At 69.2% G+C, this 57,391-nt stretch carries 50 protein-coding genes and 1 tRNA gene (2 of these 51 only partly in view); 33 read left to right on the forward strand and 18 right to left on the reverse strand.

Annotation, left to right across the window (positions count from 1 at the left end):
* Positions 1-1,484, forward strand: partial view of an apolipoprotein N-acyltransferase gene (gene lnt, locus KEG57_RS12270; RefSeq protein ID WP_272419929.1) — the 3' portion only. It extends 169 nt beyond the left edge of the window; 1,484 of the gene's 1,653 nt are visible here — the last part of the coding sequence; its start codon lies beyond the left edge, outside the window; the stop codon is at positions 1,482-1,484.
* 13 nt (positions 1,485-1,497) lie between these two features.
* On the opposite strand, the gene KEG57_RS12275 is transcribed toward lnt, so the two are convergent.
* From KEG57_RS12275 to fsa, 3 genes are all read right to left on the reverse strand, one after another.
* Positions 1,498-1,812, reverse strand: coding sequence for an HU family DNA-binding protein (locus KEG57_RS12275; protein ID WP_153822102.1), 315 nt, complete (start codon positions 1,810-1,812; stop codon positions 1,498-1,500).
* A gap of 136 nt (positions 1,813-1,948) precedes the next feature.
* The gene (ybeY, locus tag KEG57_RS12280; RefSeq protein WP_272458486.1) at positions 1,949-2,497 is read right to left on the reverse strand and encodes an rRNA maturation RNase YbeY; all 549 of its coding nucleotides are present in this window, start codon (positions 2,495-2,497) and stop codon (positions 1,949-1,951) included.
* 2 nt (positions 2,498-2,499) lie between these two features.
* On the reverse strand, positions 2,500-3,147 hold the full coding sequence (gene fsa / locus KEG57_RS12285; protein ID WP_272419927.1) for a fructose-6-phosphate aldolase: 648 nt from the start codon (positions 3,145-3,147) through the stop codon (positions 2,500-2,502).
* 219 nt (positions 3,148-3,366) lie between these two features.
* On the opposite strand from fsa, the gene KEG57_RS12290 reads away from it, so the two are divergent.
* On the forward strand, positions 3,367-5,985 hold the full coding sequence (locus KEG57_RS12290; RefSeq protein ID WP_272458487.1) for a thrombospondin type 3 repeat-containing protein: 2,619 nt from the start codon (positions 3,367-3,369) through the stop codon (positions 5,983-5,985).
* Positions 5,986-6,047: 62 nt separating this feature from the next.
* On the opposite strand, the gene KEG57_RS12295 is transcribed toward KEG57_RS12290, so the two are convergent.
* From KEG57_RS12295 to KEG57_RS12305, 3 genes are read right to left on the reverse strand one after another with little or no spacing between them, the layout of a single operon-like run.
* Complete coding sequence (locus tag KEG57_RS12295; protein WP_272458488.1) at positions 6,048-7,388, reverse strand: hypothetical protein; 1,341 nt, start codon at positions 7,386-7,388, stop codon at positions 6,048-6,050.
* 2 nt (positions 7,389-7,390) lie between these two features.
* Complete coding sequence (locus KEG57_RS12300) at positions 7,391-8,416, reverse strand: PEGA domain-containing protein (protein ID WP_272419924.1); 1,026 nt, start codon at positions 8,414-8,416, stop codon at positions 7,391-7,393.
* On the reverse strand, positions 8,406-10,031 hold the full coding sequence (locus tag KEG57_RS12305; RefSeq protein WP_272419923.1) for a serine/threonine protein kinase: 1,626 nt from the start codon (positions 10,029-10,031) through the stop codon (positions 8,406-8,408). The genes KEG57_RS12300 and KEG57_RS12305 overlap by 11 nt, the downstream gene beginning before the upstream one ends.
* 223 nt (positions 10,032-10,254) lie before the next feature.
* Between KEG57_RS12305 and KEG57_RS12310 the strand changes: the two genes are divergently transcribed.
* A complete protein-coding gene (locus KEG57_RS12310; RefSeq protein ID WP_272419922.1) occupies positions 10,255-11,358 on the forward strand; it encodes an alpha/beta fold hydrolase in 1,104 nt (367 codons plus the stop codon).
* A 9-nt stretch (positions 11,359-11,367) separates the two neighbouring features.
* Here KEG57_RS12310 and KEG57_RS12315 read toward each other — a convergent pair whose 3' ends face one another.
* Positions 11,368-13,086 carry a flavin monoamine oxidase family protein gene (locus tag KEG57_RS12315; protein WP_272419921.1) on the reverse strand — a complete coding sequence of 573 codons (1,719 nt, stop codon included), beginning with the start codon at positions 13,084-13,086 and terminating at the stop codon, positions 11,368-11,370.
* Between the two features lie 112 nt (positions 13,087-13,198).
* Between KEG57_RS12315 and hemL the strand changes: the two genes are divergently transcribed.
* Entirely contained in the window at positions 13,199-14,473 is a 1,275-nt protein-coding gene (hemL, locus tag KEG57_RS12320; RefSeq protein WP_272419920.1) for a glutamate-1-semialdehyde 2,1-aminomutase, read from the forward strand.
* A 15-nt stretch (positions 14,474-14,488) separates the two neighbouring features.
* Here hemL and KEG57_RS12325 read toward each other — a convergent pair whose 3' ends face one another.
* Together KEG57_RS12325 and KEG57_RS12330 are read right to left on the reverse strand one after the other, a co-directional pair.
* Positions 14,489-15,268 (reverse strand): SCE4755 family polysaccharide monooxygenase-like protein, encoded by a 780-nt coding sequence (locus tag KEG57_RS12325; protein ID WP_272419919.1) that lies wholly within the window; start codon positions 15,266-15,268, stop codon positions 14,489-14,491.
* Between the two features lie 97 nt (positions 15,269-15,365).
* Positions 15,366-16,277, reverse strand: coding sequence for a DUF2726 domain-containing protein (locus tag KEG57_RS12330; protein WP_272419918.1), 912 nt, complete (start codon positions 16,275-16,277; stop codon positions 15,366-15,368).
* A 174-nt stretch (positions 16,278-16,451) separates the two neighbouring features.
* Between KEG57_RS12330 and KEG57_RS12335 the strand changes: the two genes are divergently transcribed.
* Positions 16,452-17,072: a hypothetical protein gene (locus KEG57_RS12335; RefSeq protein ID WP_272419917.1), complete on the forward strand. Its 621-nt coding sequence runs from the start codon at positions 16,452-16,454 to the stop codon at positions 17,070-17,072.
* Here the strand turns inward: KEG57_RS12335 and KEG57_RS12340 are convergent.
* Positions 17,024-17,557 carry a hypothetical protein gene (locus KEG57_RS12340; protein ID WP_272419916.1) on the reverse strand — a complete coding sequence of 178 codons (534 nt, stop codon included), beginning with the start codon at positions 17,555-17,557 and terminating at the stop codon, positions 17,024-17,026. The two genes, KEG57_RS12335 and KEG57_RS12340, sit on opposite strands and share 49 nt — an antisense overlap.
* 108 nt (positions 17,558-17,665) lie before the next feature.
* On the opposite strand from KEG57_RS12340, the gene KEG57_RS12345 reads away from it, so the two are divergent.
* From KEG57_RS12345 to KEG57_RS12410, 14 genes are all read left to right on the forward strand, one after another.
* Positions 17,666-18,697 carry a tetraacyldisaccharide 4'-kinase gene (locus KEG57_RS12345; protein WP_272419915.1) on the forward strand — a complete coding sequence of 344 codons (1,032 nt, stop codon included), beginning with the start codon at positions 17,666-17,668 and terminating at the stop codon, positions 18,695-18,697.
* Entirely contained in the window at positions 18,694-19,281 is a 588-nt protein-coding gene (locus KEG57_RS12350; protein WP_272419914.1) for a hypothetical protein, read from the forward strand. The genes KEG57_RS12345 and KEG57_RS12350 overlap by 4 nt, the downstream gene beginning before the upstream one ends.
* A 44-nt stretch (positions 19,282-19,325) precedes the next feature.
* Positions 19,326-20,825: an aminomethyl-transferring glycine dehydrogenase subunit GcvPB gene (gcvPB, locus tag KEG57_RS12355; protein ID WP_272419913.1), complete on the forward strand. Its 1,500-nt coding sequence runs from the start codon at positions 19,326-19,328 to the stop codon at positions 20,823-20,825.
* Between the two features lie 128 nt (positions 20,826-20,953).
* Positions 20,954-21,271 carry a p24 family protein gene (locus tag KEG57_RS12360; RefSeq protein ID WP_272419912.1) on the forward strand — a complete coding sequence of 106 codons (318 nt, stop codon included), beginning with the start codon at positions 20,954-20,956 and terminating at the stop codon, positions 21,269-21,271.
* 163 nt (positions 21,272-21,434) lie between these two features.
* The gene (locus tag KEG57_RS12365) at positions 21,435-22,421 is read left to right on the forward strand and encodes an AAA family ATPase (protein WP_272419911.1); all 987 of its coding nucleotides are present in this window, start codon (positions 21,435-21,437) and stop codon (positions 22,419-22,421) included.
* Positions 22,418-23,431 (forward strand): DUF58 domain-containing protein, encoded by a 1,014-nt coding sequence (locus tag KEG57_RS12370; RefSeq protein ID WP_272419910.1) that lies wholly within the window; start codon positions 22,418-22,420, stop codon positions 23,429-23,431. The genes KEG57_RS12365 and KEG57_RS12370 overlap by 4 nt, the downstream gene beginning before the upstream one ends.
* On the forward strand, positions 23,428-24,531 hold the full coding sequence (locus KEG57_RS12375) for a hypothetical protein (RefSeq protein WP_272419909.1): 1,104 nt from the start codon (positions 23,428-23,430) through the stop codon (positions 24,529-24,531). The genes KEG57_RS12370 and KEG57_RS12375 overlap by 4 nt, the downstream gene beginning before the upstream one ends.
* Positions 24,528-25,664 (forward strand): vWA domain-containing protein, encoded by a 1,137-nt coding sequence (locus KEG57_RS12380; protein WP_272419908.1) that lies wholly within the window; start codon positions 24,528-24,530, stop codon positions 25,662-25,664. Before KEG57_RS12375 ends, KEG57_RS12380 begins: the two co-directional genes overlap by 4 nt.
* The gene (locus KEG57_RS12385) at positions 25,661-26,761 is read left to right on the forward strand and encodes a vWA domain-containing protein (protein ID WP_272419907.1); all 1,101 of its coding nucleotides are present in this window, start codon (positions 25,661-25,663) and stop codon (positions 26,759-26,761) included. Before KEG57_RS12380 ends, KEG57_RS12385 begins: the two co-directional genes overlap by 4 nt.
* Complete coding sequence (locus KEG57_RS12390; RefSeq protein WP_272419906.1) at positions 26,748-27,845, forward strand: tetratricopeptide repeat protein; 1,098 nt, start codon at positions 26,748-26,750, stop codon at positions 27,843-27,845. Before KEG57_RS12385 ends, KEG57_RS12390 begins: the two co-directional genes overlap by 14 nt.
* The gene (locus KEG57_RS12395; protein ID WP_272458489.1) at positions 27,842-29,746 is read left to right on the forward strand and encodes a BatD family protein; all 1,905 of its coding nucleotides are present in this window, start codon (positions 27,842-27,844) and stop codon (positions 29,744-29,746) included. The genes KEG57_RS12390 and KEG57_RS12395 overlap by 4 nt, the downstream gene beginning before the upstream one ends.
* Positions 29,743-30,546 (forward strand): outer membrane protein assembly factor BamD, encoded by an 804-nt coding sequence (locus KEG57_RS12400; RefSeq protein WP_272419904.1) that lies wholly within the window; start codon positions 29,743-29,745, stop codon positions 30,544-30,546. Before KEG57_RS12395 ends, KEG57_RS12400 begins: the two co-directional genes overlap by 4 nt.
* Positions 30,547-30,611: 65 nt before the next feature.
* Entirely contained in the window at positions 30,612-31,196 is a 585-nt protein-coding gene (locus tag KEG57_RS12405) for a hypothetical protein (protein WP_272419903.1), read from the forward strand.
* A gap of 62 nt (positions 31,197-31,258) precedes the next feature.
* On the forward strand, positions 31,259-32,407 hold the full coding sequence (locus KEG57_RS12410; protein WP_272419902.1) for a dienelactone hydrolase family protein: 1,149 nt from the start codon (positions 31,259-31,261) through the stop codon (positions 32,405-32,407).
* 57 nt (positions 32,408-32,464) lie between these two features.
* On the opposite strand, the gene KEG57_RS12415 is transcribed toward KEG57_RS12410, so the two are convergent.
* Positions 32,465-32,905, reverse strand: coding sequence for a universal stress protein (locus KEG57_RS12415; protein WP_272419901.1), 441 nt, complete (start codon positions 32,903-32,905; stop codon positions 32,465-32,467).
* A gap of 238 nt (positions 32,906-33,143) precedes the next feature.
* Between KEG57_RS12415 and clsB the strand changes: the two genes are divergently transcribed.
* The 7 genes from clsB (at position 33,144) to KEG57_RS12450 (ending at position 40,074) form a co-directional block, all read left to right on the forward strand.
* Positions 33,144-34,367: a cardiolipin synthase ClsB gene (clsB, locus tag KEG57_RS12420; RefSeq protein ID WP_272419900.1), complete on the forward strand. Its 1,224-nt coding sequence runs from the start codon at positions 33,144-33,146 to the stop codon at positions 34,365-34,367.
* Positions 34,368-34,414: 47 nt separating this feature from the next.
* The gene (locus KEG57_RS12425; RefSeq protein WP_272419899.1) at positions 34,415-34,813 is read left to right on the forward strand and encodes a hypothetical protein; all 399 of its coding nucleotides are present in this window, start codon (positions 34,415-34,417) and stop codon (positions 34,811-34,813) included.
* A gap of 2 nt (positions 34,814-34,815) precedes the next feature.
* On the forward strand, positions 34,816-36,474 hold the full coding sequence (locus KEG57_RS12430) for a protoglobin domain-containing protein (RefSeq protein WP_272419898.1): 1,659 nt from the start codon (positions 34,816-34,818) through the stop codon (positions 36,472-36,474).
* A 7-nt stretch (positions 36,475-36,481) separates the two neighbouring features.
* A complete protein-coding gene (locus KEG57_RS12435; protein WP_272419897.1) occupies positions 36,482-37,879 on the forward strand; it encodes a sigma-54-dependent transcriptional regulator in 1,398 nt (465 codons plus the stop codon).
* A gap of 58 nt (positions 37,880-37,937) precedes the next feature.
* On the forward strand, positions 37,938-38,312 hold the full coding sequence (locus KEG57_RS12440) for a response regulator (protein WP_272419896.1): 375 nt from the start codon (positions 37,938-37,940) through the stop codon (positions 38,310-38,312).
* A 69-nt stretch (positions 38,313-38,381) separates the two neighbouring features.
* Positions 38,382-39,221, forward strand: coding sequence for an AAA family ATPase (locus KEG57_RS12445; protein ID WP_272419895.1), 840 nt, complete (start codon positions 38,382-38,384; stop codon positions 39,219-39,221).
* 349 nt (positions 39,222-39,570) lie between these two features.
* Positions 39,571-40,074 carry an Hcp family type VI secretion system effector gene (locus KEG57_RS12450; RefSeq protein WP_272419894.1) on the forward strand — a complete coding sequence of 168 codons (504 nt, stop codon included), beginning with the start codon at positions 39,571-39,573 and terminating at the stop codon, positions 40,072-40,074.
* Positions 40,075-40,138: 64 nt separating this feature from the next.
* On the opposite strand, the gene KEG57_RS12455 is transcribed toward KEG57_RS12450, so the two are convergent.
* Complete coding sequence (locus tag KEG57_RS12455) at positions 40,139-42,232, reverse strand: MXAN_6577-like cysteine-rich protein (RefSeq protein WP_272419893.1); 2,094 nt, start codon at positions 42,230-42,232, stop codon at positions 40,139-40,141.
* A gap of 132 nt (positions 42,233-42,364) precedes the next feature.
* Here KEG57_RS12455 and KEG57_RS12460 point away from each other — a divergent pair, with 132 nt between their 5' ends.
* The 5 genes from KEG57_RS12460 to KEG57_RS12480 all read left to right on the forward strand — a co-directional run bounded on the left by KEG57_RS12460 (position 42,365) and on the right by KEG57_RS12480 (position 47,380).
* Complete coding sequence (locus KEG57_RS12460; protein ID WP_272419892.1) at positions 42,365-43,093, forward strand: glycosyltransferase family 2 protein; 729 nt, start codon at positions 42,365-42,367, stop codon at positions 43,091-43,093.
* Between the two features lie 60 nt (positions 43,094-43,153).
* Positions 43,154-44,074 (forward strand): hypothetical protein, encoded by a 921-nt coding sequence (locus KEG57_RS12465; protein ID WP_272419891.1) that lies wholly within the window; start codon positions 43,154-43,156, stop codon positions 44,072-44,074.
* Positions 44,071-44,550: a hypothetical protein gene (locus tag KEG57_RS12470; RefSeq protein ID WP_272419890.1), complete on the forward strand. Its 480-nt coding sequence runs from the start codon at positions 44,071-44,073 to the stop codon at positions 44,548-44,550. Before KEG57_RS12465 ends, KEG57_RS12470 begins: the two co-directional genes overlap by 4 nt.
* Before the next feature lie 142 nt (positions 44,551-44,692).
* Positions 44,693-46,120: a phosphoglucosamine mutase gene (glmM, locus tag KEG57_RS12475; RefSeq protein ID WP_308215621.1), complete on the forward strand. Its 1,428-nt coding sequence runs from the start codon at positions 44,693-44,695 to the stop codon at positions 46,118-46,120.
* 9 nt (positions 46,121-46,129) lie between these two features.
* Positions 46,130-47,380 carry a tetratricopeptide repeat protein gene (locus KEG57_RS12480; protein ID WP_272419889.1) on the forward strand — a complete coding sequence of 417 codons (1,251 nt, stop codon included), beginning with the start codon at positions 46,130-46,132 and terminating at the stop codon, positions 47,378-47,380.
* Positions 47,381-47,387: 7 nt separating this feature from the next.
* On the opposite strand, the gene KEG57_RS12485 is transcribed toward KEG57_RS12480, so the two are convergent.
* Together KEG57_RS12485 and KEG57_RS12490 are read right to left on the reverse strand one after the other, a co-directional pair.
* Positions 47,388-49,520, reverse strand: a complete 2,133-nt coding sequence (locus KEG57_RS12485) for a tetratricopeptide repeat protein (protein ID WP_272419888.1) — start codon at positions 49,518-49,520, stop codon at positions 47,388-47,390.
* Positions 49,517-50,689, reverse strand: coding sequence for a tetratricopeptide repeat protein (locus KEG57_RS12490; RefSeq protein WP_272458490.1), 1,173 nt, complete (start codon positions 50,687-50,689; stop codon positions 49,517-49,519). The genes KEG57_RS12485 and KEG57_RS12490 overlap by 4 nt, the downstream gene beginning before the upstream one ends.
* Positions 50,690-50,785: 96 nt before the next feature.
* Between KEG57_RS12490 and KEG57_RS12495 the strand changes: the two genes are divergently transcribed.
* On the forward strand, positions 50,786-52,585 hold the full coding sequence (locus tag KEG57_RS12495; protein ID WP_272419886.1) for an OmpA family protein: 1,800 nt from the start codon (positions 50,786-50,788) through the stop codon (positions 52,583-52,585).
* A gap of 32 nt (positions 52,586-52,617) precedes the next feature.
* Positions 52,618-52,911: a hypothetical protein gene (locus KEG57_RS12500; RefSeq protein ID WP_272458491.1), complete on the forward strand. Its 294-nt coding sequence runs from the start codon at positions 52,618-52,620 to the stop codon at positions 52,909-52,911.
* A gap of 335 nt (positions 52,912-53,246) precedes the next feature.
* Here the strand turns inward: KEG57_RS12500 and KEG57_RS12505 are convergent, their stop codons facing one another.
* From KEG57_RS12505 to KEG57_RS12520, 4 genes are all read right to left on the reverse strand, one after another.
* Positions 53,247-55,613: a DUF8740 domain-containing protein gene (locus KEG57_RS12505; RefSeq protein WP_272458492.1), complete on the reverse strand. Its 2,367-nt coding sequence runs from the start codon at positions 55,611-55,613 to the stop codon at positions 53,247-53,249.
* A 112-nt stretch (positions 55,614-55,725) separates the two neighbouring features.
* The gene (locus KEG57_RS12510; protein WP_272419883.1) at positions 55,726-56,103 is read right to left on the reverse strand and encodes a VanZ family protein; all 378 of its coding nucleotides are present in this window, start codon (positions 56,101-56,103) and stop codon (positions 55,726-55,728) included.
* An 86-nt stretch (positions 56,104-56,189) separates the two neighbouring features.
* Positions 56,190-56,262, reverse strand: a tRNA-Ala gene (locus KEG57_RS12515).
* A 113-nt stretch (positions 56,263-56,375) separates the two neighbouring features.
* Positions 56,376-57,391, reverse strand: partial view of an acyl-CoA dehydrogenase family protein gene (locus tag KEG57_RS12520; protein ID WP_272419882.1) — the 3' portion only. 154 nt of this gene lie beyond the right edge of the window; 1,016 of the gene's 1,170 nt are visible here — the last part of the coding sequence; the start codon falls outside the window, past its right edge — the gene reads right to left on this strand; its stop codon occupies positions 56,376-56,378.

The raw sequence follows: 57,391 nt of genomic DNA on the forward strand, positions 1-57,391 counted from the left end.
GAGCCGCGTGGGCGACGGCCGCGGGCATCGTGGGCCTGCGCTTCGTGCCGAGCGTGGTCCAGCGCTTCACGCCGCTCGGCTCGGCGGCTTCGTACCTCGCGCTCGTCCTGCTCGCCGCGGGGCAATCCCTCATCTGGGCGATCGGCGCGGGCGCGACGCACCTCGTCCATCGCCGCGCTCGCGCGCCGTTCATCCTCGCGTTTGCTATCGGCGTGTTCGTCGCGGTCTCGCTCCCTTCGGTCTTCGCGTGGACGCCGGCCGGCCTCGTGAGCCCGTGGCCTGCGCTCGTGCAGCTCGCGGACATCGTCGGTGAACGCGGCGTGTCCGTGATCTTCGCCGTCTCCGCGGCCTTCCTCGCGCGTGCGCTCCAGGCGCTCTTCGCAGAGGACGCGACGTCGATGAAGGCGCGCTTCGACAGGAAGACCACGGTGCCGCTCGCGATCGCCGCCGCGATCCCCGCACTGCTCCTGCTCCACGGCGCGCTCCGCATTCGCTTTCTCTCCACGCAGCCCTCGGTGGTGCGCTCGATCCGCGTCGCGCTCCTCAACCAGGCCGTCGGTCCGACGGAGCGCTGGGATCCGAAAAATCACGTGGGGATCCTGCGCGATTTGCGGCGCCTCACGAAGGACGCCGAGGCGGGCGGCGTCGACCTCACGGTCTGGCCCGAGGCGGCCTATCCCTACCCGCTCATGCACGGCACGACGCAGGCGCCGCGCGGGCCACGCGGGATTCACGGCGACGGCGCGCGTGGGCCGATCTTGTTCGGGCTCATCATGCTGGAGAAGCCGACGGCCACGAGCCCCGGCATCGTCGAGACGAACAGCCGCAACTCCGCGACCCTCGTCCTGCCGGACGGCTCGCTCCAGCCCTCGTACGACAAGCTCGAGCTCCTCTGGTTCGGCGAGACCGTCCCTCTCGGCGCCTACATCCCTTGGCTGCGCCGCATCTTCCAGGCGAGCGGCGGCCTCGTGCCCGGCACCGAGCCGACGGCGCTCGTGCTTCCCCACGCGAACGGCCCCGTGCGCATGGGCGTGCTCAACTGTTACGAGGACACGCTCCCGGGCGTCGGCCTGCGAATCACACGCGCGCTCCAGCCGAACCTGCTCGTGAACGTCACGAACGACGCCTGGTTCGTGGGCACCGCGGAGCCCGAGCTCCACGCGCGGCTCGCGGCCATGCGCGCGATCGAGCATCGCCTGGATCTCGTGCGCGCCGTGAACCTCGGCGTGCTCTCGTGGATCGACGCGCGTGGCATCGTCGTCGCGCGCGACGACTCCACGTCGCCCTCCACGCTCGTCGCGACGCCCACGCTCCGTGACGGATCCCTCACGATCTACGGTCGCTTCGGGGACAAACCGCTCTGCTTCGGATTCGTGGCCGCGATCGCCGCGTTCGTTTGGCGATCACGCCGCAAAGTGGGTTCGAAAAACGAAACCGGCGCGAGCGATGAGGCCCGCGCCGGTTCCGGTAAAGCGGAGACGTAGACCGAAGATTCGGTTACGCGCCCACCTGATCCTTGAGGCCCTTGACCGGCGTCGCGCGGACCTTGCGGCTCGCGGGCTTGCCCTTGATGGTCATGGGCTCCTTCGTGAACGGATTGACACCCTGCCGATCGGCGGTGGCGGGCGTCGCCTTCGCCTTGAGCTTGACGAGCCCCGGGATCGTGATTTCGCCCGGACCATCCGATCCGAGTTGCTTGGCCACGAGCGCCGAGAGCGCGTCGAGGACGCCACCCACGGCCTTCTTGTCGAGGCCGGTGCTCTCGGCGAGAGCGGCCGTGATCTGGGCTTTCGTCAGCTTGCTAAGAGGCATCCTGCCCTCCTCTTGGATCGCCGCCCGATACCGGTGACGACCGCATGAAATGGCTCGGTCCGAGCACGTCCTGGACGCGAGCGGGCGACCGTTTAACAGGCGAAGACTGGCCTCGCAAGGCAAAATCTCGCGAACGTCACCGGGGGCCGTCGGTTGTCCGCGCGCTCGCCGCCGCCTCGAGCTCCCGCGTCCGCGCCGTCATCTCGCGGTCCTCGGCATCCGTCCGGTGGTCGTACCCGACGAGGTGCAAAAGGCCGTGCGCGAGCAGCATCGTGAGCTCGGCGAGCAGCGGACGGCTTTGCTCCGCGGCCTGTCGCCGCGCCGTGTCAATCGACAGGATCACGTCCCCGAGGGGCCCTACATGCGGCCAACCCGCGCCGATCTCCGCGCCCTTCGCCCCCTTCGGCTTCCACCCGCGCGGACGCTCGTGCAGCGGAAAAGAAAGGACGTCCGTGGGTTTGTCCTTGTGCCGGTACGAACGATTCAGCTCGTGGATCGTCGCGTCGTCGACGAGCGCAATGCTGAGCTCGACCCCCGAGAGCCCCAGGTGATCGAGCATCTTGCCGGCGCGGCGGCGGATCACGGCGGGCGAAGCGCCTTCGAACGGCCCCCCCCGCGTCGCGACCTCCACCACGTTTGGCGCGGGCGCGGGCGGGGCGGGTTTGCCCTTCTTTTTGGTCGCCACGGCTACGACTGCGGGATCTTCTTCGCGTCCGCGAGGAACTGCGCGAGCCCGATGTCGGTGAGCGGGTGCTTGAGGAGCTGCTTGATCACCTTGAGCGGCAGCGTCGCTACATGCGCGCCGATCAGCGCCGCCTGCACGAAATGCACGGGGTGGCGCACACTCGCGGTGAGGACTTCGGTCTTGAACTCGTAGTTCCGGTAGATCTGCACGATCTGCTGGATGAGGTCCATGCCCTCCCCGGAGATGTCGTCGATCCGACCGACGAACGGCGAGATGTACGTCGCGCCCGCCTTCGCGGCGAGTAGTGCCTGCGACGCGGAGAAGCAGAGCGTCACGTTCGTCTTGATGCCCTCGGCCGCGAAGACCCGGACCGCCTTCAGGCCCTCGTCGATGAGCGGCACCTTCACGACCACGTTCTTGTGGATCTTCGCGAGCTCCCGGCCCTCACGCAGGATCTCCTGCGCCTCGATGCCGATGACCTCGGCCGAGATGGGGCCGTCGACCACCTCGCAGATCTCCGCGATCGCCACCTTCGTAGGCTTGCCCCCCTTCGAGAGGAGCGAGGGGTTGGTCGTCACGCCGTCGATGACGCCCATCGCCTGCGCCTCTTTGATCTCCGCGATGTCACCCGAGTCGATGAAGATCTTCATGCACGCTCTCCGGCGAGGTGCTTAGCGCGCGCGGCGCGGCGCGTCGATAGCGGAGCGATGGTGACCGAGCCGCCCACGACGGCTGCATCGTTTGGGCGTGACGAACGCGTGACACCGTTCGTCAGGACGCGCGGACGTGCGGCCGGAAGGCTTTTTTTCGCGTAAGATGTATGCATGAGACCGCCGCACCCCGCCCGTCCCTCAATCTTGCTTTGCACATTGGCCCTGACGCTCCCGCTCGCCACGATGGCGGCCGGGTGCAGCGACGAGAACCCCAGTACGAACACGACGAGCACCAGCAACACGGGCGGCGCAGGGGGGCAAGGCGGCGTCGGCGGACAAGGGGGCGAGGGCGGCGCAGGGGGACAGGGCGGCGTCGGCGGGCAGGGCGGCACGGGCGGGCAAGGGGGACAAGGCGGCGGGGGCGGCGGCGGAGGCGCGCCGAGCGGCGTCGTGATCGAGTGTCCAGGCGAGCCGCTCACGCCGCCGGCCGAGGGCACGTGTACCGTCGTGAAGCAGGGGACCACGGGCACGATCCTCCGCGGCACCGTGCTCGCGCCCGATCAGACGTTCCACCGCGGCGAGCTCGCGCTCGACAAGACGGGCAGCGTCGCCTGCGTCGACTGCGATTGCAGCGCCTCGCCCGCGGCGGCCGATCCGACGATCATCGAGTGCGCGGACGGCGTCATCTCGCCCGGGCTCATCAACGCGCACGATCACATCGGCTTCGCGAACAACCCGCCGAAGGCGCACGACGGCATCCGCTACACGCACCGCCATCAATGGCGAAAGGGCGCGCCGGGGCTGCCCAAGATCTCGGTGGCCGGCGGCGCGAGCGGCGACGTGGTGCGCTTCGCGGAGCTTCGCTTCCTGATGAGCGGCGCGACCTCGACGCTCGGCGCAGGCGGTCAGGCGGGTCTGCTCCGCAACCTCGACGTGCAGGGCCGGAGTGAAGGCCTCCCGACCCCGCCCGCGGACTCCGACACGTTCCCGCTCGGCGACAGCGGTGGCCTCATGCTCGAGTCGGGCTGCAATTACCCCTCCCCCACGCTCGCCACGGCGATCGCTGACATCGAGGCGTACGTGCCGCACGTCAGCGAGGGCATCGACCAGGCCGCGCACAACGAGATCACCTGCCAGATCTCGGGCGCGAACGACATCGTCCAGCCGCAGACGGCCATCGTGCACGCGATCGGCTTCAACGCCGACGACTTCGGCGAGATGCGCAAGGACTTCAGCACCGTCGTCTGGTCGCCGCGTTCGAACGTCGACCTCTACGGCAACACCGCGAGCGTCACCCTGCTCGACACGCTCGGCGTGCCGATCGCGCTCGGCACCGACTGGGTGGCCTCGGGCTCGATGAACCTGCTGCGCGAGCTGCGCTGCGCGGACGAGCTCAACACGCTCCACTACGACGGCCATTTCTCCGACCAGGAGCTCTGGCGCATGGTCACGACGAACGCCGCGCTCGCCGCGGGCGCCGGCGACATCGTGGGCATGCTCAAGCCGGGCTACGTCGCGGATGTCACGATCTTCGACGGCAAAGATCGCAAGGATCACCGCGCCGTGATCGGCGCCGGGGTCGAGGACGTCGTGCTCGTCATGCGCGGCGGCAAGGTGCTCTACGGCGACGACGCGCTCGTGGCCGATCCGGGCGTCGGAGGCGGGGACTGCGAGACCTTGCCCGTCTGCGGGAGGGCCAAGCGCGCGTGCGTCGCGAAGGACCTGAACGGCATCACGCTGAACCAGATCCGCACGGCCGGCGAGGCGTTCTACCCGCTCTTCTTCTGCAACGACCAGACGCCGAGCCTCGAGCCGAGCTGCGTCCCCTGGCGCACGGAATACGCGAACGGCATCACGGCCGAGGACGACGACGGCGACGGCATTGCGAACGACGCCGACAACTGCCCCAAGATCTTCAACCCGATCCGACCGCTCGATCAGGGCGCGCAGGCGGACATCGACGGCGACAAGATCGGCGACGTCTGCGACGCGTGCCCCTTCGACGCGAACGACACCTGCACCGCGCTCGACGCGAACGACATCGACGCCGACGGCGTGCCGAACGGCGGCGACAACTGCCCCGAGGCCGCGAACACCGATCAGGCCGACGCGGACGCGGACGGTCACGGCGACGTCTGTGATCCGTGCGCCGAGCCGAACTTCGGCACGCCGGTCTGCCCGCCCAAGCCCACGCTCATCGAGGTGATCCGCAACCCGGCGCATCCCGAGCACCCGGCCGCGGGCTCGACCGTCGCGATCAAGGACGTCTACGTCACGGCCATCCGCCCGAACACGGGCAACAGCCGCGGCTTCTACGTGCAGGATACGTCGCTCAAGCCCTTCAGCGGCATCTTCGTCTTCACGGGCAGCACGGCGCCGCAGGTCCAGCTCGGCAACCGCGTCAGCGTCACGGGCAAGTACGAGGAGTACTTCGGCCTCGGCGAGATCACGAACGCGATCACGACCGTCGACGACCCGGGCACGACGCTTCCGTTCGGCCCGATCGACGTCGCCGAGCCCGCAACCATCGCGACGAACGGCATGTTCGCCGAGGGCTACGAGTCGATGCTCGTGCGCGTGGTGAACGTGGCGATCACGGTCGTGAACTCGGACGCGCCGGGCGACTACGACGAGTTCACGGTCACCGGCAACCTCCGCGTCGACGACCAGATCACCGACGCGGCGTTGAACATGGGCCTCAACAACACGTGCGCGGTGGGATCGCAGTTCACCTCGATCACCGGGGTCCACGGCTACTCGTTCAACAACTTCAAGCTCATGCCGCGGAGCAAGGCCGACGTCGTGTTCGTCGGCTGCGATCCGTTCGTCCCCTGAACGGTCGGCCCTCGAAAGGGGGATGCGCCCTGCATCCCCCTCCCCTCCTCCACGCTTTCAGCTCAAAGGTTCGTCGCGATCGCCGCGCCGACGAGGTTCGTCCCGCCGACGAGCACGGGCGTGGTGAACGCGCCGTTCTGCAGGCGCGCGTGCAGCGCCTTGCCGGTCGTGTCGACGTAGACGAGCTCGGCCTCCGCGTCGCCCGCGCCGAGCGCGAGCGCGGGCTTGCCGAGGGCCTTGGCTCCGAGATTCTCCACGGTAGAGAAGGTCGCGCCGTCGAAGCGTGACCACCGAAGGTTCCCCGTCGCCACCTCGCGGAACACGAGCAGCGCGTCTCCCGAAGGCAACGCGAGCAGCGCGGGATCCGTCGACTTCGCGTCGGTGATGTCGACCGGCGTCGTGCTCCACGTCCCGCCCTTGCGCGTGAGGAACGCGAGCTGCTTGTCCGCGGAGCGCGAGAAGACGAGCACGAGCTCCGGGCCCTGCGCCGACGTGAGCGCCGCGATCGCGGGCGTGCTGTTGTCGACGCCCACATCGTGCGGCGTCGCCGCTTCCCACGTGCCTGCCGCGCGACGCTGCGTGTACAGGTTCGAATCGTTCCACCCGTCGTTCGCGATCACCGGATCCATGCCGAGCACCGTGATCGCCGCGGCCGCATCTCCCAGGCTGTACGTGTCGGCTCCGACTTTGACCTCTTCGTTCGTCGGGGAGAACCCGCTGCCCGGCGTGTACGCGGCGTACCCGTAGCGGTTGTTGCTCACGTCCTGGTAGACGATGTGCGCCGCTGCGCTCGACGCCGCGATCCCGGGCGTGGCGCGCGTCATCACGTTCGCCCCCACGTCCATCACGAGGCCGAAGCCGCCTACTTCGGTCCAGGTCGAGGCGCGAATCCGATCCTTCGTCGCGCCTTCGCTGCTGCGCAGGAGCGCGATGCCCGCCTTCTGGCCGGGCAGGATCACGAACGCCGGCGCATCGGCGCTCTTCTCGGTCAGGGCCGTCTCCATCGTCCAGCCGTCCTTCGACTGGAACCGCTTCGTGATGCCGCCCTGGGTCCCGATCCCGAACATCACGAGCACCGGGCACGCGGGGCAACCGGGCGTGTCGCAGCTCCCGGGCAAGCCGGGTTCCACGGGACACGCGCCGCCCATGCCGCCGCTGCCGCCCGCGCCGCCGACACCACCTGCGCCGCCGCTTCCCCCGACGCCGCCGACACCCCCCGCGCCGCCGTTTCCGCCGATGCCGCCTGCGCCGCCGCTGCCCGAGCTCGACGACGACGACGTCATGCCGCCGCTGCCGCTGCTCGACGAGCTCGTCTCGCCGACCTGCGCGTCGTCGATCGGGCAGCCGTAGAGCGCCACGCCGAGCAGCGCGAGCGTGATCCCTTGATAGTGCCCTTTCGCCATCGTCAGAACGCTCCCTGGAGCACGAGCCCGCCGCTCCCGCGCCCGACGTACGGCACGACGTGCATGCTCTGCGCCTGCGGTTTCTTCTGCGAGAGCCCGCGCGCGATGCCGAACACCGCCGCCCCGATCCCCACCGCGCCGGCCGCCGTCAGGCCCACGAACAGGTAAAAACTCCGGTCCTTGCGCGCGTTGTCCTCGTCGGGCCGGTACTCTTTCGTTGGATCACAAACGGGTGGCGTGCCCGGACAGTTCGTCTGGATCCGCTCCTCGGCCGCGATCTGATCGAAGCGGAAGTACACGCCGGCGCCGACCGCCGCGAGCCCGAGCCCGCCCGCGACGTACGCCCAGGCCGGCACGCCGCCCGACGCCGGCTTGGGTTTGTCCGGGGGCGACGGCGCCTTCTTCGGGGTCGTTGTTGCGGGCACGAGCGCGAGCTCCACCGTCGCCTTCTGGCCCTCCGCGAGCTCCACCGGCTTCTCGATCTTCTCGTAGCCCGGCGCGCTCGCCTCGAACATGTGTTTGCCCGGGTCGAGCGGGATCGTCTCGCCGAGCGCCGCGAGCGGCAGGCGGATCCCGTCGCGCACGACCTCGAGCCCCTCGGGCCGCGTGTTTACCACGAGCTCCACGCGCGCGAGGCGCGGCTCGAGCGCCTCGATCCCCTCTTTCGCCACCTGCTCGAGCTGCTTCTTGCGCTCCTCGCCGAGCGTGTCCTGGTTGAGCTGCAGCGCGCGGCGGTAGTCGACGACCGCCTGCGCCAGCTTGCCCTCGTGCTCGCGACACTTCGCGATGTTGATGAGCGTGCTCGCCGCGGGGTTCAGCTCCATGCTCGCCTGGAACTTCGCGCAGCCCTCGTCCCAGTTGCCGTCGTTCACGAGCTTGCGGCCGCTCATGTAAAGCGCCTCGGCCGCCGCGGGATCCCGCGGTTGGTCCTGACCGAGTGCGCGCCCGGGACACGCCGAGACGATGAGCAACGCGGAGACGGCAAACGCTCGTTTTCGCGTCGCCGAGATCGGACGTTCAATATTCATCGAGCGGATTTTTCCCCTTGGATGGGGTCTTCGACGTGCCGGTGCCCGCGGGCTTGCCGCGGTTCCACCCGCTGGTCGAGGGGAGCGGAGAGACGGGTTTGTCCGAGGACGTGGGCGCAGCCGACGCGGCAGGCGTGGCCGCCGAAGACGAGGGCGCAGGCTCCGGCGCGGGCACGGTCGACGCGGACGGCGCAGGCTCCGGGTGCGTCATCGGCTCGGCGGTCGCGAGCGCGGCCGGGAGGACGGCCGCGGGCGCGGGGGACGAGGCCGTCAGCGCGGGTGTCGGCGTCGGCACCGCGGTGGGAAGCGTCGCAAAGGGTGCGCCTTTGGGCCAGATCGCGAGCGCGGCGCCGACCGCCCCCACGCCCACGACGAGCAAGAGCAGCGCGAAGATGGGCGACACCGACGATCGCCGCCTGCTCCTTGGCTCGGGCGGCGAGCTCAACGGCTCGCCGCTCGATCGCGTCAGCGCGGGCGCCGAAGGATCCGCGCCGGGCGAGGTCGACTCGCTTGGTGGCTCCAGCGATGAAGGCAGCGGGGACGCTCCGCTCGCCTCGATGGCCGCGACGTGCGGGGGGATGGGCGGCGCGGTCGCGGTGATCGCAGCGTCGGCGGGCGGCGGCTGCGAGAGGGGCAGTTCGCGCGCCGGTTCGAGCACGATCGAAGGCAGGATCGCGCGCGTCCCGGGCGGCGGGGCCGAGGCCGCGGGGGGTTTGACGTCGAACGCCTCGCCGAGCGCCGCGATCATGGTCACCGAGCCGTCGAAGCGCACGCTCGTGTCGAGCGCGGTGGCCCGCGAGAACCAGGCGTCGAACGCCTCGGGCAGGCTCACGCCGAGCTCCTTCGCGCGCTCGCTCGCAGACACCTGCGCGCCGCGCGCGACCAGCATCAGGTACGGATAGAGCCCCTGGGCGCTCTTGCGCTCGCGCGCCCAGTACGGTTTGCCCACGAGCATCGTGAACGCGATGTGGGCGAGCGAGTACCTGTCGACGTGCGGCCCGATCGGGTCGCCGGCGATCTGCTCGGGGGCCATGTAGAGCGGCGAACCGACGCTTTTTGTCGTGTTCGAGCTCGCCGTTCCGTCGGCCACGATTTTCGCGACGCCGAAATCCAGGATCTTGAGACGCGGCGAACCATCGTCCCTTCGCGTGAGGAACAGGTTTTCCGGCTTGAGATCGCGGTGGACGATGCCGGCGGCGTGCGTGCGATCGAGCGCGAGCGCGGCCTGGTGCAGGAGGGTGACGACTTCCTCGGGCGGCAGGCGCTTGCGCACCTTCAAGAGGGCGCCGATCTCCTCGCCCTTGAGGAGTTCCATCACGATGAACGGCATGCCGGTCGCTTCGTCCACGCCGGCATCGAGCGTCTCGACGATGTGCTCGCTCTCGATCCCGGCTGCGACCTTGGCTTCGAGCTCGAAGCGGGCCCGCATCTCGGGGTCGCTCACGAGGCTCGGCAGCATCACCTTCAACGCGCGGCGTCGCTCGGTGGTGTTCTGCAAGACCTCGTACACGGCGCCCATGCCGCCGGCCTTGATGCAGCGCACGACCTCGTAGGCGCCATGAAAGATGGCGCCCGTCGCGAGGACGGCGATGTCCGCGTCTCGGTTCCCGGCCATGGCCCCCCGAGGGTAGCAAAACCTCCCTCCGTTGGGCTCCTTTCCGACGGCGGGAGCAAGATCCAACCCGATTGCTGCATCGCGACAAATTTCTCGCAAACCCCAAGATCGTGATGCCAAACACCTCATCACGAAGTGGAACGCGCGTTTTCCGGGGGTGTGACCGAGGTTATCGTCGTGGGCGTCGCGGGCGCGGGCTCGCGAAAGGAGAAATATGTCGCGCGTGCGGCCCTTTGTGGACCTGCGGACGATGATCGAGCTCGGGCGATGGCTCGGCCCCTGGACGGACGGGCAGGCAACGCCGCGTGACGTGAGCCGCGAGGAACTTTCGCTCGAAGGTCGCCGCGCCGGGGATCGATCGTTTTCGGCCTTCGTCTACCGATCGCGCCGTCATGCGAAGGCGGGCTCGCTGCTGCTCGTGCCAGGGCTGCATTACCTCGGCCCGCTCGACCCGCGGATGGATCGTTTTGCGCGGATCCTCGCGGCCGCGGGCCTCACGGTGCTCGCCCCGCGGCTGCCCGATTTCACGTCGCTCGTGCTCGGCGAACGCGTGTTCGACGACCTCTCGCGCGCCTTTTCGGCCCTGCTCGCGCTCCCGGATCGGCCGCCAGGCAGGCCGGGCGTCTTCAGCATTTCCTTCGGATCGCTTCCATCGCTCTGGCTCGCGGCGCGGCCTCACCTCGGCTCCGAAATCGGCTCCTTGATCGTATTCGGCGGATATGCCGATTTCGGGGACACCCTGCGATTTTGTATCCACGGTCGCCCGGGCGCGGCGCACGACCCGCTGAACCGGCCCGTCGTGTTCATGAATCTCTTGCCATGGCTCGACGACAAACCCGACGATCCCGCGCCGCTCGTCGCCGCGCTGCGAAGGTACGTGGAGGCGACGTGGGGACGGCCCGAAATGAAGGTCGACGGGAAATGGCAAGCCATTGCGCGAGGCGTGGCGGATGAGCTCGCGCCCGAGCATCGGCCGCTGTTTTTCGCCGCGACGGGTGTCGAGGGTGACACGAAGGCGCTCGTCGACGCGGCGCTCGGTCGATCGGGCGACGCGTTCGCGTGGCTCGATCCGGGCCCGTTTCTACGGGACATCCGCTGCCCGGTCCATTTCATCCACGGCGCGGACGACGACGTGATCCCGTACGAACAGGCGTTCGCCCTGGCCAAACGTTTGCCCGAGGGGGTTTGTCGGGGCATTCACGTAACGGGGCTCTACGGGCACACGCACAAGGCGGACGCCGGGACGACGAACGTGCCAGCGCTCGTACGGGAAGGGGCTACGCTTTTGCGGATGTTGTCCGCGGTGGCGCGGTGCGGAGGTGGGTGAGGAATCGAATCAGCGGGCCCGCCGCGGGGCCGCCTTCCAGCGCCGATGCATACGCGCCGCCCGCGCCCGGGAGAGGATCCGGTCACCCGGCAGCCACAACGAGCGCGGCCGCTCCTCCTGCCCGCGCGAGAGCATTTGCGTCGAGATACCCAGATCCGCCGCGATCTCGTCCGCGGCGATCGCGCCCGAAAGCGCGCCGCCCTCCATGTACCCTTGCGCGTCGAGGCTCGTGTGTTCCCCGGCGAAATGGAGGTTCTTGACCCGCTCCGACTCGGACCCGGTGATCGTCGTGTATTGCCCGACCTTGTAGGCCGAATAGCTCCCCTTCGTGAACGGATGCGTCGGCCAGTGGAATCGCACGACCTTGTCGTTGTGGGCCGCTTTTGTTCCGGGGAAAACCTGCTCGAATTGATCAAGGAACTCGGCCGCGCGCTCCTCGGGGGTGCCCATGCCGATCGCCACGCCGCGATCGCCGCCCGTGAAGTTCGTGAGGATGCCGCTCGCGCCCGGCTGTAGTCGGCTCGTCTCCCACGTCGATTGATACGGCAGATCCGAGAACGTCTCGCCATTCGAACCAGCGTCGCGCCACGGCTTCGAGGAAAAACCCACCATGAGCTTCGCGTTCGTGCCGTAGCCGAGCTCGGCGATGGCGCGCTTCTTCACGTCCGGCAACGCGACCTCGATCGAGACCTCGCGCAGCTTCGTGAACGGGAGCGCGAGCACCACGTGATCCGCCGTGACCTCGAAGTTGCCGCTTTCACGCGAGAACGTGAGCACGTACCGCCCGTCCGCCGCCTCCTTGAGCGAGACGAGCGCCGCGTCGAGCTCGATCTGCGCGGGATCGAGAGCCTCGGCGAGGCGCGTGGGGAACGTGTCGTTGCCGTCCTTCGCGTGGAAGAGCTCGTCGCTGTCGCCGAAGACCTCGAAGGACGAGGTGTCCGTCGAGATCAGGAACATCATGTTGAGCACGTTCGTCACGTCGGGCTCGAGGCCGTACTCGATGTTGTACGCGACCTCGAGCAGCGTCCGCACCGGCCCGCTCGCGCCGATCTGATCGAGCCACGCCGAGAGCGAGAGTTTGTCCAGCGCCTCGCCGCCGTTCGGTTTGTTGTAATAAACGAACAGGTCCTCCTGATCCGTGAGCGTCGCGAGGGCCTCGTCGATCTTCGTCGCGATGGGCTCGAATCCCATCAAGATCTCCGCCTCCGTGAGCTTCGCGCCCCCGATGTGGGCGACGAGATGCTCGAGGCTCTGATCGTCGTTCTTGTAATCGAGCAGGTCGATGCCGAGCTCGGCCGCGAGGTCGTGCATCGTTTGGTGCCCGGTGTCGATGAGCTCGCCGCCGAGCTCGCAGTGCTGGCCGTCGGGGAACGTCATCCGATCGGTGAACATGCGGCCGCCGATGCGCTTCGAGGCCTCGTACACGGTCGCGGAGACGCCGAGCTTTTTCAGTCGATACGCGCAGTGCAAGCCCGCGATGCCGCCGCCCACGATCGCGATCGTGGGCTCACCTTCGACCGGAGGGTTCGCAGGGTCGTCGCCACACGCGCTCGCCGCGATCGGCAACGTGAGCGCCGCGGCGCTCATCTCGAGAAAGCGACGGCGCGGCAAGCTCGCGCGCTCGCGTTGCATCTCGAGGAGCTCGGCGGCAGGGACGCCGGTCTGGCGTGCGGCCCGGCTGATCTGGAAGAGACGAGACAAGGATCGAAGCAGCGGTGTTCTCGCCATGAGTTCTCCCGGGTAAAAACGCAGCGGCGAAAAGGCCGCGGCGCGAAGAAAGCCCGCCGCAGGATACCTCGGACTTGCCCTCGAACCCAAGGCGCGCATAGTCACCCGCCTCATGTCCGACACGATCTCCCAGGCCCTCTTCGAGCGCGCCCGCGCTGTCATCCCCGGCGGCGTCAACAGCCCTGTCCGCGCCTTCCGCGCCGTCGGCGGAAACCCCGTGTTCATCGCCCGCGCCAAGGGCGCGCGCGTCTACGGCGAAGACGGCTCGGAGTACGTCGATTACGTGGGCTCCTGGGGCCCGGCGCTCCTCGGTCACGCGCACCCCGACGTCATCCGCGCCGTGCAGGAGGCCGCGGAGGGCGGGCTCTCGTTCGGCGCGCCGACGTCGCGCGAGGTGCGCTTCGCCGAGGCCGTGCACGCGATGTATCCGGGGATCGAAAAACTCCGCTGTGTCTCCTCCGGCACCGAGGCGACGATGAGCGCGATCCGCGTGGCCCGCGGCTTCACGCGCCGCGACGTCATCGTGAAGTTCGAGGGCTGCTACCACGGTCACGCCGATCACTTGCTGGTCAAAGCAGGCAGCGGCCTCGCGACGTTCGGCGTCCCCGACTCGGCCGGCGTGCCCGAGGGCACCGCGAAGACGACGCTGACGCTCGCGTTCAACGACATCCCCGCGCTCGAAGCGCTGTTTTCAGCCCGCGGCAGCGAGATCGCGGCCGTCATCGTGGAGCCCGTCGTCGGCAACATGGGCTGCGTGCCGCCCGAGCCTGGGTTCCTCGAAGCGATCATCGCCCTCTGCCGCAAGCACGGCGCGCTCTCGATCTTCGACGAGGTGATGACGGGCTGCCGCCTCGCGCGCGGCGGCGCGCAGGAGCGTTACGGCCTGCGCGCGGATCTCACCACGCTCGGCAAGATCATCGGCGGCGGCATGCCGCTCGCGGCCTACGGCGGCCGGGAAGACGTGATGAACGTGGTCGCGCCGCTCGGGCCCGTGTACCAGGCAGGCACGCTGAGCGGAAACCCGGTGGCGGTCGCGGCCGGGCTCGCGACGATCGAGCGGCTCGTGCCCGAGGTGTACGAGAAGCTCGAACGGCTCGGCGCCGCGCTCGAAGCGGGCCTGAAAGACGCGGCCGCGCAGGCGGGCGTGCCGGCCACGGTGCAGCGTGTGGGCTCGATGATCACGCTGTTCTTCAACGACAAACCCGTGCGGTCGTGGGCCGAAGCGTCGCAGAGCGACACGAAGCGCTTCGCGACCTGGCACGCGGGGATGCTCTCGCGGGGCATTTACTGGCCGCCGTCGCAATACGAGGCGGCGTTCCTCTCGGCGGCGCACACCGACGAGGACATCACGCGCACGGCCTTAGCCGCGCGCGCGTCGCTCGGCTGACGACCGCCTCTTCGATCACCGCCGCGTCTTCTTGCGCGCCACGCGGGCCACGAGGCCGGCGAGGACGAGCGCGAGCGCGGCGGGAGATCCGGGCGCCGAAGGCGAAGCGCTGCAAACCCCGGACGTCGGGCTCTCCTGGAACGGCGCGGGGCCGGGGCCGACGTCGCCCGGGATCGAGCCGCCCATCCCGCCGCCGCCACCGCCTTCGCCGCCCGCGCCGCCTGCGCCGGACGAGCTCGACGAGGACGCCGCGGTCGAGCTCGACGCGCTGCTGCTCGCGTTCGGGTCCGTGATGTTGACCGCGGCGCACGAGTAGTAATAGGGCTTCGAGGCGCCTTCCATGAACTGGCGGAGCTGGATCACGCAGTTCTGGCAAGGCGTATCGGGCACGGTGATGGTCGCGCTCACGAGCCCGCCCGACTGCGCGTTCGCGTCGTTCGCCTCGTAAAACACGGCGGCGTCGAGATCAGCGCGCTTGACCGTGTCGATCGACTTCGTCGAGAGCGCCACGCGGAACTTGCCGTTGTGGTTGACCGTCTCCTTCCACGTGACCTGGAGCGGCTGACCGACGACGAGGTCCGTGACCTTGTAGCCCGAGGCCGGGCACGCCGTGGCGGAGCCGTCTTCGGCGGGATCCTCCGGCGCCGCGCCGAAATAACAGCCGCAAGGGCCGCTCTTCGCGTTGTCGTCGTTCGTGAGGGGTTGCGGGTTCATCAACACGGCGTGCGCAAACGCGCTCGAACCCGCGAGGAGAACCGCGGCGAAGGCAAAAAAGGCAGGAGATCGTGAATGCATGGCTACCTCGGACGAGCCGAGGGTACCCGAGACCCGCGGGGGACGGGAGAAAAGCCGTTGGACGGGAAAAACCCAGCCAGGCGAGAATGCGAAGGGCTCAGAACGAGCCGGGCGGCATGCTCGGCGGGACGGCCTTGACCTTGTAACGCATGCGGAAGGCCGCGATCGTGGCGCCGAGCTCGGCGCGCGAGACGAGCCGGCCGCGGCCGCGGATGCATTCGAGCAGCTCTTGATAAAGCTCGTAGAGGAGCATCTCGTCGACGAGCGTGTTCGTCGTCGCGGGGAAGAGCTGGTTGCGCACGGCGATCTTCGAGCTCGCCACCGCCTCGTCCGTCACGCGGACGAACCCGACGGCGTGGAAGTTGCCGGCCGCGTCGACGCCGATCACGGACGACGCGACGGGGCTCTTGCATTTGCCCGACTCGTAGATGCGGCGGATGTTCCTGCGCACGTCGCCGAGCGCGCCCGTGGTGGGATCGAATTCCCCCGAGGAAGAAACGGAGCTGGCCGAGAGCGCCGCCGTCGAGCCGGGTCCCGCGGTGCCGAAGAGATCGATCTCGCCGCTGCGGAACGAGCGTGACTTCTCCCCGCCACTCGGCAGGCCCTTCGAGGCGAACCAGCTCTCCAGCATGAGCGTCATGATCTCGATGCTGTGGTGCTTCTTCGAGAGGTGGAAGGCGTGCACCCGCACGAGCGGCAGGAGCAGCTTGCGGCAGATCTCGTTCTCCTGCTGCTGCTTGACGCTCGCCACGTCGGTCGGGTGCGAGGTGCCGTCGAACTGGACGACGAAGAGCGGCGTGCGCTCCGTATCGACCGCGACGTAGTCGAACGTGGCGCGGGCGACGAACTGCAGGAGATCGTCCGAGAGCCCGTTGCCCTCCGTTCGGAAGACGTCTTGCGCCTTGACGCGCATCAGCACGCCTGCGCCGAGCCGCTTGCAGACGGTCGAAAGCCCGAAGCTGACTGCCTCTTCGGTGTGGTGAACGAGCTTCTTCAGATTTCCGTTCATCGCGCGACCGCTTGCCTACGGTAGGCTGATAGCGCGGGTGACCGCAACCGGAGACGACAGCGATCCAAGGTGATTCTCTTTACAGGACCTGACGAAGGCCCAGGTTGCCCGCGAGTTCGCCCGAAAAAGCAGACGGGCGTCACGCCACACGCGGGAAGTCTTCGCGTTGCACTTGTGCTCTTCGCGCTCTTCGTTCTTGCTCCATGCCTCTCGCTCGGATGCCGGTCGGAGACGCCGCACGCGAGTACGTGCCCGGCAGGGTTTCGCGCCGACGCGAAGCGGGCCGAGGGGCTCCTCGCCAAGCTCGGTGAGGTGCCCGCGGGGGCGCGGGCGCGAGACCACGCGCTCGCGAAGGGCGGGGTGTCGTTCTGCTTCGGTCGCATCGCCGTGTCGGCGGTGACGACGTCGGGCGCGGTGCTGATCGACGAGGCGCTCGGCACAGAGGAAGCCGCGGCGCGGGTCGGGCACCTGCTCACGCACGTGGCCGAAGGGCTCCGCGTAGAGCCGGGCGGCGGAGACGATGACTGCGAGGTGATCACGGCGCGTGCGCTCGCGGCAGAGGCGTCGGCGCTTTCGCTGGAGCTCGGGCTGCGCCGGGCGTTCGGGGTCGGTGCATCGGCGCGCATACGGTACGAGTTCGAAGGAAATTTCTGGGCGGCGCCTGCGGAAGCGCGCGAGGGGCTCGTGCTCGACTATCTGCGCGCGCATCCCGACGGCGCGCCGGGCATCGACGCGCTCGCCTCGGGTTATGCGCGGCGCTGTCGCGAAGCGCGGGACGCGGCATCCACGCGCTGACGGCGGCGCGCGAAGGCCGCGGCGCCGAGCCCGAGCGCGAGCGCGCCGAGCGAGGCTTCGAACGACCCGGATGATGCGAGCCGACACCCGCATCCGCTGTCGTTGCCGTCCGAGGAGGACGCCGCGGAGACACACACCTTCTGCGTCTTGCAGGTCGCGCCCTGCATGCACTCGTTGCCGTTCGGGCAGAGGGCTTCGATCTTCGGGGTCTCGAAGTCCATGGGGCTCGCGTCGGGCGGCAGGAGGCCGACGCAGGAGATCGTGGAGACACAAAGCGGCTGATCCTTGCATGTCTCGCCGTTGCCGCATTCCGCGTCGGAGGTGCACTCGATGGGTCTGCAGTAGGGCCCGCCGTGGCAGCTACCGCCCTCGGTGCCCTCGGGGCACTCGTCCGGCGGCGGCCCGACGACGTCCGCGCGCGCGGGCGTGACGAACGCGAGAGCCGAGAGCCCGAAGACCGCGATCCAGAAGGACGAACGCTTCATCGACGAACCTCCACGCATCCTGCCCTACGCGATCCCGCGCGCGCCGTCGACAGCGAACGAGCCGCGTCGCAGCCTCGCGCGCCGCGCGCTACGTTCGGGGCAAGCGTCATGGACTCTCTTCGTGCCCGCATCGCGCGACGCCTCGAGCGTGGGATCGAGCCTTCCCTGCCGGGTCGCGCGCTCGCAAGCGCATGGTCCGCGATCGCCGCTGCGCTCATCGCGCGTCCCGTGACGCTGCCCGAAGGCGCGCGGATCCTCGGCGTGGGCGGCGCGGTCCTTGGAGGCGCGGGCAAGACGCCCGTCGCGATCGAGCTCGCGCATGCGCTCGCGCTCGAAGGTCACGACGTCGCGTTGATCGGACACGGCTACCGTGCGCACGCCGCTTCCGCACGTCGCGTCCTCCCCGCGGATCCCGTCGATCTCGTCGGCGACGACGCCCTCTGCGCGGCGCGCGCGCTCGCCGCCACGGTCGCGCCCGTCTTCGTGGCGAAGCGACGTGCAGACGCGCTCGCGCTCGCGGTTCGGTCCGGAAAAACCCTCCTCGTCGTCGACGGTCTCCTCCAGGCATCGCCGCGCTGCCTCGACGACGCCATCCTCGTGCTCGATGGCGCGTCTCCCTTCGGCGCCGGCCTTTGCCCTCCGCTCGGCGATCTGCGCGCCCCCGCATCCGCGCTCGTCGAAGCGGCCGATCACGTCGTCGCGCTCGGCGGCGCGCGCTCGCCGGCTCTGCCTGCGTCCGCGGTGCCACTCGCCTCCTCGATCGACGGCGCCCTCGACGCGTCCGGCCGCCGCCACGATCTCGCTTCCCTCGTGTCGCGACGCGTCGGCCTCCTCGTGGCCATCGCGCGCCCCGATCGCTTGCTCACCGCGCTCGATCGTGAGGGCATCCACCCTCGCGCGGCCCTTTGCCTGGCCGACCACGCTCGCTTCGACCCTGGGACCCTCGAGCGTGCCCGGGCCCTCCACCTCGACGCCTGGCTCACCACGGCTCGGTGCGCTACCAAGCTCCCGCCCTGGCTCGGCGGTGCTCCGGTCCTCGCCCTCGATCATCGGATCGACGTGGGCCCGCTCCTCGCTCGGCTCTCGTTTCGAGGCTCGCGCGAGGGCGCACCTGCCTGTGCTAGGCTCCCGGCCCCATGAAATGGATGCGTTCGCTCAGGTTGGTCGTGACGGCGATGGCGCTCGTGAGCGCTCCTCTTTCGCTTTCGATTTCGACGGTCGGCTGCTCGGGCGGCTCGGGCGGCGCGAAGGCCCCGGATCTCAACCCCGGTGACATGCCGGCCGGCGCGAGCTGGACCGGCGTCTACTTCAGCGAGCTCTACGGCTACCTGCACCTCGTCCAGGACGGCAACGCGGTCGAGGGCAAGTGGATCCGCCCGCACAAGGACAAGTGGGGCAAGCTGAAGGGCGAAGCCACCGGCGACGTCATCAAGTTCGAGTGGACCGAGTACACCACGGGCCTCGTCGGCCCCAACGCGTCGAAGAGCGGACGCGGCTACTTCAAGTACAAGCGCCCCGCGGGTGACAACGTCGACGACACGTTCGCCGGCGAGGTCGGCTTCGACAAGGACGAGGTCGGCGAGCCGTGGGACGCGGTCAAGCAGCGCAACGTGAACCCGGACCTCGCGTCGATCGGCGGCACGGGAGCCTCCGACCTCGGCGGCGGCGACTGGGATTCGGAGAACAAGGAACAGGGCGCGCCCGAGGAGCCGGCGAACCCCTGAAACAAGGCTCGGGGACGTTCCCTCGCCCGAGCGAGATTGCGACCATGGCACGACCTCAACCGCAAGGAATCAAGTTCCGCGAGCCCCCCATTTTCGAGCGTGGGACCGTGGGGCGCTCGGGCGCCTCGCTCTCCCCGCTCGACGTGCCGGACATCGATCCGGCCGCGCACTTCGGCGCCCTCGCGCGCAAGGAGGCCGCGGGTTTGCCCGAGGTCAGCGAGCCCGAGGCGTTCCGGCATTTCGTGCGCCTCTCGCAGTGGAACTTCTGCATCGACTCGCAGCTGTATCCGCTCGGGTCGTGCACGATGAAGTACAACCCGAAGATCAACGAGTGGGCCGCGCGCATCCCGGGCTTTTTGAAGATGCACCCGGAGACGCCGGACGAGCTCGTGCAGGGCTCGCTCGAGGTCATGTGGCACGTACAGCAGATGCTCAGCGCGGTGAGCGGCATGGACGCCTGCTCGCTGCAGCCCTCGGCGGGCGCGCAGGGCGAGCTCGCCGGCCTCATGATGATGCGCGCCTACCACGAGTCGAAGGGACGCAGCCCGAAGAAGGTCTTCATCCCGGAGAGCGCGCACGGCACGAACCCGGCCTCGTGCGCGCTGAACGGGCTCGTCGCGGTGAAGATCGAGAAGAACCCCGGTGGTGTCGTGACGCCGCAGGAGGTTCTCGCCGCGATCGAGCGTGAGGGCAGCGACGACGTCTGCGGCCTCATGATCACGAACCCGAACACGCTCGGCGTCTACGAGAAGCACCTGCCCGAGATCATCGAGATCGTGCACGGCAAGGGCGGCCTCGTGTACGGCGACGGCGCGAACACGAACGCGATCATGGGCCACGCGCGCCCTGGCGACATCGGCGTCGACGTCATCCACATCAACCTGCACAAGACCTTCACCACGCCGCACGGCGGCGGCGGCCCCGGCTCGGGCCCGGTCTGCTTCAAGAAGCACCTCGAGCCCTTCCAGCCCGGCCCCGTGCTCGTGCGCAAGGACGACGGCACGTTCGCCTTCGATCGCGATCGCCCGCAGTCGATCGGCCGCCTGCGCGCCTTCTACGGCAACTTCGGCATGTTCATCCGCGCGTACACGTACCTGCGCGAGATGGGCGGCGAGGGCCTGAAGATGGCGAGCGCGCTCGCGGTCCTGAACGCTCGTTACCTCTGGGCGATGCTGAAGGACACGTACGCCGCGCCGGTGCCGGAGGCGTGCATGCACGAGGTCGTGCTGAGCGACGTCGACCTGGAGAAGGCGACGGGCGTCAAGACGCTCGACGTCGCCAAGCGCCTGCTCGACTACGGCTTCCACGCGCCGACGATCTACTTCCCGCTCGTCGTCCCCGGCGCGCTCATGATCGAGCCGACCGAGACCGAGACGAAGGAGACGCTCGACGAGTTCATCGACGCGATGAAGGCCATCGCTCGCGAGGCCCAGGAAGACCCGGCCCTCGTCAAGAGTGCGCCCCACAACACCGTCGTCGGAAGGCTCGACGAAGCACGCGCGGCGCGGCAGCCGCGGCTGCGGTGGCGGCCCGAGGCGCGCTGAACATGGGCTCCGGTTCGCCCCAAATTCGCGAACCGGAGTTGTCCGTGCGTACAATGTCGCCCGTCGGTCGCTCGCTCCCTCCCGGGAGCGGGCGATGTCAGAGCGTAAAGGCCTGAACGAGCAACGGCGTGTCCCGGACCATCACCGACAACGTCGGAGAAATCGAGACGATCTGCAAGACCGACCCTGCGCGTGTGGGGGATCTGGTCAAGCTCGTTTTCCGCTCGGACGATGACGCGGATCCGCCGTTCAACGTTCGGATCAAATCGCCCTCGGGCAAGGTGATCATCGAGCGGGTCCTGCGCGATCTGCCCACGGGCAAGCCCCAGAGCGCGCCGCCGATCGAGTTCACGGCCTCGGCCCCGGGCGCGTACAAGATCGAGATCTGGCAGCTCTACGGCAAGATTCGCGGAAACGCGGTGCTCAACGTGATCCCGGCGATGTAGCGAGCGCCGCGCGCCGCTTTCAGGAATAAACGCGCCGCCGCGCCTGTCCAGGCGCCGCGAGCCTTGCTATGTGCACGCCGCACGTCGGTCCCACGCGAGGCGCGGGATCGAGCCACGACGGCTTTGCGGCAACGCCCGCCCAGACAACCCCCCGGTTCATGCCATGCACGACGTCCGCGCCCTGAACGAGCTCGTCGCGAAAGAGAGTGCCTTCGTCGACAACCTGATCGCCGAGGTCGGCAAGGTGATCGTCGGGCAAACCTACATGCTCGAACGGATCCTGATCGGCCTGCTCACAGGCGGTCACGTCCTGCTCGAAGGCGTGCCGGGGCTCGCCAAGACGCTCACGGTCCGCACGCTCTGCGACGCGATCCACGCGAAGTTCTCGCGCATCCAGTTCACGCCCGATCTCCTGCCGGCCGACGTGATCGGCACGGTGATCTACAACCACCAGAAGGGCGAGTTCTCCTCGAAGCTCGGTCCGATCTTCGCGAACCTCGTGCTCGCCGACGAGATCAACCGCGCGCCGGCGAAGGTGCAGAGCGCGCTGCTCGAGGCGATGCAGGAGAAGCAGGTCACGATCGGCGACACGACCTACAAGCTTCCCGATCCCTTCGTGGTCATGGCGACGCAGAACCCGATCGAGCAGGAGGGCACGTACCGTTTGCCCGAGGCGCAGGTCGATCGCTTCATGCTGATGGTGAAGGTCGGGTATCCGACGCGCGCGGAGGAGCGGCAGATCATCGACCGCACGACGGGGCTCGTCGAGGCGAGCGCGAACCGGATCATCGAGCCCGAGACGCTGGTCAGCGCGCGGAAGGTCGTGCGCGACGTCTACATGGATGACCGCGTGAAGGACTACATCGTCGACGTGGTCTTCGCGACGCGCGAGCCGAGCCAGAAGGGCATGAAGGAGCTCGCGAGCATGATCGAGTACGGCGCGAGCCCGCGCGCCTCGATCGCGCTGGCGCTGGCGGCGCGGGCGCACGCGTTCCTGCGGCACCGCGGGTACGTGACACCTGAGGACGTGAAGGCCGTGGGGCCGGACGTGCTGCGGCATCGCATGGTGCTCACGTACGAGGCCGAGGCCGAAGAGGTGACGACCGAGCAGGTCGTGCGGCGCGTGTTCGAGGTGGTCGAGGTGCCGTGAAGGCCGCCGGCCGCACGAAGAAAGGGGCGACGAAGAGCCCGAGCTTCGGGGAGCGCCTGCGTGCGTTCTTCGGGCTCGGCGACGAGCCCCCGCCGGACGAAGCGCCGAACAAGAAGGAAGGCGCGAAGGCCGGCGCCGCGGAGCTCCTCAAGCGGCTGCGCGTCATCGAGATCAAGACGAGCCACCTCGCGAACGAGCAGCTCTCGGGGGCGTACTCGTCGGTGTTCCGCGGCCAGGGCCTCTCGTTCCGCGAGGTGCGCGCATACCACCCCGGCGACGACGTGCGCTGGATCGACTGGAACGTGTCGGCGCGCATGAACGAGGCCTTCGTGAAGGTCTTCACCGAAGAGCGCGAGATGACCGTGATGCTCGTGGTCGACGCGTCGGAGAGCGAGCTCTTCGGGACGCGGCGGGCCTCGAAGGCCGCGGTCGCCGCGGAGATCTGCGCGCTCTGCGCGTTCAGCGCGATCCGCAACAACGACCGGGTCGGGCTCGTGCTGGCCACGGATCGCGTGGAGAAGATCGTCCCGCCGAAGAAGGGCGACAAGCACGTGATGCGCGTCATCCGCGAGATCCTCGGGCACGAGCCGGAGAGCGCGGGGACGAGCCTCCGGGTCGCACTGGAGACGCTGTCGAAGGTGCAAAAACGAAGGAGCGTCGCGTTCGTCGTGAGCGACTTCTTCGACCACGGCTACGAGCGGGCTCTCGCGCTCGCGGCGAGCAAGCACGACGTGATCCCGGTGGTGATCGAGGATCCGCGCGACGCGGAGCTGCCGGACGTGGGTTTGGCGACGTTCGAGGATCTGGAGACGGGCGAGCAGGTGCTCGTCGACACGTCGGACCGGAAGGTGCGGGAGCGGTACGCGGCCGAGATGCGGAAGATGCGGCGCGAGCGGGACAAGCTGTTCAAGAAGCTCGCGGTCGATACGGTCACGATTCGCACGGACCAGAGCTACGTGGAGCCGCTGCGCCAGCTCTTCGCGAAGCGCGCGAGGAGGGCCCGGCGATGACGAGGACGTGCCTCCCGCTCGTGTTCGCCGTGGCCCTGGTCGCCGTCGCCGCGTCGCGCACGGCGTCGGCCGAGGAGACGGACGCGGACGCGGGCGCGCGGGTGTGGGCGTCATGCGTGGAGCGCGTTCCCGACGGCGCGAGCCGGCCGAAGCTCACGGAGACGTTCCCCGAGCGCGGGACGAGCGGCTGGGCCGCGCCGCTCGAAATCACGGTCGTGCACGGCAAGGGGGAGACCGTGATGCCCGGCGGTATCCGGGTCGAGCGCGGCAGCGATCAATACAAGGCGCTCGAAGAGGCAGGGTTCGTCCTGCCCGACCCGGATGGAGGCGCAGGCCCTGTCGCGGTCACGGAGGCGGGCGAGACGTCCTCCACGACGAAGGTGACGATCTCGTTCGTGGCCCTGCCGAAGAACCCCGGCAGAAACGTGATGATGCTGCCGCCCGTGCCGATCACGCTGGCCCGCGCGAGCGGGGATCTCGTGACGGTCTGCACGGCACCGCATCCGATCCTGATCGAGGATCCGATCGCGAACGAGCTCGATCCGAAAGTCCGACCGAACCCCGAGGGCAGGCCACAACGCGAGGAGTGGGTCCTCGCCAAGCAGCTCGCGGTGGGCGCGCTCGTGGGGGCGATCCTCACGGCGATCGGCGCGTGGCTCTTCGTGCGATGGTCGCGACGCCCGAAGCCCGTGCCGTACGTCGCGCCCAAGCTGCCGTGGATCGCGGCGCTCGAAGAGCTCGAAGCGATCCGCGCGTCGAACCTCATCACCGAGGGCAAGAACGACGAGTACTTCGACCGCGTGAGCGACTGCGTGCGCAAGTACCTCGGCGCGCGTTACGGGTTCGATGGCCTCGAGAGCACGACCGACGAGATGCAGCGGACGCTCGCGCGCGTGCGGCCACCTGTGCGCGGGCTCGACACGATCACGCGTTTCCTCGAAGAGGCTGATCTCGTGAAGTTCGCGCGCGTCTTGCCGAGCGAAAACGACTGCCTCGCCGCGCTCGAACGCGGCATCACGATCGTGCGCAACACGACGCCGCCCCAGGCGGGATCCAGCGAGACCGCGGCGCGCAAGGAAGCGGCGGGAGGGCCGACATGAAGCGGTTTGCCCTCGTCCTTTTGCAGACCCTGGTGGTGCTCGCGCTCGCGCTCGCGTGGCCCATCTTCGCGCGGCGCGACGCCTGGGAGAGCGCGAGCTTCGAGCTGCCGTGGCTGCTCCTCGGCCTCGCCATCGTGCCGGTCCTGCTCTGGTGGGGCACGGCGGGTCAGGACCGGCGCACGCCACGGTTGCGCGTCGGTACGATCTTCCCCTTCACCACCGGCCCGCGTGGCGTGCGCGCGAAGCTCCGGGATCTGCCGGGCGTCCTCCGCGCCGTCTCGGTCGCGCTCCTCATCACCGCGATCGCGCGCCCGATCTCGATCCTGCGTGACGAACGCAGCGACGACAAAGGCATCGACATCGTGGTCGCGCTCGACCTCTCGGGCTCGATGCGCGCGATCCTCGACGCCAAACCGGGCGATCTCCCGGGCCGGATCACGCTGCCGCGCGGCAAGCGCCTCACGCGGCTCGATACGGCGAAGATCGTGCTGCAGGACTTCATCTCGCGCCGGAAGACCGACCGCATCGGCGTCGTCGTCTTCGGCAAGAGCGCGTATGTCCTCTCGCCGCCCACGCTCGACTATCACCTCCTGAGCGAGCTCGTCGGCAAGATGACGCTCGACGTGATCGACGGATCGAGCACGGCGATCGGCGACGGCCTCGCCACGGCCGTCGCGCGCCTGCGCAAGAGCGACGCGCAGTCGAAGGTGATCGTGCTGCTCACGGATGGCGACAACAAGGAAGGCCTGGTCTCGCCGCAGTACGCGACGCACCTCGCGACGAGTGTGGGCGCCCAGGTCAACACGATCCAGATCGGCAACGACGACGAGGTCGACGTCGAGGACGGCTTCGATCCGCTCGGCCAGCCGCGCTACGTGCGCCGTCGTTACCCGGTGAACCCCGAGCTGCTCAAGTGGATCGCCAAGACCACGAAGGGCGAGGCATACATCGCGACCGACGCGAAGGCGCTCGCCGAGAGCATGCACGCGGTGCTCGACAAGCTGGAGAAGACGCGCTTCGAGGCGAGCCGCGGATCGTTCGAGGATCTGTTCCCCTTCCTGCTCGTGCCCGGCGTCGTGCTGGTGGGCCTCGACGCGCTCCTCCGCGCGTGGCTGCTCCGGAGGTTCCCGTGATCTTCGGCGCGCCCATCTTCCTCTTCTGCACGGCCCTCGCGGCGCTCGTCGCGCTCCTGCTCGCGCTCGGCGCGATCTATCGGCGGCGCGCGGCGCAGGCCTTCGGTGATCTCGAGCGCGTCGAGGCGCTGCGGACGAGTGACCCTTCCGTGCGACGCGCGTGGAAGGCCGTCCTCCTCGTGATGGCCACGGCGCTCGCGTTCTTCGCGGCGGCGCGCCCGCAGTACGGCAAGGGGACGCGCCTCGTGCCGGCGACGAACGTCGACGTGGTCCTCGTGCTCGACTACTCGAAGAGCATGTACGCGCGGGACGTCGAGCCCTCGCGGATCTTCCGGGCGAAGGTCGAGGTCGCGCGGCTCGTGAAAGAGCTCGAAGGCGCGCGCTTCGCCGCCGTCGCCTTCGCTGGCGAGCCGATGGGTTTTCCCCTCACCGCCGACGGCGCCGCGGTCGCGCAGTTCCTCCGCCAGCTCGACCCGAACGACATGCCCATTGGCGGCACCGCGATCGCCCGTGCCCTGACGCTCGCGCGTGATCTCTTGAAGCGGGATCCCAAATCGTCGGAGCACAAACGGATCATCCTGCTCGTCACGGACGGCGAGGATCTGGAGGGTGATCCGGTGGGCGTCGCGCGTCAGCTCGGGGCCGAGGGGACGACGGTGCACGTCGTGCAGATCGGCGGCCGCACGCCCGAGCGGATCCCCGAGGTCGGCGAGGACGGCCGCGTGGTCGGCTTCCGGACGGACCGGAACGGAAAACCCCTCACGACGGCGCTCACCGTGCATGGTGAGAAGCAGCTCGCGTCGATCGCCACATCGACGCCCGGGGGCGAGATCATCGTGGCGGAGAAGGGCACGACCGGGATCGATCGCATCGCCGCGGATCTGCGCAAGCAGATGAAGAGCGAGCTCGCCGAGAAGATCGAGACGGTTTACGCCGACGTCTACTACTACCCGCTCGGGCTCGCGATCCTCTTGCTCGTGGCCGAGGCGCTGATCACGGACGCGCCGCTCCGGATCCTCCGCCGCAGGGCCGCGCCGAAGCCGATCGCGCCCGCCGGCGAGCGCAAACGAAAGGAGGCGCGTCGTGTCCCGGCCTGATCGCAAAGCACGCGTCGCCCGCACGGATCGTGCATCGACCACGATGCGCGAGCGCGCCAAGACCGCGGCGATCGCCCTCTTCGCGCTCGCCTGCGTCGCCGGCGGCGCGACCTGGCTCGCCTCCGGCTGCAGCGGATGGGACCCGAGCTCGCCGTTCGAACGCAACGCGCCCGCGGTGGATCAGGCCCTCGCCGATCTCGACGCGGGCCGCTTCGAATCGGCCGAGCAGGCGCTCGAAACGTACCTCGGCACCGGCCCGTGCACGGACGCGGGCCTCGGCCTGCCGGATGCGGTCCGCCAGAAGTACAACGGCTCGTTCGATCTCGGCCTCGTGCTGTTCTCGGTCGCGGAGAAGTACGGCCGGCGCTTTGGCGAGGAGGAGCAAAGCGACGGTGGCCCCGAGGAGGAGCAGCTCGCCGCGATGCGCTCGCTCGAGATCGACTGCGCGCTCATCGTCGTGCGGGCGATCGCCGAGGATCCGAAGGTCCCGATCGATCTCCGTGCCCGCGCGCACTACCTCGCGGGCAACCTCGAGTTCTTGCGGAAGAAGTACGAGGAAGCCGTGCGCCACTACGACGACGCGCTCGCGCTGATCCCGGGTTTGCCCGAGGATGCGGCCGCCGACGGGATCGGGCGTGACGCCGCGTGGAACCGCGCCATCGCGCTCCGGCGCATCGAGGACCAGAAGGACGCGGGCCAGGACGCCGATCAAGACGCGAACCAGGACGCGGGCCAGGACGGCGGCGACGACGCGAGTGATGGATCCGACGGCGACGATGGATCCGACGGCTCGGACGGGTCCGACGGCGGCGAAGACGCGGGCCAGGACGGCGGCGACGACGGCGGGAAAGATGCCGGCGACGACGGCGGAGGCGACGGCGGCGACGGGGACGCGGGCCAGGATGCGGGCGGCCAGGACGGCGGACAATCACCGCCCCCGCCGCCGCAACCCGCCTCGCCCGAGCCCCAGCCGGGCCAGGAAGATCGCATCCTCGATCGCTTCGAGGAGGCGCCGACCTACCAGGAGCAGGAGGCCAAGATGAAGGCCGGCACGCGGCGCGGTCGCGTGATGGAGGACAAGTGAGGGCCGGGGCGCTCGCGTGGATCCTCGGCGCGCAGGCCGCGATCGTTTCGGTAGCAACGATCGCGCACGCTGAGCCGCAGGTCACGACCCACGTCAGAGCGCGCAAGGTCGAGGTCGGCGAGCCCTTCTCGGTTCAGCTCTCCGCGCTCGTCACGAACGGCGAGCCCATGCCGAGTGATCCGCGCCTCGCGCCGCCCGCGGGCGCCACGATCCAAGGTGGCCCGGCCATCGGCACGTCGGTGGTCGCGATCAACGGCAACATGCGCGTCGGCATCGACGTGAGCTGGCAGCTCGTCTCGAACGCGCCCGGCCGCGTGAAGATCCCCGCGCCGAGCGTGCTCTGGTCGGGGAAACGTTTCTCCGGACAAGCCGTCGAGGTCGAGGTCGTCCCCGCGAGCGGCCGCCGCAGGCCGCAGAGCCCGTTCCTCTTGCCGGGCGGCCCGGGGTTCCTCGGGCAGTTCGGGCTCGGCGGCTTCGATCACTTCACCGACGACGATGACGAGCCGCAAGCCGCGCTCGACGAGAAGCTCGAGCTCAAGACAGCGCCCGATCCGTACGTCTTCGTCCACGCGCACGCCGACAAGAAAGAGGCCGTGATCGGCGAGCAGGTGGCCGTCTCGTTCTACCTGTACCGGGCGTCCGCCGTGGGCATGGACGATCGCCGCGACCCTACGGCCGCGGACTTCCTCCGCTGGTCGATGCTGCCGAACCCCGGCACCGAGCCCCTGTTTCGCGCACGCGCGGGGAGCCGCACGTACATGGTGCAACTCGCCGAGCGCCTCGCTCTTTTCCCGACGCGCACGGGCGATCTCCACGTCGGCCCCTTGCGGTTTTGGTTCACGGGCCGGCAGGTCGGACGCCACGCGCTCCGCGAGAGCGAGGACCTCGTCATCCGCGTGACCGAGCCGCCGCGCGCGGGTCGCCCGCCGGGTTACGCCCTCGGCGACGTCGGTCGGTTCTCGCTCTCGGCCACGGTCGAGCCGCGCCGCCTCACGCAGGGCGGATCGATCGCGGTCACCGTGCAGGTGAAGGGCAGCGGCAACTTCCCGCAGACGCTCGCGGTGCCGGCGCGCACCGGCATCGACTGGCTCGATCCCGAGAAGCGCGAGTCGATCGGCCCGCAAGGCGCGATCATCTCGGGGTATCGATCGTTCGGGTACGTCGTCCGCATCCAGGAGGCGGGCCAGGTCGATCTCGGCAAGATCGATCTGCCGTACTGGGATCCCTCGTCGAAGCGGTACGAGGTCGCGAGCGTCGAGCTCGGTAAGGTCGACGTCGCGCCCTCCGCCGCGCCCGATCCGGCCGCGTCTGCGAGCGCCTCTCCGAGCGCCACGCCCGGCGCCGATCCCGCCGCTCCGAAAGGCGAGGTCGATCCTTTCGCGACCCTCCCTGCCCCGCGCGCCACGCTCGGCGCGTTCATCGCGCCCTCGGCGCCTCTCTTCGACGGCGCGAGCCTCTACCTCGTGATCGCCGCGCCGCCCCTCGCGTACGGCCTGCTGGCCACCGCGGCGACGGGCGCGCGGCGCCTCCGATCCCGCAGGGCCGCGGGCGCTTCCTCGCCAACGCGCCTCGCGAACGTCGCGCTCGACGAGGCCGATCAAGCGCGCGAGCGCGGCGACACGAAGGCCCTCTCGGCGGCCGTCGAGCGCGCGATCCACCACGCGATCAAGGCAGCGACCGATCTCGAATCACGCGGCATCTTGCTCGACGATCTCGCGAAGGAGCTCGAAGACGCTGGCGTCGCCGAGGATCTCGCGGCGCGCACACGCGGCCTGCTCGACGAGGCCTCGGCGCTGCGCTTCGATCCGGGGGCGAGCCCGGCGAGCCTCGAAGAGCTTTCGAAGCGCGGGCGAGCCGTCGTGCGTGATCTCGTCGCCGTCTCCGGGAGGGCGCGGGGATGAGGCGCGGGCAGGCCGTCGCGATCTCGTTCGTGCTCGCGTCCGTGTTCGCGTTCGCGAGCGTCGCGCGCGCGGCGACGCCCGAAGAGCTCCATCGCGAAGGCACCGAGGCCCTCGGGCGCGGCGCCTACGGCACGGCGATCGAACGCTTCGAAGCCCTCGCCGACATGGGCTTCGTGCACCCCGACGCGAGCTTCGGCCGCGGCCTCGCCTACCTCGCGCGTGTGCGTGCCGGTGCCGATCGTCCTGGCGATCTCGGTCGCGCCGCGGCCGCCTTCGAGGAGACGCTTCGCCTTCGACCTTCCGACATCGAGGCCGATCACGCCCTCGACCTCGTCCGCGCCGAGGTCGTGCGAAGGCGCGCGCGGCGCGGCAAGGACGCGACCACGGTGCGGCCCACGCTCGATCGCGCCGTCATCGGCCTCGCGTCCGAGCGCACCTGGAGCCTGCTCGCGCTCGCGTCCTCGATCCTCCTCTCGATCGGCCTCTTCCTCCGGCGGAGCCGCGCCTCTTCGTTCTCCGTTGCCGGCCGCATCATGGCGCCCACTGCGCTCGTGCTCCTCTGCGTCTTCTTGCCGCTCACGATCGCTGCGCGAAGACTCCGGCTCACGACGCGCGCGGGCGTCGTCGTCGTGCCCGAGGTTCACCTCGTCGACGATCACGGCACGGCGCTCGGTGGTGAGCCGATCCCGGAGGCGCATGCCGTCGAGGTCGGCGAGGCTCGCGGCGGGCTCGTTCACGTGCGCTGGGGCGCGACAGAGGGATGGATTCCGAGCGGCAGCGTCCGCCTGCTCTCGCCGTGACGTCCGCCTGGTGGCTGTGGACGATGTCGCGAGAACGCGACGTCGCCGTGTGCTAGGTTTCCGCCGTGTGGGTCCGCCGCGCTGCCATCCGTCCGGTACCGTCCTTCGCGCAGGTCCCTCTGCGGGCCCTCTCGGAGGTCGAGGAGCAGCTCGCGGAGGATGACGAAGAGGCGCGGCAAAAGCTCGACGAAGCGTTCGCTCGTTTCGAGCAGACCCAGCCTGCGATGGCCGATCGCATCGCGCAGGTTCTCGGCGGCCCTCTCGATGAAACCGCGCTCGCGCTTGGATATTTCCTGACGCTCGCCGTCTGGCTCGCTTTCGACAACGTCTTCGGTGAAGACCTCGCGGAGGTCACGCCGCTCGCGCTCGCCGGCGTCGAGGAGTCGCTCAAGCTCGACGAACAGCTTCGCATGGCCGATCCTGCCGAGGCGGTCGATTCCGACGACGTCATCGCGATGGAGCAGCCCGATGTGCTCTCGTTCGTTCACGAGCACGTCGACGCGGCGCTCGAGGCGAACGCGAGCGAGGTGGACGTCGACGACGTACACGAGATTTATCGCATCGTGCTGATCGAGGTCCTCGCGCTGAGCTACGCGGTCCGTCCCCCGACGAACTGGGGGATTCAGATGACGACCGAGTTCACGGCCTGATCACTTCTGCATCCTCGGGTGACTGCGTTGACGCTTCCGCGGCGTCGGCTTACGCACGTCCCATGCAGAAATTCGGCGTTGTCTTGGGCATTGCAGGCCTCGTGTTCGCGTCGGCTTGCACGGGCGGGGGAGACACGGGTCTCTCGGGGACGATCACCACCGGGCCAACGGGGAGCGGCTCGGGTGCGTCGGGTCCGGGTGGCAGCGGCGGCGTGGGCGGGACCGGCGGCGACGGCGACGTGGGCGGCGCAGCTGGCGCGGGCGGCTCGGGGCAAGGCGGCGCGGGCGGCGGCGCGCCGATGGACGTGTTCGATCCGGACAAGGACGGGCCGTTCACGATCGCCGAGATCGACGACAACCAGTGGAAGGCCTCGACCGGCGACACCGTGCCCATGCACGCGGCCTATCCCACGGCGGGCCCTTCGAGCGGACCGTATCCGGTCGTCGTGGTGGCGCACGGCTTCCAGATCGCGGCGAGCCAGTATCACGGCTACTTGAAGCGGCTCGCGAGCTTCGGGTACGTCGCGGTCACGCCCGACTATCCGACCTCGCTCGCCGGCACCGACAACACGAAGGCCACGCAGAACATCATCAGCGGCCTCGATTGGGTCGAGTCGAAGCCCGAGCTCAAAGGCGACACGAAGCTCGCGGGCGCCACGGGGCACTCGCTCGGCGGCAAGCTCGCGGTCTACGCGGCCAAGCTCGACGAGCGCTTCAAGGCCACGATCGTGCTCGATCCCGTCGACGGCGCTCCCTCGAACCCGCTCCAACCGAACCCGACGTGCAACGCGCCTGCGTGCATCGACGTGAGCGCGGAGCTCCCGATCGAAAAACCCACGGGCTTCCTCGGCGAGACGCTCGACAGCATGACCGGCGGCTTCCAGCCCGCGTGCGCGCCCGCGGCGGAGAACTTCATCACGTTCTACGCGAAGGCCATCGCGCCGAGCATTGCCGTCACGATCAACGGCGCGAACCACGTCGGCTTCGTCGACAACACGCAGACCTGCGGCTTTGCCTGCAGCGCGTGCAAGATGCCCACGCTCGACAACGCCACGGTGAACGCGCTTTCCCGCGCCTACGTCACCGCGTTCTACGAGCGCTATCTGCGCGGCAACATCGCCTACAACGCCTACCTCACCGGCGCCGAGGCCCAGGCCCGCTACGTCGACACGGGCATCGCTTCGATCCAGTCGAAGACCTTCGCGCCCTAGAGCATCGATCGGGCCCCGCGTGCGGCGCAGCCCTTGCGCCGCGCCGCACGCCTTGCATCACGACGTGAGCTTCTCGCCGTGCCGGACGACCAGCACCGAGCGATCCGCGTGGTTCACGACCTTCGCGGCCGTCGTCCCGATCAGCCGATCGAGCCCCTGATAGCCGTGCGACCCGATCACGATGAGGTCCACGTTCTCGTCCTTCGCCGCCTGGCAGATCGCCTGCCACGGCGTCCCGACGGCCACCTTCACCGGCCCGCGCAGCTCCTCGGGCACGCGCTCGAGCTCCTTCCCGACGTACCGCAGCGCCTCTTGTTCGAGCAGCCCTTCGAGTGACGACGGCGGCAATGCGTAGGCTTCCGGCGGTAGCTCGACCGGGATCCCGATCGCCCGCATCAGGATGAGCTTGCTGTTCGTTCGCCGTGCCAGGTCGATCGCCGCGTCGAGCACGTCCTTCGCCCGCGGCGAAGCATCGAGGCCAACCAGAATTCGGTGCATACAGTCGCTCTCCTTTTGCGCGGCACGGGCCTAACACGACCCGTGCCATGCGCGAAGCACCCTCGTCTTCCAGGCAACCAGGGTCCACGTTGCTCGTCGCCGAGACCGAGGCCGCGGCAAACAAAGCGGGGCGGGATCGCGCGGCCGTCGCACCGTCTTCTCCGCCGCGGACGTCACCCATCGGCGAGGGGGCTCCGGGCTGATTCTGCGCTACCCTGGGGCTCGAAAGGACAAGCGTTTGAGCCGAGGCGATAGTCTGCCGCTCTCTCCGAGCGTCGACGCCATCCCGTCCATCGACGCCGTGCCGCCGCTGCCCACGACGCTCCTTCGCACGCCGGCCTTCTGCGACATGGTCGTGGGATACCACCGGCTGCGCCTCCTCCACGACGGCGCGCAGACCTTCCCCGCGATGCTCGAAGCCATCGCGCGCGCTAGCTCCACGATCTGCCTCGAGACGTACATCCTGCGCGACGACCACGTCGGCCAGGCCTTCGCGTGCGCCCTCGCGGAGCGCGCGCGCGCGGGCGTCGAGGTCAACCTGCTCTACGACGCCTGGGGTTCGTCGGTCTCGGGGGCCTACGTGGCGAACTTGCAGGACGCGGGCGTGCGGGTCGTCGAGTTCCGCCCCGTACTCCTCGCGCTCCAGAATCGCAAGCTCCTCCGCCACGTGGTCCGGCGAAACCACCGCAAATCGCTCATCGTCGACTCGCGCATCGCGTTCACCGGCGGCATCAACATCTGCGGCGATTACGCGCCGAAGGACATCGGTAGCCCCCCGCCCTGGCGCGACACGCACCTCGAGCTCGAAGGCCCCGCCGCGATCGAGCTCCAATACTTCTTTTTGCGCACCTGGCGCAAAGCGAAGGGCCCGGCGCTCGACGAGCCGCGCTACAGCCACACCGGTCGAAGGCCCGATCCGCGCGTCCGCGTGATCACGAGCGACATGCACCGCGGCCGCGCGGGCATCCGCGACGCCTACCGCGCGGCCATCAAGAACGCTTCCCGACGCATCTGGATCACGAACGCCTATTTCCTCCCCTCGCTCAGCCTCCTCCACGCGCTCTCGGAGGCGGCGAAGCGCGGCGTCGACGTGCGGCTCATGGTCGCGGGCACGACGGACGTCCCGGCCGTCCTCCACGCCTCGCGCTCGATCTACGGGCGCCTCCTCGAATCGGGCGCGCGCCTCTACGAATGGAACGGCCGCGTGCTCCACGCGAAGACGGCCGTCATCGACGGGCATTGGTCGACCGTGGGGTCGAGCAACCTCGACATGCAATCGCTGCGGCAGAACCTGGAGGCGAACGCGCTCATCGAGGACGAGCGGTTTGCGCTGGCGATGGAGGCCATGTTCCTCGGGGATTTGCCTCATTGCGAGGAAGTGACCGCCACGAGCTGGGGGAAACGGCCGCCGTGGGAGCGGGCGGCATCCTGGGCGGCGTATCTGTTCCGGGATTGGCTGTAACGACGAAACGTCGTTCGCGCGAGCGCGTGCAAAGGCCCGCCGGTTGCATGACGGCGGCGACCGTCATGCCGAACCGCAAACCTACGCCTCGTCCCACGCTCCCTGAGGTCCCTCGTCTCCCGATCCGCGTCCTCGGCCCCGGCAAAGGAATGCTCGTCGAATGCCCTCGCCGCGCCGCGGAGGTCCACATCGATCGATGCACCCTCTGCGCGGCGTGCACTGGCCTCTCCATCCGCGACCGATACCTCGTCTGCACCCTCGCTCCGGCCACGCGCGAGGCCGCGGGGAACGAGCCTCCAGGGGACGGGGACGCACCCCTTGCATCCGAGGCGCAGGCTTTGCGCCGCCGCGGCTGCCGGATCGCCTGGTTCGGTGCGGACCTCCCCTTGCTCGAGGGCAGGATCGAGGGCAACGTGGACGACCGTTCGGCGCCGAAGCCCCCGTGATCATGGTCCGACTGGCACCTCTCCGCGCAGAGACCGACGAAAGCCTGGTCCAGGAGCTCCTCCGGTACGTGCGCTTCAGCGACGAGGACGCGCGCCTGCTCCGCGCGCTGAGGCCCCTTGCCGCCCCGCATTTCGAGCGCATCGCCACCGCCTTTTACGACCGCATCCGCGAGCACGACGAGGCACACGACGTCTTCACGGGCGAGGCGCAAATCAAGCGGCTCCAGGGCTCCATGGTCCGCTGGATGGATCGGCTCTGCGCCGGCCCGCACGACGAGGCGTACTTCAAGAAGACCCTCGAAATCGGCCGGATCCACGTCCAGATCGGCCTCCCGCAGCGCTACATGTTCACCGCGATGGCGCTCATCCGCGTCGAGCTCCTCCGCGTCGTCGACGACACGATGGGCGAAGAGACCCGCGCCTGCCGCGAGGCGCTCGATCGCGCCCTCGACCTCGAGCTCGCGTTCATGCTCGAAGGCTACCGTGATCATTTCCTCGCCCGCACGCAGCAGCGCGAGCGCCTCGAACGCGCCGAGGTCGACCTCGCCTTGCGCCGCACCGAGCACCGCTACGTCAGCGCCGTGGAGCTCGCCCGTGTGCTCGTCGTTGGCCTCGATCGCGAAGGCAAGATCCGCCTCTTCAACCGCGAGGCCGAGCGTGTCACCGGCCTCGGCCGCGAAGAGGTCATCGGCGCGCCCTTCCACGAGGCGCTCCTGCCCGAGGCCCTCCGCGACGAACAGGCGGGGCTCCTCCACGCGCTCCTCGAAGGCCGCGAGAGCCGCGCCACCCTCGACGACGTCGAGAGCGCGGTCCGCACCCGCGCCGGCAAGATCCGCGACGTCCGCTGGCAATTCGCGTATGCGCCGGGCGACGACGACGACATCGTCCTCTTTGCCGTCGGCCGTGACACGACCGACGAGAACGCGCTCGCCGTGCGCCTCCGGCAAAACGAAAAACTCGCGGCCGTGGGAACGCTTGCCGCGGGCCTCGCGCACGAGATCCGAAACCCGCTGAACGGCGCCCAGCTCCACGTCACCTTCCTCGAACGAGGCCTGCGCAAGAGCGGCGCCGACGGCGATCAGCTCGAAGCCGTCCACATCGTGGGCGAGGAGATCAAGCGCCTCGGCAAGCTCGTCAGCGAGTTTCTGGATTTCGCGCGCCCCAAACCCCTCGAACTGCGTCCCACGTCGGTGCACGCCGTCTGCGAGCGCGCGAGCAAGCTCGTCGAGGCCCGCGCGATCCAGACGAACGTGACGCTCGCCCTCGAACTCCCCACGACCGAGCTCGTCCTCGACCTCGACACGCCCAAGATCCAGCAGGTCCTCCTGAACCTCCTGCAGAACGCGGTCGAGGCGCTCCAGCCGACGGGCGGCGGCACCGTCACGCTCAGGGCCCGGCGCAGGCCGCGCGACGTGTGGATCGAGGTCGAGGACGACGGACCTGGCCTTTCGAGCCCCGACGCCCCGATCTTCGACCCGTTTTTCTCGACGAAGCCCGAGGGCACGGGCCTCGGCCTCGCCATCGTCCACCGCATCGTCACCGACCACGGCGGCACGATCGACGTCGACAGCCACCCCGGCAGGACGGTATTCCGTGTCTCGCTCCCGGTGCGCCTCGGCGCCCACGATGCCGAGGCGAATGCGGGGAAGATTCTCGCTTGAGGCTCCCATGACGAATACGAAGATCGCGGGCAAACCCAAGGCGCGCGTGCTCGTCGTCGACGACGAGGCGAGCGCTCGCTCCGGCCTCGAAAAGCTGCTCCGACAGGAGGGCTACGCGGTCGACGTCGCCGCCGATGGTCCGAGCGCGCTGCAAATCGCCGCCGAGCGCCCGCCGGACGTGGTCGTGACCGACCTCAAGATGCCGCGCATGGACGGCCTCGAGCTCTTGCAGAAGCTCCGCGCCACGTATCCGAGCGTCCCCGTGATCATGGTGACCGCGTTCGGCGAGGTCTCGACCGCCGTCCAGGCGATGCGCAGCGGCGCCGACGATTTCATCACGAAGCCTGTCGATTTCGACGCGCTCACGCTCTCGATCGAGCGCGTGATCGAGCGGACGAACCTCAAGGCCGAGGCCGAAGAGCTTCGCCGCCAGCTTCGCGAACGCGAGGGCGAGGGGTTCGAGGGCCTCATCGGATCGAGCCCGGCGCTGCAGAAGGTCTACCGCGTCGCCAAGCAGGTCGCCCCGGCCCGCGCCACGGTCCTCATCACGGGCGAGAGCGGCACCGGCAAGGGAGAGCTCGCGCGGGCCATCCACAAGAAAAGCCCACGCGCGAGCGGCCCCTTCATCACGCTACATTGCGCGGCCCTTGCCGAGAGCCTCCTCGAGAGCGAGCTCTTCGGCCATGAACGAGGCGCCTTCACGGGCGCCGACAAACGCCGCGTGGGCCGCTTCGAGCAGGCGAACGGCGGCACCTTGTTCCTCGACGAGGTCGGCGAGATCCCGCCGGCGACCCAGGTCAAACTCCTCCGCGTCTTGCAGGAGCGCACGTTCGAGCGCGTCGGCGGCAACGAGCCCGTCGAGGTCGACGTACGCCTCGTCGCCGCGACGAACCGCGACCTCGCGAAGGACGTGCACGACGGCCGATTCCGCGAGGATCTCTACTACCGCCTGAACGTCGTGCACATCGAGATGCCGGCGCTCCGTCTGCGCGGCGGCGACGTGCTGCTACTCGCCGAGCATTTCCTGAAGCGCTTCGCGCTCGAGAACAAGAAGCGCATCGAGGGCTTCCATGACCGCGCCCGCGCCAAGCTCCTCGCCCACCGCTGGCCGGGCAACGTGCGCGAGCTGGAGAATGCGATCGAGCGCGCCGTGGTGCTCTGCGAGGGCACGCAGATCGACGAGGATGACCTGCCGATCGACGTGGCCCCGCTGCCCAAGGGTGGCGTGCGCATTCCGGGCGCCACGATGGCCGAGATCGAGCGCTTCGCGATCCTCTCCACGCTCGACGCCACGAACGGCTCGACGGCGAAGGCCGCCGAGATGCTCGACATCAGCGTCCGCACCATCCAGTACCGCCTGCACGAGTACGGCGTCGCCGCGAAGGAAAAAGAGAAAAAGGGCTGATCCTCCGCGCGAAAGCGGCCGGGGTGGCACGGCGTTTGTAGGTGCCCCGCAGGTGGACGTGAAAACGAAGCCGCGGCGGCTGGTGCTCCTGGTGGACGACGACATCCGCTCGGCGCGAGTTTTCGTGCGGATGCTTCGCGAGGACGGCTTCGACGTCGAGGTGGCGCACGACGGCGCGCACGCCATCGGACGGCTCTCGCGCGCGCCCGCGCCCGACGTCCTGGTCACGGACCTTCAAATGCCGCACGCCGATGGCATCGCCGTCGCGAAGTACGCGCGCTCCTGCAACCCCACGCTGCCCATTTTCATGGTCACGGGCTATCCCGAGATCGTCGCGGCCCGCGCCAAGGCATTCGATCCCGAGCCACGAATCTTCACGAAGCCGCTCGATTATCCGACCTTCGCGAAGGAGCTCGATCGAACGGGCACGTGAACGCACGCCTTGCGCTCCGGCGCAAACCGCGCGCCCCGCGGCGGGTTTCTCCGTGCTAGGTTCCCGCCCATGACGGAGTTTCGTCGTTTCCGGGGCACGATTGGTTACCTGACGAACGAATCCCTCGAGGCCGCGGTGAACTGCGCCCTCGCGCTCGAACGCCCCTTGCTCGTGAAGGGCGAACCGGGCACGGGCAAGACCCTGCTCGCCGAGGCGATCGCCCAGACGCTCGAGACCGAGCTCATTCCCTGGCACGTCAAGAGCACCACCCGTGCGCAGGACGGGCTCTACGTCTACGACACGGTCCAGCGCCTCTACGACTCGCGCTTCGGCGACGGCGACGTACGCGACATCCGCCGCTACATCAAGCTCGGCCCCCTCGGCCGCGCACTCGCTTCGGACAAACGGGTCGTGCTGCTCATCGACGAGGTCGACAAGGCCGACCTCGAGTTCCCGAACGACCTGCTCCACGAGCTCGATCGCATGCGTTTCCGTGTGACCGAGACGGGCGACGAGTACGTCGCGAAGGAGCGGCCCGTGGTCGTCATCACGAGCAACAACGAAAAAGAGCTGCCGGACGCGTTCCTGCGCCGTTGCGTCTTTCACTTCATCGATTTCCCCGACCGCGAGTTCATGCGGCAGATCGTGAACGTGCACCATCCGGAGCTCGCGCGGGCGCTCGTCGATCAGGTCCTCGCGGTGTTCTACGAGATCCGCAACATGTCGCGGCTGCGCAAGCGCCCGTCGACGAGCGAGCTCATCGACTGGATCGCCGCGCTCCGCAAAGCCGGCATCGACGAGGTGAAGCTCGAACAGGCGCTCCCTTTCCTCGGCGCGCTGCTCAAAAAAGAGCAGGATCTCGTCGCTTACGCCGATCAGCTCTCGGGCGGACGTAAATACCGCTCCTGACGCGCCGCATCCTGGATCTTCTTTTCCCCACGGTGGGGTCTCGAAGATCCAGGCCTTTTGCCCCACCCTCCCCCCAAATCCACGCAATCACACGGTAGCCGTACGGCATGGCTGCGTCTTTTTGTCGTCTGCGGGGTGGCACGACGACTGCAATGGTATCTGGTCGGCGCCCCTCGAAAGCCCGGCACGAAGATGCTTGACGCCGGCGCGGAAACGGGGGAAAGCCGAAAGACCGAACGCGGGGGTTTTCGAATCTCCGGGTTCGGCTGGGAGACCGTCATCTGCCAGCGCGCAATGAGGCGTAGACTGAGTCCAGGGGACGGCGCGACCAACGGAAGAGGTTAGCACCATGGCTCTCAATGCGTATCTCCGTCTGAAGGGGCAGAAGCAGGGCGAGATCAAGGGCTCCGTGACCCAGAAGGGTCGCGAGAACAGCATCATGGTCATCGCGGTCTCGCACGAGATCATGAGCCCGCGCGATCCGGCGAGCGGCCTGCCGACCGGCAAGCGCATGCACAAGCCCTTCATCGTGACGAAGGAGCTCGATAAGGCGTCGCCGCTGCTCTACAGCGCGCTCGTGAACAACGAGAACATCTCGGAGTGGGAGCTCAAGCACTACACGCCGCAGGTGAAGGCGCAGCAGGGCGTGGGCACCGAGGTGAACCACTACACGGTGCGCCTGATCAACGCGAACATCGCGTCGGTCAACTTCCGCATGCCGAACAACCGGAACCCCGATCTCATGAAGTACGCCGAGTACGAGGAGATCGCGTTCACGTACCAGAAGATCATCTGGACGTGGACCGAGGGCGGCATCACGGCCGAGGACGACTGGGAGACGCCCGCCGTCTGATGTTGGGCTGACGCCCAGCAAAACCAAACGGGCGGCCAAACGGCCGCCCGTTTTCATTTTGTACTCAGCCCCCGGTGCCCGGCAGCGTGGCCGCCGAGAGCCACTGGAAGCCGTCCAGAATCGCGAGCGAGTCGTACGACGAGTCGCCCACGTCCCAGAGCGCGATGCGGATCTCCACGATTTGCCCGGGGATCACGTTGCCCGCGGTCGTCAGCCAGAACGTGCCGCCGCCGATCAGGCAATCACCGTCCGACTCGAATCCCGTGCCCATGAGCTGCGTCGAGCCGAGCGAGCACGAGGTCGCGCTGACGCTCGTGTCCCAGCAGAGCGGCGACGCGGCTTGCGAGTCGCAGACGGCGAAGAGGTCCGTGCCCTGCGCGATGTTGATGCCGATGGGCCATTTCTGGTTGCCCTTCGTGAACGTCATCAGGTTCTTGTCGACCGGGTTCGGCGTCGGAGAGGGCACGCCGCTCGGCGTGTCGACGAGCGCGATGAACTGATCGTTGTAGCTCGTGCAGACGAACTCCGGGTATTCGGCCGACAAGAAGTACGAGTTGAACGAGAATGCCCGCGCATTCGTGGGCGCCCGCAGCCGGAGCACGAGCATGACCGAGTCCTCGGCCTCCGGCGTGTTGCTCGCGTTGCAGCCCGGCGAGTCGGGCAGGCCGTTCGCGGGCTTGAGAGGCAGGTTTGGCGTGGCGAACCAATCCTTGACCGAGTATTGCCCGCCGCCCGAGATGAGCACGTTGCTCTCCGGGATGTGCGACGTCGACACGTTGAAGCCGCCCGGCGCGCCGCCGTTCGGTCCGGGGTTCGTCTGCGTCGCGTCCGAGGCAATCCCGCTCGAGAGCACGACGGCGCTCTTGCCCTCCAGCACGGCCGGCGTGATGCCGCCGAAGCTCTGCCGGATCGACGTCGCCTGCGGATCCCCGAGCGGCGAGCCGTCGGCACGCAAGAGCTCTGCGCTGATGAGGCCCCACGTCCTCTCGGCCTTCGGGGCGTTCTCCGTGGTCACGCGACAGATGCCGAGCGCCTTGGCGTAATCGGTCGCGGCCGACGAGTTCGAGGCCAGCGCGTCGTCGCAGGAGACCGTGTCTTCCAGGTCGAAGAGGTCGGTCTTCGTGTTGCAGTTGTCGTCGATGCCGTTGCCCACGACCTCGATCGCGCCCGGGTTCACCTTCTCGGGCTCGGCGCCGCAGAGGCCGGGTTTGTCGCAGCAATCGCCCTCGCTCGCGAGCCAGCCGTCGTTGTCGCAGTCCGTCGTCGTGCTGTCGCAGGCCTGGCAGGTCCCGTCCACGCACGACGCGCCGGCCGCGCACTTGTTGCCGCACGTCCCGCAGTTCGACGCGTCCGTCGTCGGCGAGACGCAGAGCTGCCCGCACAAGAGGAACGGCGCATTGCATTCGCCGATGCTCACGCACATGCCGCCCGCGCAGAGCTGCCCCGAGGGACAGGCATTCCCGCACGCCCCACAATGCGCCGGGTCCGTGTCGAGGTCCACGCAGCTCGATCCGCACAGGGCCGAGCCGCCGAGGCACGTCACCGAGCAGAGCCCCATCGAGCAGACCTGGCCCGCGGGGCACGCTGTCCCGCACGCGCCGCAATTCGCCGGATCCGTGTCGAGGTCCACGCAGGACCCATTGCAGGCCGTCGCGCCCACGCACGTCGTCCCGCATTGCCCCGCCGAACAGACCTGGCCCTGCGGGCACGAGGTGCCGCACGCGCCGCAGTTGTTCGGGTCGTTCTGGAGGTCCACGCACGTGTCATTGCATTGGGTCGTCCCGCCGAGACAGGTGATCCCGCACTGGCCCACCGAGCAGACCTCGCCGGCCGCGCAGGCATTTCCGCAGGCGCCGCAGTTCTTCGGGTCGAACGTGAGGACCGTGCAGGCGTCTCCGCAGAGCGTCGTGCCGGGCCCGCAGGCCGAGCCGCCGCCTTGCCCTGCGCCGCCCATTCCTGCGCCACCGTGCCCCGACCCGCCCTGCCCCGCGGTGCCGCCCTGCCCGCCGTCGCCGCTGCCCCCCTCGCCGCCGGGGGACATGTCCGAGCCGCTGCTGGTCGCACACCCGGCCCACGCGCCGGCCGATCCCGCGGCGAGCAGCGCCACGAGCGTCGCGTTCTTGAATACGAGGTTGGATTTGTTGGAATTTTTCGCCATACCAGGGTCCCCTGTTTGGAAGGGACGACCTCCTTACCAGAGTTTCCTTCCGGCGAGCGTCTCTTGTCGGCGCGGGGCACGTTTCCGCGTGCGGGTTGAAATCGTCGCTCTGTTTCGCTAAGGCGTCGCCTCGTGTTCTCTGGTGCGCGCATCGCCGTGGTGATCCCGGCTTTCCGGGAAGAAGATCGAATTGCCGATACGGTGCGGTCCGTGCCTTCGTTCGTGGACCATGTCGTGGTCGTGGACGACGCGAGCGACGACGCCACGTCGGCCGCGGCGCGCGCCGCGGGGGACGGGCGCCTCGTGCTCGTGCGACACCCGGAAAACCGCGGCGTCGGCGCGGCCATCCTGACCGGGTATCGCGAGGCGCGGGCGCTCGGGGCCGACGTCGCGGCCGTGATGGCGGGCGACGGGCAGATGGATCCGCTCGATCTGCCTGCTGTCGTCGGCCCGGTCGCGCGGGGCGAGGCCGATTACGTCAAAGGCGACCGCTTGCGCCACCCCTCGGTCTGGACAGACATGCCCCTCCACCGGCTCCTCGGCACCTCGGCGCTCGCGTGGATGACGCGACACGCGGCGGGGTTACCGTCGCTATCGGATAGCCAGTGTGGTTACACCGCGATCGGCGCGGCGGCGATGGATTGTTTGCTCCGCGAAGGGATGTGGGCGCGGTACGGATATCCGAACGACCTGCTCGGCACGCTCGTACGTCATGGGCATCGCGTTCACGAAGTCGCGGTGAAACCCGTGTACCGCGGCGAGGCGAGCGGGCTAAGGCCGTGGCACATTTTTACGATTGGTTACGTGGTGGGGCGCGTCGCATATCGAAATATCATGAGAGCCAGGCCGCGAGACGCCTAGCTTCCGGAGCTACCGTCCTGGTAAGGTAATTTGTCTGTTTCCGGGATGGAGGGCTTTACCATGAATCGCTGTATTGGCTTGCTGCTCGTCGCAGCGCCGCTCGTCCTCGCCGCTTGCGGTGACGCGGAAAATGGCGCGGTCTCCGATCCGGATGTCTTCCGGCTCGATCTGGGGACGTTCACCGCCCCCGCGGGGGAGTCGTTCCTCTGCTCCTACACCGATACCATCACGACGCGGGAGATCAGCGTCATCTCGGCCGAGGGCATCCAGGGCCCCGGGGGTCATCACCTGACCATGTATTACGTCGACAACAAACGGCCCGTCGGGAGCGTGCCGTGCTCGGGGACCACGGAGATGCTGGATTGGCACTTCGTCGTCGGCGCGGGCGGAGAGGGCATGGGAGAGGGTGGCCTCGTGGACCTTGCCGAGGGGCTGGCCATCAAAATCCCCGCTGGCAAGCAGCTCATGGTCCAGGCGCATTACATCAATGCCTCGGGAGCCGATCAAGAGGTCCACGACTGGATGGATATTCGCACCACGGATCCCTCGCGCGTGAAGGCCTACGCGGGTGATTTCGTCGTCCTCGACGATACGTTCGAGATCCCGGCGCACGCGAGCAAGGAGAGCACGAGCATCTGCGAGATCACGGAGGATACGCAGCTCAGCATGCTGCTCGGGCACATGCACGAGACCGGCACGCATTACAAGCTCGAGACGCTGGACGAGAACGGGAGCCCGCTGAAAACCCTCATCGACAACGCGTGGCAGCCGTCGTACGCATCCCACCCGCCCGTGTCGACCTTTACGATGGAGGAGCCGCTCGTGATCCCCGCGGGCACCCGGCTCCGACAAACCTGCTCCTGGGACAACACCTCCTCGACGCCGATGCTCTTCCCGACGGAGATGTGCATCGCGTTCGGCTACTATTTCCCCGGGGAATCGCGGCGCATGTGCGAACGCGTCGACGAGGCGGCTCCTTGAACCTCCGATCCCTCGCGGCGCCCTCCCTGATCGCGGTGCTACTCGCCGTCGCTTGCTCCTCGGAGACGAACGGAGGCAGCGCGGCGAGCTCGAGCAGCAGCGGCAGCGGCGGCCAAGGCGGCGATCCCACCCCCGACGACTCCTGCGTGAGGCCCGGGGACAAGGGCAATAGCAAAGGCGTGGGGGAGTATTGCACTCCCTTCGGAGGCCAGTGTACCGGACAACCGTACGCGGCCCTCTGCCTCGCCGACGTAGGCCAAGATCAGTGGATGTGCACGCGCATCGGCTGCGACGAGACGACCGACTGCGGCGAGGGCGCCGGCTGCTTGCTCGTCGAGAGCCAAGGCTCGGCATGCGTCCCCTGCCGCTGTGACGATCGGGGTGTCGGCTGCACGGACGCTGGCACGGGCGGAAGCGGCGGCACGGGCGGAAGCGGCGGCGCGGGCGGAAGCGGCGGCGCGGACGCCGGTCCTTGATCCGATTCTCCTGCCCAAACGCGGACAACCGGAACCTCCGGACAACCATCCAACCCCCCGAAGCCCGTCGCCGAGGCCAAAGGGGCGCCGTGTGCCCAACAATGGGCTGACGCACGGGCCCTTCCGCGGCTAGCGTGGCGGCGTGGCCAGGACGAAGTCGACCAGGAAAAAGGAGCAAGAGCCTTTGACCAAGGGCAGCGGACGCAAGCTCTTCGGGACCGATGGTATTCGTGGGACCGCAAACGAACCGCCCATGACGCCCGAGATGGCGTTGCGGCTCGGGCGCGCCATCGCGTTCGTCGCGCGGCGCGGCAAGGGTCGCAAGGTGCGTGTCGTCATCGGCAAGGACACGCGCCTCAGCGGCTACATGTTCGAGACCGCGCTCGCCTCGGGCATCTGCGCGATGGGCGGTCACGTCATGCTGAGCGGCCCGATCCCCACCCCGGCCGTCGCGCAGCTCACCCGCAGCATGCGCGCCGACGCCGGCGTCGTGATCAGCGCCAGCCACAACCCGTACGGCGACAACGGCATCAAGATCTTCGGCCCCGACGGCTTCAAGCTGCCCGATGCCGAGGAGGCCGCGATCGAGCGGCTCATGGAGGGCGGCGAGCTCGACGCGCTCCGCGTGACCGGCGCCGCGATCGGCGACGCCATGCGGCTCGAAGACGCGCGCGGCAGGTACGTCGTGTTCTGCAAGAACACCTTCCCCGCGCAGCTCTCGCTCGACGGCGTCAAGCTCGTCTGCGACGCCGCGCACGGCGCCGCGTACAAGGTCGCGCCGCTCGTCTTCAGCGAGCTCGGCGCGGACGTCGTCCCGCTCGGCGTGAAGCCGAACGGCCGCAACATCAACCGCGACTGCGGTGCCTTGCACCCCGACCACGTGGCTTCCGAGGTCGTGCGCAAGGGCGCGGCGCTCGGCATCGCGCTCGACGGCGACGCCGACCGCGTGATCATGGTCGACGAGAAGGGCCAGATCGTCGACGGCGACGCGATCATGGCGCTCGTCGCGCTGCGCCTGCTCCGCCAGGGCAAGCTGCCGGGCGGCACCGTCGTCAGCACGGTCATGTCGAACCTCGGCCTCGAGCGCGCGCTCGCGAGCGAGGGCGGCCGCGTCGAGCGCACCGCCGTCGGCGACCGGTACGTCGTCGAGGCCATGCGCGCCGGCGGCTACAGCTTTGGCGGCGAGCAGTCGGGGCACCTGATCTTCCTCGACCACGCGACCACGGGCGACGGCATCGTGGCCGCGCTGCAGGTCCTCGCGATCATGCTCGAGTCGGGCAAGCCCCTCTCGGAGCTCGCCTCGCAGGCGATGCAGCGCGTGCCGCAGGTGCTGGAAAACGCCACGTTCGTGCGGCGCATGCCGCTCGAGTCGATGCAAACGATGCGGCTCGTCGTCGACCGCGTGGAGAAGACGCTCGGCGGCAAGGGCCGCGTGCTCGTGCGCTGGAGCGGCACGGAGCCGAAACTCCGCGTGATGGTCGAGGGCGAGGACGAGGCGCTGATCGCCAGGTACGCGCAGGAGATCGTCGAGGCCGCGAAGAGTGACGTGTCGAGCGGCGCGGCGGGGTAAATTCCGCGCGTGCTCCTCCTGCTCGACGTGATGACGCGCGCCGCGCGCCTCTTCTTGCTCGCGCTCGCGCCGCCGCTCTTGTCGCCCGAGCCCTCCCCTCCCGGAAACCCGATCGTCGCGGCCATCCTGGCCGTGCTTCTGCTCGGAGCCGTTCTCTACGGCGCCGTACGACTTCGCGCGTGGGGCGCACGAGAGCGTGGGTTCGCGTGGAGCGCGTCGCTCGCGTGGGTCGCGGTCGCGGCCGCGCTCGGCGCCGCGCTCTACTTCCGCGAGGGCCGCGCACCGCTCGGCCAGGGCGTCGTGTTCGTCGCGGTCCCGGCCTGGGCCTCGATCACGCTCGCGGCGTCGACGCTCGCGGCAAAGATGTTCCCTCGCGCCCGCCATGCGCGGCGCTTCGCGGCGCTCGCCGTGCTCACGGCGTCTGCGCTCGTCTTCGCGTCCGCGTCGTCGTGGCTCGCCTCCCCCACGCAGATGTGGTGGGAAGCTCTGCGCCGCGACGGCGAGCACCCTCGCGCGATCGGTGAGCTCACGCGAAAGCCACTCGGATCACGGGATTTTCTCGCCGCGCGCGCCCTCGCGGACGAGTGCTTGCGGCTGCATCCCGGGAGCTGCCGCTGCCAGGGCGAACGCGCCGAGATCGCCATCCGCGCGCGCGACTTCGTGCAGGCCCTCGAGCTCGCGCGCGCCGCGCACGAAACGTGCCCCGGGGATGGCGCTCTGCGCGCGCTCCACGCCGAGGCGCTCGGCTTGAGCGGTCAGGCGATGCGGGCCGAGGAGGAGGCCCGTCGCGCGCTCGCCCTGGGCGGTTCCGAGGCGCGACTCAGGTACGCGCTCGCCCTCGCGCTCGCGGGCCAGGGCAAGGACACGGAGGCCATGCGTGAGGCCAAGCGGGCCGTCGAGCTCGGGGCCGGCCGGAGCGCCGCGCTCTTCGTCGGCTCCTCCGCGCTCGTGAAGGGCGATCTGGACGAGGCTGCCCGTGTGCTCGGCCCGCTCGTCGTGGCCGATCCGGGCGACGCCGAGGCGCAGTACGACCTCGGGCTCGTGGCCGATCGCCGCGGCGACTACAACGCCGCACGCTCGGCCTACCTCGCGGCTCTGCGAGCAGACCCCTCGTTCGCGGACGCGCGCTACAACCTCGCGCTCCTCACGTTCCGCCGCGGCGTCGTCGACGAGGCGAAGCACCACGCGCAGAAGCTCCGCGAGGCGCACCCGAACGACCCGCGCAGCGCCGAGCTCGCCCGGTCGTTGGGCCTCCAATAGTGGGAGCTCAAGGATTCTTGGCCAGGCGCGCGCGCACGGCCTCGGCCGTCTTCGTGTCACCGATGCCCTCGGCCATGCCGAGCATCTTCGTCCAGAGCGGCCGCGCCTCGGCGGGCCTGCCGGCCTGATCGAGCGCCGTCGCGAGCTGAAATGTCGCGCCGTAGTGATCTGGATGGTGCGCGAGCACGGCGCGGAAATGCGCTGCCGCGGCTTCGGGGTTTTTCCTGTTGTAGAGCGCGTCGAGTCCGAGCTGCATCGAGGCCGTCGGATCGGCGAGCGCCAAACCGTTCTGCCGCTCGTCGATCGCGGCCATCCGCGCGCGGGCGTGCTCGGCCGTCTGCGTGTCGCCGATCCCGTCGGCCATCGTCGCCATCTTCTCCCAGAGCGGCCGTGCCCCGCGCGGATCGCCGGCCTGTTCGAGCGCCGTTGCGAGCTGGTACGTCGCCCCGTAATGATCGGGATTTTCCGCGAGCACCTCGCGGAACCGCGCCGCCGCGAGGACGGGATCGCTTCGCGTGTAGAGCGCATCGAGCCCGAGCGTCATCGGATCCGCCGGCGCGTTGGGGCTCCGCGGGGGCGCGGCGCGCGGGTTCAGCGCCGCGCCCGGAAGGCCCACACCGCCCGGTTTTCCGGCCGGAATCGGGCTCGAAGCCTTCCAGGCGATGACGATCGAAAGGAAGGCGACCACGATGGCGCCGAGCCAGAAGGCCACGACGCCCGAGCCGCCGGCCGGTTTCAGCGCGCGCGCGGCAGGCTTTTCGGCGGTCTTCTCGGCGGCCTCTTCGTCCGTGGTTTCTTCGTTGGTTGGGGTTTCCGACACGGCGACTTTCCTCCGGATGACGAGCCCCACGAGCAGGACACCGAGCGCCGCGAAAAAGACGAACGGGAAAGCGCTCGAGCCCGCGCGCGCGGCGGGACCGGGCAGGGCGCCGAGCGCGCGGAGGACGTCGTACGTGGTGGGATCATAGGTGCGAAAGGTGATGAACGTCTCGTGGAACAGGGCGAGCTCGAACACGGCCGACGGGAGCAGCAAGGCCGCGGCGAACCCGGCCCCGCGCGCGCGCCCGGCCCAGGGGAACGAGACGATCGCCCACGCGGCGAGCAGGCGGAGGATCGGGTCGAGCACCACGAGAAACCGCAGGTTCTTGGGCAGGCCCACGAACGCGGCGAGGGAGACGAGCAGGAAGCACGCGAGCCAGAGCGCGCCGCGGTTTTCGCGCGGACGCTCGGCCAGACGCGCGAGCGCGACGATCCCGAGGATGCAAACGATCGGCGCGAGCACGAAGAGATCGAAGAGGGGCCGGTGCGGCGGGCCGCTCTGGTACTGGATGCCGTAGTCGTCGAGGAACGAGGCGCGCGCGAGGCGGACGAGCTCGAAGAAGGCCGAAGCGTCGCGGCCGAGGAGCAGGAAGCCCACGAAGAAGAGGGCCGGCGGGACCAGGAAGAGCAGTACGTCCGCGGGGCGCAGGCGCGAGCGGAGGGCGAGGACGGTCGCCGCCGCGAGAGCTGCATACGGAAAGACGAACGCTTCCTTCACGGCAAACGCGAGCGTCGCGAGGCCGGCAAACAAGGCCATCGGTCGCCATCGCGCGCGCAGCGATTCGCGTTTGTCCTGAGCGAGCCGAACGAGGGCCCACGACGCGGCCAGAAAGACCGCGCAGTACACCTCGTCCTGGAGCGCGCGCCGGGAAAGCGCGAGCTGGAGCGGCGACGTCACCGTGAGCGCAGCCGCGACGAGCCCGGCCCGCGGTCCCACGAGACGCGCGCCGAGCAGGTACGTGAAGACGATCGACACGATGCCCGCGATCGTCGAGAGCCACGCGAGCGTGCGGCCGTCGCACGGCGCGTCCACGGCGCACGCGAGCGTGGTTAGCACGAAGTAGCCCCACCGCAGTGGCGTGGGAGACGCCGCGAGATCCGCGCGTTCGAGGTGCGCCGCCACGAGCCGCGGGTACGCGGACAAACCCTCGCGCTCGAGGAACTGCGCCGCCGACACGTAGTACGCCTCGTCCGCGGGCGCATACGATGCGACGTCGTTCCACCCGATCCGGAGCGCCGCACCGAGCCCCACGATCCCGAAGAGGACCGCGTATGTCCGGACGAACTTCACGAGCGTCGCGCCCCGCGACAGCGCGGTCATCGTTTCGCCTTCGAAGGTTTCTCCTCGGCGGATGCGGCCTTCTCCTGCGCCGCCAAGAGCGCCTCGACGCGACCCTTCGCATCTCGCTGGAGGTCGGCGACGAGCTGCTTCTGCGGACCTTCGAGCGGAAGCGCGAGCAGCCGTCGAAACGCGGCGAGCGCCTGCGGGGTGCGCCCGAGATCCTGGTTCGCCATGCCCACGCCGAACAGCGCCGGCGGCGCGAACGGATCGGCCGCGAGCACCCCTTCGAGCACGTCGAGCGCTTCGAGCGACTTTTTCTGCCGCGAAAGCGTAAACCCGAGCGCGATCGACGTCCCCGCCTCCGGCCGGAGCTCCAAAGACGCCCGCAGCGCCTGCTCCGCCTCGTCGAGCTTCCCCGCGCCGAGCAGCGCTTGCCCGAGCAAACCCAGCGCCTCCGGGCTCCGTGGATCCATCTGCACCGCACGCGAAAGATCCGCCGCGGCCTCGACGTGTTTGCCCTGCTGCAGACGCGCATTCCCCAGCGCAAGCCGCGTCCCGAAGTCGTCCCCCGCCTTCAAAGCCGCGACGAACCGCTCGATCGCGCCGGGCACATCCCCTTCGGCGAGCTTGATCTTCCCGAGCCCCGCGAGCGGCCCCGGCGCGTCGGGCCGGAGCGCGAGCGCCCGCTCCAGCGCAGCCTTCGCCTCCGCGGCGGCCTCGGGCCTCCCGGCGAGCAGCGCCCCGAGCGCCGCGTGCGCCACGTACGCATTCGAATCGGCCTTCACGGCCTCGGCGAGCTTCAGCCGCGCGCCATCCCGGTCCCCGCGCCGCGCGAGCACGTTCCCGAGCGCGGTCAGGCACACCGCTTCGAGGCCCTTCTCCGTCCCGCGCAAAAACTCCGCCTCGTACGCCACGTCTTCCAGCGCATCCGCGGCGACCCGAGCGGGGCTCTCGGCCATGAGGGAGACCCGCGCCCGCATCTGCGCCCGTTGCACGCGCGGATCGTGCGGCGCGAGCTCGTGGGCGTGGGCGTACGCGGCGAGGGCCTCCCCGTACCGACCCTCCGCGAGCGCGCGATCGCCCCGGCCGAGGTGCGTCACGGCGAGGTCGGGGAGCGCGTCGCACCCCACGGCGAGCGCCACGACCAGCAAGAGGGGCCGCATGACGGCTTGGCAAGCCGCGGCGCGAGCGGCGGTTCGGCGATCCATCGGCATGCCGTTGTACTCCGCCGGCTCGCCCTCGCGGAAGCGTCGCGTCTGCCACGCAGCTTGACAGCCCACGCATGGTCAGGGTTTTCTGCGTATATGCGCCTCGATCGCCGCCTGGGGCGGACTCGGTCGATCCTGGCCGGGGCCGCCATCTTCCTGCTCGCGTGTCCCTCCCTCGCGCAGGAGACGAGCGCGACCGGCGCCCTCGAGCGCTTCCAGCCGTCCGTCGCGGGCGATGCCCTCTTCGGCGTCCCCTCCCCGGGCGTGTCCGGACACCTCGTCCCCCGCGCCAAGGCCGTCGTCGACTTCGGCTTCCGCCCGCTCTCGATCCAGGACGGCGACACCCGCTACGCCATCGTCTCGCAACAGACGTTCCTGCACATCAACGCCTCGCTCGCGCTCTGGGATCGGCTGCTCGTCTCGCTCGACATGCCCTTCGCGCTCACGCAAGGCGGCGACAGCCCCACGGTCCTCGGCGTGCCGTTCGCCTCGCCGCAATCGGCCGAGGTCGGTGATCTGCGCATCGGCGCGCGCGTGCGCCTCTTCGGCGCGGATCGCGGCGCCTTCCAGGTCGGCCTCGGCGGTTATCTCGTCGCGCCCACCGGCCCGAGCGGCTACGCGGCCGAGGGCGCGGTCCGCGGCGAGCCCCACGTCGTCCTGGGCGGCCGCGTCGATCGGTTCCTCTACAGCGTCTCGCTCGGCACGACCCTGCGCGCCTCGGCCCGCCCGCACACGTTCGACGCGCGCGCCGGCGCGGCTGTGGTCTTCGGCCAGGACTTCTTCCAGATCGGCCCCGAGCTCTCGCTCTCGACGCCGTTCGCGCGCGAAGTCCTCCTCGACACGCCGGACACGCGGATCTCCGTCGCGTCCCCGGTCTCGGCCGAGCTCCTCCTCGGCGCCAAACTCCGCCCGCTGCCCTTCCTGGTCGTCGGCGCCGCCGCGGGCCCGGGCCTCACGCAGGGCTATGGAACGCCCGTCTTCTCCGCGATCGGCAGCATCGGCTACGAGCCGCAAGCGGCCCCGGCCGACAAGGACACCGACGGCGACGACATCCCGGACAAACACGACGCCTGTCCCGATACGCCGGGTCCGTCGAACGAGGATCCCAAGAAAAACGGCTGCCCGCCCGACGCCGACGGCGATCGCATCCCGGACAAACAGGACGCCTGCCCGAGCGAGCCCGGCCCGAAGAACGACGATCCCAGGAAAAACGGCTGCCCGCCCGACACCGACAACGACTTCATCGTCGATCCGAAGGACGCCTGCCCGAGCGAGCCCGGCCCGAAGAGCGCGGATCCCAAGAAAAACGGCTGCCCGCCCGACACGGACGACGACAGCATTCGCGACGTCGTCGACGCCTGTCCCAAGGATCCCGGCGTGCCGAACGAGGACCCGAAGAAGAACGGCTGCCCGCCCGATCGCGACGCGGACACGGTCCCCGACAAGACGGACGCGTGCCCGGACGTGCCTGGAAAACCCGACGAGGAAGCCGCGCTGAACGGCTGCCCGAAGGTCGAGGTCACGCACAAAGAGATCGTCATCCGGCGCCAGATCCGCTTCCGGTTCGGGCAATCGAGCCAATACCAGACGGTGGATCCGATGAGCGACGACCTCCTCCACGAGGTCCGCGACGCGATCCTCCAGCACCCCGAGATCGAGCTCATCGAGGTCCAAGGCCACGCCGACGCAATGGGCGCCGACGAGTACAACCAGATCCTCTCGCAGAGCCGCGCCGACTCGGTGCGCGCCTGGCTCATCAAGCGCGGCATCCCACCCGAGAAGCTCGTGGCCAAAGGCTACGGCGCGTCGGTGCCCGTCGAATCGAACGAGTCGAAGGAAGGCCGCCAGCAGAATCGCCGCGCGAACTTCGTGATCATCAAGAAAAAGGAGCCTTGAACCTCGCCCGAGGCCGGCTCTAGAATCGACACATGGCTTCCCTCGCGCGTCTCTCGGTCGGATCCCTCGCGATCTTCGCGGTGATGGGCGTTCTCGGCTGCGACGCAGGTGGCCTGCTCGAGGTCGAGGACAAGGACAACCCCACGCCGCCCGTCGCGGCCAAGGGCCACCCCGGGACGGAGATCGTCGCTGCCGGCACGCAGGCGCGAAACGGCAAGTACAAGCTCATCTACACGATGGGCCAGCCGACGCCGCAAAGCGTCCAGAAGTTGCCGGAGGGCAAACGCCTGAACGGCGGCATGCCCGGCTCCACGCAAGAGCCCTGAATCCGCCGCGCCGGGGCGCTGCCCCGGACCCCGCGGGGGCTGTTCGCCCCTCGACCCGAACCAGGGCAAGCCCTGGACCTTTCGGGGAAGAACTGCGCGATGCGCAGTTCTTCCCACAGGCCGGTGGCAAGACCATGAAGGTCGTCGCACGCAGCGACACGTTGCCGGTTGAAACGCCAGCGCTGGTCGTCGCGGTCTTGACCTGGCTGTTCGATGAACTGCGCATCGCGCAGTTCATCGACCCCGAGTCCAGCGCTTGCGCTGGTCCGGGTGCAGGGGCGGACAGCCCCTGCTGGGGCCTGGGGCAAAGCCCCAGCGCAGCGACTTTGGGAGGACTATCGCCCGCTGTGCATGAGCGGCAGGAGCGCTTGCAGCCACGTGTGCGACGGATCCGCGAGCGTGCTTGGGACCGTGCTCGGCGCATCGACGCGCGCGGGGCTCGCGGCGAGCGGCTCCGGCGCGATTCCGAAGCGTAGATCCGCGTAATGGGAGAGGCGCCCGCTTGGCGTGATCTCGTCTGCGCGGTTGCAGACGACGTGCCACTGGAAGGGCATGTTGGACGTCCCGCCGCCGAGCTCCACCACGTCGAAGCCTGTCGCGCTCTTGTTCTTCACGACCACGCCGCGCGTTTGCTCGTTTTCTTCGAGCTGAATGAACACGCGGAGCGGGTGACGCTCGTCGATCTGGACATTGGCTGTGAAGATCGGGTCGAGCTCGACGTGGGTGAAGCCGTTTTCGAGCCGCGCCTCGCCGTAGTCCTCGAAGAGAACCTCCGGCGCCTCGGGCGCGTAGAGGGTCACGCGGCGCTGGCCTGCGGCGTCGGTCGGGTCGAGGACGGTGGTCGAGACGGTGCCGATGCCCTGGATCTTGAAGCTCGTGAAGCCGTCCCAGAAGTTGACGCGGACGATGTCGCCGAAGTTGTCGGTGTACTCGGCTTGCGCGACGCCCGAGGAGAGGTTCCTCGAATAGGTGCCCGTCGTCTGGCCGGTGAATGCGCCGCCGGAGCCGGCGACGAGGATGTAGCCGTCGATGTTCTGGCCCGCGCCGTGGATGGCGGTGCCGCTCGTGTTGTTGTTGTCGCCGTACACGGCCGCGAGGCTGCTCTGGCTCGTCACGCCGTACAGGCCGGCACCATTGCCGGTGCCGGCCGCCGCCGTGTTCATGCCGACGATCGCCGCGCCGGTGGTGGTCGTGTTCTCGGAGAGGATCGTGCGGACCGTGCTTGCCGAGGTGGCGTGGAATGGGGAGTTCGGGGCGGTGGTGCCGAGGCCGACGTTGGTGCCGTTGTCGAAAAGCCGCGAGTTGCCGCCTGTCGTGGCGCTCGTGAACTTGATGATGAAGTTCGTCGTGCCGTTGATGTTCGCCGAGCCCGCCGGGCCCTGCGGCCCCTGCAGGCCCTGGATTCCTTGCGGACCTTGCGGCCCCTGCGCGCCTGTCGCGCCCGCCGGACCGATCGGCCCCTGCAAGCCCTGAATACCTTGCGGACCTTGCGGCCCCACAGCGCCGGTCGGACCGAGCGGCCCCTGCGGACCCACGGCCCCGGTCGGACCGATCGGACCCTGCGGCCCCTGGATGCCTTGTGGCCCCTGCGGACCCACAGCGCCGGTCGGACCGATCGGACCCTGCGGACCCACCGCTCCGGTCGCCCCCTGCGGCCCCATCGGCCCCGCGGCCCCGGTCGGACCGAGCGGACCCTGCGGACCCACCGCTCCGGTCGCCCCCTGCGGCCCCATCGGCCCCATGGCCCCGGTCGGACCGACATCACCTTGCGGACCCATCGCGCCGGTCGAACCCATCGGACCGACGTTGCCCTGCGGCCCCATTGCGCCGGTCGGACCGATCGGACCAATCGGCCCCTGCGGACCCACCGCACCGGTCGCCCCCTGCGGCCCCATCGGCCCCGCGGCCCCGGTCGGACCGACATCACCTTGCGGACCCATCGCGCCAGTCGGACCCATCGGACCCATCGGACCCACAGCGCCAGTCGAACCGGTCGCGCCGGTCGGCCCCACCGGCCCCATCGGCCCGATTGGACCTGCCGGGCCGATCGCGCCGGTCGGACCCATCGCGCCCATCGGACCCGCCGGACCCACTGCTCCGGTCGCGCCGGTCGGACCCATCGGCCCGACCGGACCCAGGCCGCCCGTCGGACCCGCGGGGCCCATCGCACCATCCGCGCCGACTGGACCTTGCGGACCCGTCGCACCCGTCGGCCCCACGAGCCCCGTCGGCGGACCGACCCACTCGCCGTTGTTGTTGATGACCTCGGTCCCGTTGATCGTCACGCTCGTCGGGTGGATGTCCCCGTTCACGTCGTTCGCGAGCAGCGCGTACGGCACGCTCTGGATGGGCGCGCGCGGCTGGAGCTCCGGATCGCTTTCGATCGTGATCCCCAGGTACCGCACCGAACCGTCGAAGAGTTTGTCGAACGGCACGATCGAGCCGAGCGAGACGGAGTAAAACCCCTCGTCGAAGTCGACCTTGTGCTCCTCGCTCCAGAGCGGCGTCTGCGCGTTCGCCGCGTCGTAGATCGCGAACGTCACCGTGAGCGAGCCGTTGATCGGCGCATCGTCCGCGTCGAAGAGCCGCCCCTGGTTGGTGATCGTCACGGGCACGGCCGCGTGCGCGTGCATCGCCGCCATCGACACGCTGCCTGCGAGGAGTGCAGCCGTGAGCCACCGCCGGATCGTGGGAGTCTTCATGTCAAGCGCTCCGCCGCGTCGAAAGAGCTAGAAGCCGATCCGCGAACGCGCGCTCGTGCGATCGGGCGCGCATGGATCTCCTCTCGATCGTAAACGCCTCGCGAGAAAGCAGTCAATCGCCGCGGTGGCTCCGCGGACGTGATCTTCCGAGCCAGCCGAAGACGATCACGCCGAGCAGGTTCGCCGCGAGATCGCCCAGGCTGAAGGTCCGCGTTGGCGAGAACGCCTGCGCGCACTCGTCGATCGTCGCCACGATCCCCACCACGACCGGCCCCGCCGGCAGCCCGATCCGCGGCACGCGCGCGTCGTCCGTGGCCCGCCGCGCGAGGAACGAGGCGCCGCCGAGCAGCACGAAGTGCAGCACCTTGTCGAGGTACGGCGTCGACAGCACCGACAGCGGCAGCCCCCGCGCGTAGGCGAGGCCCGAGATGACCCCGAGCAGCACCACGTAGCCTGCCAGGGCGAGCTGCCACGCGCGGACCGAGCGCATCGTGTCCCTCTTCGGATCCGACCCCTGAAACGACGAAGGGCGCCGCATCGTATCGATTGCGGCGCCCTCGTCGTCCTTCGTGCCGGTGGAGCTGAGGGGAATCGAACCCCTGACCTCCTGACTGCCAGTCAGGCGCTCTCCCAACTGAGCTACAGCCCCGTCGTGCTTGGGAGGCGCAGTATCTACAGCCTCCCAGCCCGTTTGTCTCCTCTTTTTTTAGCGATCCAACCTACACCAGAGCACTTTTCTGGTCGGAGGGTCGGTCCGGACGGTCAGAAGCCCATCAATTTGGCGATGTAGTACTTCATGGTCTCGGTCGTCCCGCCGCCGATGCGGAAGAGCCGCTGGTCGCGCCAGGCCCGGGCGATCGGGAAGTCCTCGATGTAGCCCCAGCCGCCGTGGAATTGCAGACACGTGTCCATGATGTCGCTCACCACGTCGCCCACGAGCACCTTCGACATCGAGATGTATTTCACCGTGTCGAAGCTGACCGGCCCCTTCTTGACGTATCGCTCGTCGTTGTAATGGTCGACGCACTTGTAAACGAAGGACTTCGCCGCCTCCGCCCGCGTGTAGAGGTCCACGAACTTGTGCTGCCAGACCTCACGCTTGAGGATCGGCTTGCCGAACGCCACCCGCTCGCGCCCGTACGCGACCGCCTGCTCCAGCGTGTAGAAGGCGCCGGCGAGCGCGCTGACCGAGCCGATGAGCCGCTCGCTCTGGAAGTTCTGCATCAGATACATGAAGCCCATGTTCTCCTCGCCGAGCAGGTAGCGCTTCGGCACCCGCACCTCGTCGAGGAAGAGCTCCGCCGTGTCCGAGGACTTGTTGCCGATCTTCTTCAGCTTCTTCGAGACGCTGAAGCCCGGCAGGTTCGTCGGGACCAGGAAAAACGAACAGCCGTGCGCTCCGCGGTCGGGGCTCGTCTTCGCCAGGAGCGTCACGAAATCGGCCCGCGTCCCGTTCGTGATGAACGTCTTTTGCCCGCTGATCACGTAGTCGTCGCCGTCCTTGCGCGCCGTCGTGAGGATGCCGGCCACGTCGCTGCCCGCCGCGGGCTCGCTCACGCCGAGCGAGATCACCTTGTCGCCCGCGAGCACGGGCTTCAAAAACTCCTCGATCTGCTCCTTCGTCCCGAGGTCGCTGATCACCGGGGTCGCCATGTCGGCCTGCACGAGCAGGCCCATGGTCACGCCGGCCAGGCGCGACCGCGGCAGCTCCTCGGCCTTCGCCGCGCTGAACCAGTAGTCGAGGCCTTGCCCGCCATGCTCCTCGGGGAAATGGGCGC

The organism is Polyangium jinanense (genome assembly GCF_028435365.1).

Excerpts from the sequence above, each read along its gene's own strand:
- KEG57_RS12305 (WP_272419923.1), bottom strand. The coding sequence starts at position 10,031 with ATGGCCGGGAACCGAGACGCGGACATCGCCGTCCTCGCGACGGGCGCC.
- KEG57_RS12435 (WP_272419897.1), top strand. The coding sequence starts at position 36,482 with ATGACGAATACGAAGATCGCGGGCAAACCCAAGGCGCGCGTGCTCGTC.
- hemL (WP_272419920.1), top strand. The coding sequence starts at position 13,199 with ATGTCCGACACGATCTCCCAGGCCCTCTTCGAGCGCGCCCGCGCTGTC.
- KEG57_RS12400 (WP_272419904.1), top strand. The coding sequence starts at position 29,743 with ATGAGGCGCGGGCAGGCCGTCGCGATCTCGTTCGTGCTCGCGTCCGTG.
- KEG57_RS12415 (WP_272419901.1), bottom strand. The coding sequence starts at position 32,905 with ATGCACCGAATTCTGGTTGGCCTCGATGCTTCGCCGCGGGCGAAGGAC.
- KEG57_RS12300 (WP_272419924.1), bottom strand. The coding sequence starts at position 8,416 with ATGAATATTGAACGTCCGATCTCGGCGACGCGAAAACGAGCGTTTGCC.
- KEG57_RS12490 (WP_272458490.1), bottom strand. The coding sequence starts at position 50,689 with ATGGATCGCCGAACCGCCGCTCGCGCCGCGGCTTGCCAAGCCGTCATG.
- gcvPB (WP_272419913.1), top strand. The coding sequence starts at position 19,326 with ATGGCACGACCTCAACCGCAAGGAATCAAGTTCCGCGAGCCCCCCATT.
- KEG57_RS12315 (WP_272419921.1), bottom strand. The coding sequence starts at position 13,086 with ATGGCGAGAACACCGCTGCTTCGATCCTTGTCTCGTCTCTTCCAGATC.
- fsa (WP_272419927.1), bottom strand. The coding sequence starts at position 3,147 with ATGAAGATCTTCATCGACTCGGGTGACATCGCGGAGATCAAAGAGGCG.
- KEG57_RS12500 (WP_272458491.1), top strand. The coding sequence starts at position 52,618 with ATGGCTTCCCTCGCGCGTCTCTCGGTCGGATCCCTCGCGATCTTCGCG.
- KEG57_RS12410 (WP_272419902.1), top strand. The coding sequence starts at position 31,259 with ATGCAGAAATTCGGCGTTGTCTTGGGCATTGCAGGCCTCGTGTTCGCG.
- KEG57_RS12330 (WP_272419918.1), bottom strand. The coding sequence starts at position 16,277 with ATGAACGGAAATCTGAAGAAGCTCGTTCACCACACCGAAGAGGCAGTC.
- KEG57_RS12425 (WP_272419899.1), top strand. The coding sequence starts at position 34,415 with ATGACGGCGGCGACCGTCATGCCGAACCGCAAACCTACGCCTCGTCCC.
- KEG57_RS12450 (WP_272419894.1), top strand. The coding sequence starts at position 39,571 with ATGGCTCTCAATGCGTATCTCCGTCTGAAGGGGCAGAAGCAGGGCGAG.
- KEG57_RS12445 (WP_272419895.1), top strand. The coding sequence starts at position 38,382 with ATGACGGAGTTTCGTCGTTTCCGGGGCACGATTGGTTACCTGACGAAC.
- KEG57_RS12375 (WP_272419909.1), top strand. The coding sequence starts at position 23,428 with ATGACGAGGACGTGCCTCCCGCTCGTGTTCGCCGTGGCCCTGGTCGCC.
- KEG57_RS12495 (WP_272419886.1), top strand. The coding sequence starts at position 50,786 with ATGCGCCTCGATCGCCGCCTGGGGCGGACTCGGTCGATCCTGGCCGGG.
- KEG57_RS12505 (WP_272458492.1), bottom strand. The coding sequence starts at position 55,613 with ATGAAGACTCCCACGATCCGGCGGTGGCTCACGGCTGCACTCCTCGCA.
- KEG57_RS12380 (WP_272419908.1), top strand. The coding sequence starts at position 24,528 with ATGAAGCGGTTTGCCCTCGTCCTTTTGCAGACCCTGGTGGTGCTCGCG.
- KEG57_RS12455 (WP_272419893.1), bottom strand. The coding sequence starts at position 42,232 with ATGGCGAAAAATTCCAACAAATCCAACCTCGTATTCAAGAACGCGACG.
- KEG57_RS12295 (WP_272458488.1), bottom strand. The coding sequence starts at position 7,388 with ATGGCGAAAGGGCACTATCAAGGGATCACGCTCGCGCTGCTCGGCGTG.
- KEG57_RS12510 (WP_272419883.1), bottom strand. The coding sequence starts at position 56,103 with ATGCGCTCGGTCCGCGCGTGGCAGCTCGCCCTGGCAGGCTACGTGGTG.
- KEG57_RS12350 (WP_272419914.1), top strand. The coding sequence starts at position 18,694 with ATGAAATGGATGCGTTCGCTCAGGTTGGTCGTGACGGCGATGGCGCTC.
- KEG57_RS12345 (WP_272419915.1), top strand. The coding sequence starts at position 17,666 with ATGGACTCTCTTCGTGCCCGCATCGCGCGACGCCTCGAGCGTGGGATC.
- KEG57_RS12275 (WP_153822102.1), bottom strand. The coding sequence starts at position 1,812 with ATGCCTCTTAGCAAGCTGACGAAAGCCCAGATCACGGCCGCTCTCGCC.
- KEG57_RS12340 (WP_272419916.1), bottom strand. The coding sequence starts at position 17,557 with ATGAAGCGTTCGTCCTTCTGGATCGCGGTCTTCGGGCTCTCGGCTCTC.
- KEG57_RS12465 (WP_272419891.1), top strand. The coding sequence starts at position 43,154 with ATGAATCGCTGTATTGGCTTGCTGCTCGTCGCAGCGCCGCTCGTCCTC.
- KEG57_RS12485 (WP_272419888.1), bottom strand. The coding sequence starts at position 49,520 with ATGACCGCGCTGTCGCGGGGCGCGACGCTCGTGAAGTTCGTCCGGACA.
- KEG57_RS12325 (WP_272419919.1), bottom strand. The coding sequence starts at position 15,268 with ATGCATTCACGATCTCCTGCCTTTTTTGCCTTCGCCGCGGTTCTCCTC.
- KEG57_RS12365 (WP_272419911.1), top strand. The coding sequence starts at position 21,435 with ATGCACGACGTCCGCGCCCTGAACGAGCTCGTCGCGAAAGAGAGTGCC.
- KEG57_RS12430 (WP_272419898.1), top strand. The coding sequence starts at position 34,816 with ATGGTCCGACTGGCACCTCTCCGCGCAGAGACCGACGAAAGCCTGGTC.